We start from the raw sequence: 57,671 nt of genomic DNA, 5'->3' as shown, positions 1-57,671 counted from the left end.
TATTCAGTCCGCGGGTCATAGACAACGTCCATGGAGACCGTGTCTGATTATCTAAAGCCTAAGGCCCATAGTCCAAAGCGGCTGCTAAGGACTATGGACCATCAACTTATGGACTAATATTAATCAAATTTCAAATCCAGACCCAGACCGCGGAGCTCATGTATCAATACATTGAATGACTCCGGTACGCCTGCTTTTGGAATGTTATCGCCTTTAACGATAGACTCATATGCTTTGGCACGGCCTACAATGTCATCCGACTTAATGGTTAACAGCTCCTGCAGGATGTTGGATGCACCGTATGCTTCCAGGGCCCACACCTCCATCTCACCAAAACGCTGACCACCGAACTGCGCCTTACCACCCAACGGTTGCTGTGTGATGAGACTGTACGGTCCGATAGAACGGGCGTGCATCTTGTCGTCAACCATGTGGCTCAGTTTGAGCATGTAGATAACACCCACGGTAGCTTTCTGGTGGAAACGCTCACCGGTTTCGCCATCATACAGATAAGTATGGCCGAAGCTTGGTAAACCGGCTTCGTTGATATAGTTGGCTATTTCTTCTGTAGTAGCACCGTCGAAGATCGGTGTTGCAAACCTTACTCCCAGTTTCAGACCAGCCCAACCCAGTACTGTTTCGTAGATCTGTCCAAGGTTCATACGGGAAGGTACGCCCAATGGGTTCAGTACGATATCTACCGGTGTACCGTCTTCCAGGAACGGCATGTCTTCATCACGCACGATCTTCGCAACAATACCCTTGTTACCGTGACGGCCCGCCATCTTATCACCTACTTTCAGCTTACGTTTGCTGGCCAGGTATACCTTCGCCAGTTTCAGTACGCCGGCTGGCAACTCATCACCAATTGAGATGTTGAACTTCTCACGTTTGTAACGTCCCAGTTCTTCATTGTACTTGATGTTATAGTTGTGCAGCAGGGTGTTGATCTGATCGTTGGTCACCTCGTCGGTGGTCCAGCCGAGCGGATTCACGTTCTGGAAGTCGATGTTAGCCAGGTTCTTCGCAGAGAACTTAGAGCCTTTGGAGATCAATACTTCACCATAAGTGTTAGTGATACCCTGAGAGGTTTTATCCTTCAGCAGTGTCAGCAACTTACCCATCAGCACTTCCAGCAGATCTTCTTCGTTCTTCTGATGTACTTTTTCCAGTTTCTCCAGGGCCGCTTTTTCACGGGTCTTGGAGTTCTTATCTTTCTTAGCGCGGCTGAACAGTTTCTTGTCGATCACCACACCTTCTGTGCTTGGAGGCGCCTTCAGGGAAGCGTCTTTCGCATCAGAAGCCTTGTCACCGAAGATCGCACGCAGCAGTTTTTCTTCCGGAGAAGGATCAGATTCACCACGTGGGGTGATCTTACCGATCAGAATATCTCCTTCTTTAATGTGCGCACCAACACGGATGATACCGTTCTGGTCCAGATCTTTGGTAGCTTCTTCACTTACGTTCGGAATATCCGGGGTCAGTTCTTCTTCACCCAGTTTCGTATCACGTACTTCCAGTTCGTATTCATCGATGTGGATAGAAGTGAAGAGGTCTTCACGTCCTACACGCTCAGAGATTACGATCGCATCCTCAAAGTTGTAACCCTTCCATGGCATGAACGCCACTTTCATGTTACGGCCCAGCGCCAGTTCACCACCACGAGTAGCATAGCCTTCTGTCAGGAAGTCTCCTTCTACCAGCTGCTGTCCTTTCTTAACGGCAGGACGCAGGTTGATACAAGTGCTCTGGTTGGTTTTAACGAACTTGGTCAGCTGATATATTTTCAGGTCATCTTCAAATGACACGAGTTTCTGCATTTCATCACGCTCGTAACGAACATGAATTTCATTTGCATCCACGAATTCAACCACACCTTTACCTTCAGCGGTGATCTGCAAGCGGGAGTCACGAGCTGCTTTACCTTCCAGACCGGTACCTACGATAGGCACCTGTGGGTTGATCAGCGGTACTGCCTGACGTTGCATGTTTGATCCCATCAAAGCACGGTTGGCGTCATCATGTTCAAGGAACGGAATCAGGGAAGCACTCAGCCCCACGATCTGGTTCGGAGCAACGTCCATGTATTCAACTTCGCCTCTGTCAAGGATCGGGAAGTCACCGGTTTCACGGGATTTCACCTTATCGTTGATGAAGTTACCACCTTCGTCCAACGGTGCGTTCGCCTGTGCGATCTTCACGGAATCTTCTTCTTCAGCACTCAGGAACTGCACTTTATCCATGTCAACTTTACCATCATGCACCTTACGGTAAGGTGTTTCGATAAAGCCCATGTCATTTACTTTCGCGTGTACGCAAAGAGTAGAGATCAGACCGATGTTCGGACCTTCCGGTGTTTCGATAGTACACAGACGGCCGTAGTGGCTATAGTGTACGTCACGCACCTCGAAACCTGCTCTTTCACGGCTAAGACCACCGGGTCCGAGTGCGGAGATACGACGTTTGTGCGTGATCTCTGACAGCGGGTTAGTCTGATCCAGGAACTGGCTCAGCTGGCTGGTACCGAAGAAGGAATTGATTACGGAAGACAGTGTCCTTGCATTGATCAGGTCCACCGGAGTGAACACCTCATTATCACGAACGTTCATTCTTTCACGGATGGTACGGGCCATACGGGCCAGACCAACACCAAACTGCGCATATAACTGTTCGCCCACGGTACGTACCCTACGGTTGGACAGGTGATCGATGTCATCGATCTCCGCCTTACTGTTGGTCAGCTGTACCAGGTATTTGATGATCGCGATGATATCTTCTTTGGTCAGCACTTTCATGTTCAGTGGTGTAGGCAGACCCAGTTTCCTGTTGATCTTATAACGGCCTACATCTCCGAGGTCATAACGCTTGTCAGAGAAGAATAATTTATCGATGATACCCCTTGCTGTTTCATCATCCGGCGCATCGGCACCACGCAACTGGCGGTAGATGTGCTGAACGGCTTCCAGCTCGGAGTTAGATGTATCTTTATTTAAAGTATTGTATATGATGGAGAAGTCGCCGCTCACCTCTTCTTTCTGCACAAATACGCTTTTTACGCCCATATCCACGATCGTCTCGATATTCGCTTCGTCCAGGATACTGTCACGTTCCAGCATGATCTCATTACGCTCGATGCTCACTACCTCACCGGTATCTTCATCTACGAAATCTTCAACCCAGCTTCTGAGTACGCGTGCACCCAGTTTCTTACCGGCATATTTTTCCAGGCTCTTCTTGTCTGCTTTTACTTCGTCAGCCATGCCAAAGAGCTGCAGAATGTCCTTATCTGTTTCGTAGCCGATCGCACGCAGAAGGGTAGTTACAGGGAACTTCTTCTTACGGTCGATGTAAGCGTACATCACATTGTTAATGTCAGTTGCAAACTCCATCCACGCCCCTTTAAACGGAATCACCCTTGCAGAGTAGATCTTGGTACCGTTTGGATGTATGGACTGTCCGAAGAATACACCAGGAGAACGGTGGAGCTGAGATACTACCACGCGCTCTGCGCCGTTTATCACGAATGTACCTCTAGGGGTCATGTAGGGTATATTCCCGAGGAATACGTCCTGCACAATCGTCTGGAAGTCAACGTGCTCCTCATCATTACAGCTTAAGCGTAATTTTGCTTTCAGCGGTACTGAATAGGTAAGCCCACGTTCAATACATTCCTCTATAGTATATCGCGGAGGGTCTACAAAGTAGTCCAGAAACTCCAGATTAAAGATGTTACGGGTATCTGTAATCGGGAAGTTCTCCTTAAATACTTTAAAAAGGCCTTCATTGTTACGTTTGTCTGGTGTGGTTTCTAACTGGAAGAAATCCTTGAAAGATTGGATTTGGATAGCCAACAGATCCGGTGTCTCAGTAACTTGTTTGATCTTTCCAAAATTTACTCTTTCGTTTGTTTGGGCTTTTTTTAGAGACATATTCGAAGTTAGCAGTTATATTAACTTATATAATATTGTGAAGCAAATCACAACATGAATCGGGGAAATTAAGACATCTTTGCCAAATACCCTCAAAAATTCTTGTCTTCTCTGTGTGTCAAATCCACCGAACCTGGTGATTCCCCCTTTTTGACGCTCCGAAAAGACACTTTCCCAAAGGGAAGAAGGCCAAAAGTGCCAGAAGCACTTTTGACCTTTATAAAGAGGTATCCTTTAAGCAAAGAATTACTGAATTTCAACTTCAGCACCAGCTTCTGTCAGCTTAGCTTTCAGATCTTCTGCTTCAGCTTTGGAAACGCCTTCTTTCAGTGGTTTAGGCGCACCGTCTACCAGTTCCTTAGCTTCTTTCAGGCCAAGACCGGTCAGATCTTTAACGATCTTAACTACGTTCAGTTTGCTAGCACCTGCACTTTTCAGGATAACGTTGAAGGCAGTTTTTTCTTCAGCAGCAGCTGCGCCACCACCATCACCAGCAGAAACTACTACTGCAGCAGCAGCTGGTTCGATACCGTATTCAGATTTCAGGAAATCTGCCAGTTCTTGTACTTCCTTAACAGTTAAACCTACTAATTGTTCGGCTAATGCTTTAACGTCTGCCATTGTATAATGTTTTTAAGAATTTTAAGTATTGTAATAATTTATATTGTGACTTGGAAGCCAGTGTTGTATTGCGCGCCTATCAAGGCTTTCAGCCGATTACTCAGCTGCAGGTGCTTCTGCGCCAGCACCTTCTTTCTTAGCTTTCTCAAGCAAACCAGCGAGAACGCGTTTTGCAGGAGATTGCAACAGACCGATAACGTCTCCAATGAGTTCGTTCTTGGTCTTGATCTTCACCAGGTTAGCCAGTTGAGCGTCGCCAGTGTAAACTTCATCACCTACGAAAGCAGCCTTCAGTTCAGGTTTCTCTGTTTTCTTGTTTTCCTTACGGAAAGAAGAGATGATCAGAGCTGGTTCTTTAGGGCTGTCAGAGAACATCAGGGCAGTAACGCCGTTCAGCGCGTCGTATACACCTGCATATTTCTCAGCGTCCAGTGATTCCAGCGCCTTGCGGATCAGGGTGTTCTTAGCAACCTTCATTTCCACATTCTTGTCAAAACAAACCTTTCTCAGGTTGTTTACCTGTGCAACGGTCAGAGACTCGGTGTTGGTGATGTAGAAGTTGTTATATTGAGAGAACTTGCTTTTCAGCAGTTCAATCGCTTCGTTTTTTTGATCTTTGTTCATAGCTTTTGTCAATTTGTTGATTTGCCTGTTACTACCGGCCAATCATTAGTTTTGAACAGATTTTGTGTCAACTGTAATGCTCGGGCTCATAGTGCTCGCCATAGACAGTCCTTTCAGGTAAGTACCTTTCGCTGTAGCTGGTTTCAGCTTGATGATAGCGTTGATCAACTCCTGAGAATTCTGTTCGATCTTGTCAGAAGCAAATGATACACGGCCAATTGAAGCGTGGATGATACCTGCTTTGTCCACCTTGAAGGTGATCTTACCGCCTTTAACCTCGTTAACAGCAGCTGCTACATCATTAGTAACAGTACCTGTCTTAGGGTTCGGCATCAGGTTACGCGGACCCAGGATCTTACCCAGTTTACCGATCTTCGGCATCACAGCTGGTGTAGCTACGATTACGTCGATATCAGTCCAACCAGCTTCGATCTTCTGGATATACTCGTCCAGACCAACATGATCAGCACCTGCTTCTTTCGCTGCAGCTTCTTTATCAGGAGTGCAAAGAACCAGTACACGCTTTGTTTTACCAGTGCCGTGGGGAAGCGTTACGGAACCACGGATAGCCTGGTCTGCTTTCTTGGGATCTACGCCCAGACGGATATGTAAATCGACAGAACTGTCGAACTTAGTGCAGTTAATATCTTTTACAAGTGTGGAAGCTTCTTTCAGGCTATAAACCTTGTTTTTGTCCACCTTTGTATCGGCTGCTTTTCTTTTCTTCGTTGCCATTGCAAAATGTTTTAAAAAGTTAACCTGCTTTCAACAGGGTGACACAATTAATTCCAGGGAGCGTTACCATCTACTGTTATACCCATTGAACGGGCAGTACCAGCCACCATTTTCATAGCGCTTTCCTTTGTAAAACAGTTCAGGTCAGCCATTTTGTCCTGAGCAATTGCCTCAATCTGTGCCCAGGTAACCTTACCAACTTTGTTACGGTTAGGCTCTTTGGAACCACTCTGCAATTTGGCAGCTTCCAGCAGCTGTACAGCAGCAGGAGGCGTCTTAATTACGAAATCAAAAGACTTGTCAGTGTAAACAGTCAGTAATACAGGCAATACCTTACCCATTTTATCCTGGGTACGGGCATTGAACTGCTTACAGAACTCCATGATGTTCACACCTTTGGAACCCAGCGCGGGACCAATTGGAGGAGCAGGGTTGGCCTGGCCGCCCTTCACCTGCAATTTCACGTACGTAGCGATCTCTTTTGCCATGTTATGTTGTTTAATTTGGTGAAAACGTCTCGTCCTTGACGGGACTCCCAAAACTAAAAGGAGAAAATTTTACCTTTTAAAGGGGATGCAAAGGTATATAATAATGTATTAAATCTCAAAAAGAATTTGCTTTCGGGCATTCTTTTTGCTATTATAATCAGTTCGGGGCGAAAATTTTACAATTCTATTGCAAAACTATTTTATCTTAAACCCAATAGTAAAAACTTTTCGGGCTAACTCATGTCTTTCTGGTTGGCAACAAATCTAATTTAATTTACTGGAATTCCCATCCATGTCGTCTTATAAAATAAAGATTTTCTGAACATCTTCCCCGTCCGGATGTACTTATCCACAAACGCCTGTTCCTCAGTTACTTTCCTTTCCAATGAACCCAGCGACTCTTCCAGTTCACTAATATTTCCCCTGATCGCCACCTCACCCCTGTCCAATCCCGCCAATCCTTTTCTACTGTCCGCCAGTTTCCGTCCTATCGCATTCACCATCTCCTTGATCTCACTATCCGGTCTTGATGGCTTGAACTGGTTATTCTTGAACTGCACATACTCATTAAAGAGGTTTACCGCCCGGTTGTACTGGTTACTGCTCCTGTTAAAATCATCTATTGCCCTGTTTGCCGCGGCCACCTTTCTGTTCTCCGCGATATATCTCACCAGGTTCTTATAATACATCAGCTCATGGCTGATCATCTGGTTAGTGATGCCGTATCCCTCGATCCTGTTTATGACCAGCTGGTATTTCAGCAGGTCGTCCTTCATACTATCATAGGTTGACAGTGAATCTCTGTAGTTGAACACTGCACGCCCTGTCACCGGTTTCAGGAATTTCTCCTGGAACTCGTCATGCCTGTAAGGATGTTCCAGCAGCTGCCACAGCGGATCGAACGGCATATGCGTCTGTACAAAAGCTGACGGCGCCACCAGGAAATAGCTGTCCACCGGCTTCCGGACAAACTTGTTGTTATTCAGTACGCCAGCGCCCCAGGTGGGATCTGTCAGGTACCAGGTACTGTCCACCTGTACCGCTATCCAGGCATGACTGGCATTGTCGATCTTGTTATATGTCTTAGTATACCCGCCTATCAGGTGTACCGGGATGCCAGCTTCCTTACAGGTCAGGTAATACAGATTCGCGTATCCCTGGCAAACGCCCACCCTGTTCTTTAAGGTTTTCAGTGCAGCGTCTAATGTATCTTTGTAATAATCCGGATTATACATATTCGTCACATCATACCCGATATTCCACACTAACCAGCTATATAACTGACGTACAAACTCTTTCCGGGAAGTTGTATGTGCAGATAAGTAATGGCTCAGCGTAGCCGGGCTGGCCAGTTCTGAATCAGGTATCACCAGCGCAGCGGGTACCGGACGCTCTGTACTTATCCTTTCCTTTGGCTGGGCATACAGTGATGTGGAGAATAATGTGATAATAGTTAACAATAGAAAAACGACTCTCATATGTATAGCGAAAAATGTCCTCAAAATTAGTGAATATCAACAAACTTATGGCCTGCCTTCACCCAACCTTCTCTGTTCTCAAACGTTATATCCAGATAAAACTCCACCAATTATGAGACGTCTATTGTTACTTTCAGCCTCTCTCCTCTTCAATTTTCTATTGTTCAATGGTACAGCACAGGCGCAATCTGCCGAAGAAAAAGCCTGGATGGACTATATGACCCCGGGTGATATTCACCAGATGATCGCCAAGTCAGACGGGGAATGGAGCTTCAATATGCAGATGTGGATGAAACCGGATGCGCCTCCAACTACATCAACCGGCACTACGGTCAACAAGATGATCCTCGGCGGCCGTTATCAGGAATCCGTTCACAAAAGTACGATGATGGGTATGCCTTTCGAAGGTCATGGTCTTCTCGCCTATGACAATGCCAAGAAAATATTCCAGAGTTCCTGGGTAGACAACATGGGCACAGGTATCATGAATACAGAAGGCACCTGGGACGATGCGACTAAGTCCATCACCTTTACCGGAAAAACGGTAGATCCGATGACAGGAAAAGATATGGGTATTAAAGAGATCTTTAAGATTGTCGATGACAATAACCATGTTATGGAAATGTACATGGTAAACGACGGAAAGGAATTCAAGACAATGGAGATCAAATTTACCAGGAAGATGTAGACATAAAAAAACCGTCCTGCTTAAAGCGGGACGGTTTAATATGATTACTGAAATAGTTAGCTGATTTTTTCAACCTGCATAAAGTTCAGTTCTACAGGTGTGGCACGACCGAAGATCTTCACAGTTACTTTCAGTTTCTTCTTATCTTCTATCACCTCTTCGATGATACCGTTGAAGTCATTGAAAGGTCCATCGATGATCTTGATGGTTTCGCCAACAATGAAAGGTTCGCTCATGGTCAGTCCATTATCAGACATTTCATCGACCTTACCTAACATTTTGTTTACTTCAGCCTTACGCAGAGCGATGGGCTTATCTTTACCCAGGAAGTGAATAACACCTGATACGTTGCGGATAGACTGAATTACCTCATCGGTCATTTTTCCGTCTATGGCTTCGATCATTACGTAGCCTGGATAAAAGTTCTTTTCGCGCATCACCTTTTTACCTGCCTGCACTTTGTAGACTTTCTCTACAGGCAAAAATATCTGGGTGATCACGTTACCCCAATCGGAGCGACGTACTTCGATATCCAGGTATTCTTTAACCTTCTTCTCTTTACCACTCACTACGCGCAGAACGTACCATTTGGTGTCCTGGGTGGGAATGTTTGTTTCTTCTGCAGGGTTATTATTGGATGCATCCATCATTATCCTATAATTTTATAGTACTGAGTTAACATGAGATGTGAAAGGGCGTCCATACCCCAAACGATCGCAGTGATAACTACAGTAGCGATTAATACAATCATTGTGGAAGACTGCAGTTCCTGCCATGTAGGCCAGGATACTTTATGTACCAGCTCATGATATGACTCCCGGAAGTATGCTCTAACCTTATTCATTGGTGTAAAAGATTAACCGTTTGAAAACATGAAAGGTGAAAAGCCTTCACTTTTCACCATTTCTTAGCACGGGCACAAGGATTCGAACCCTGATCAAAGGTTTTGGAGACCTCTATTCTACCATTGAACTATGCCCGTGTATGTAAAAGACCATTAGCTGCCAGCTTCAGGCTAACCAGCGGAACAAATTTACATAAATTAAATTTATCTGCTGAATGCAATTTGCTAATTGCTAATGGCCTTCTAATTATATTCTGAAAGTGATTACTTGATGATCTCAGTAACCTGACCAGCACCTACGGTACGTCCACCTTCGCGGATAGCGAATTTCAGACCTTTTTCCATAGCGATTGGAGCGATCAGTTTAACAACCAGACCTACGTTATCACCAGGCATAACCATTTCAACACCTGCTGGTAATTCAACTTCACCAGTTACGTCAGTTGTACGGAAGTAGAACTGAGGACGGTATTTGTTGAAGAACGGAGTGTGACGGCCACCTTCTTCTTTGCTCAGTACGTATACTTCACATTTGAATTCAGTGTGCGGAGTGATGGTACCTGGTTTAGTGATAACCATACCACGACGGATCTGAGATTTTTCAATACCGCGGAGGAGCAGACCAGCGTTGTCACCAGCTTCACCTTCATCCAGTAATTTTTTGAACATCTCAACACCAGTACATGTAGAAGTCAGTGGTTTTTCGATCAGACCAACGATTTCAACTGGCTCACCAACTTTAATCTTACCACGTTCGATACGTCCTGTAGCAACAGTACCACGACCAGTGATAGAGAATACGTCTTCTACAGACATCAGGAATGGCAGATCAACCGGACGAGGAGGCAGTGGGATGTATTCATCAACTGCAGCCATCAGTTCTTCAACTGCGCCAACCCATTTTTCTTCACCAGCCAGAGCGCCGGTTGCAGAACCCTTGATGATTGGTGTGTTATCACCATCATAGTTATATTTGCTCAGCAGTTCGCGGATTTCCAGTTCAACCAGTTCCAGCAACTCAGGATCATCAACCAGGTCAACCTTGTTCATGAACACAACGATACGAGGAACGCCTACCTGGCGAGCCAGCAGGATGTGTTCTTTAGTTTGTGGCATCGGACCATCTGTAGCGGCAACCACCAGGATCGCACCGTCCATCTGCGCAGCACCAGTGATCATGTTCTTCACATAGTCAGCGTGACCAGGACAGTCAACGTGCGCGTAGTGGCGGTTAGCTGTCTGATACTCAACGTGTGCTGTATTGATGGTAATACCTCTTTCTTTTTCTTCAGGAGCTGCATCGATCTCATCATATCCTTTCTTCTCTGCCAGACCCTTGCTCGCCAAAATGTTGGTAATGGCAGCAGTTAAGGTAGTTTTACCGTGGTCAACGTGGCCGATGGTACCAATGTTTACGTGGGGTTTATCCCGCTTAAAGGTTTCTTTTGCCATTGTATTTTTTTTAGATGGTTTGTAAAGATTGTATTGATAGTTGTTTTTAAAAAACGGTTTTACAAACTTGTGCCGCTGATGAGAATTGAACTCACGACCTTTCCTGGTTTATCCCGGAACGCTCTTCCACTGAGCTACAACGAAATCCGGATCCCGGATGTTTGGAAATCCGTTGAGCTGTTGATGAGAATTGAACTCACGACCTCTTCCTTACCAAGGAAGTGCTCTACCCCTGAGCTACAACAGCATTGAAAATCTTTTAAAGAACTTTCATCCCATATAATACCAGACATTCGAACAGGTATTACAATGAGCGGGAGACGAGGTTCGAACCCGCGACCTACAGCTTGGAAGGCTGTCGCTCTACCAACTGAGCTACTCCCGCATTTAATTAATGGTACACATTTAAAGAACTGATTGCCTCTACTCTATCGCTCTCTTTTATGAAGAACCTGCACTTAACAGACAAGTTCCGCCTTTGCTAAGGGGCAAAGGCGGAACATTTGCGCTGTGTGGGCAGGACAGGATTCGAACCTGTGAAGACGTAGTCAGCGGATTTACAGTCCGCCCCATTTGGCCGCTCTGGAACCTGCCCTAAAACCTTAAACTCCTTTCCAAAATCACGTCCGTCCGGACCATTTTTTTGCTTCGGAATTTTTCCGGAGCCAGCAGAGGGATTCGAACCCCCGACCCACTGATTACAAATCAGTAGCTCTGGCCAACTGAGCTATGCTGGCTTATCTTATTCAAGAATCTTATAAAAGGTATCCGTTATAAGAGGGTGCAAAAATAGTTGAATTTTTATAATCTCAAAATCTTTTTTTCAGCACCCGGATACAATTTTTAAAACTTGTATTATTTGGCTAAAACACCCTACAGTAAAGAACTTTCCTACCTTCACCGATCCCTTTTTTCGATCGGGATGGCAAAGGTAGGAAACAGATATTTAATTCCAAAATATTTTTAAGATTTTACTGAAATTTCTTCTCTTTCGTTTTCTTGATCTGGTTAACAACTGAGTCAAAGGCGAGATCAAATGACTCCTCGAAAGATTTGGATTCGTGCTTTACAAATAAGTCTTGGCGTGGGATGTGGACTTTTATCTCGGCAATTTTATCTTTAATCTGATGGGCTATTCCATCTAACTTTAAAAAGACTTCTACGCTAATAATCCGGTCATAATAAGTATTGAGTTTTTGAAGTTTTTTACTAACATGATCAATCAACTTTGAGTCAGCATCAAAATGCACTGTTTGAATTTGAACGTTCATAGCACTAATTTTTAGTTTTAAACAATCTTGTACATGCTCGTAACATTACGTCCATAGGCTTTCATTTTTTTAATGGTCATGGATCTCGACTAATGAAAAAAGTATACAAAGAACTCATTACTAATTTAGTGACTTTTCAACTCTTTTGCATAACCATTTAGTAATATTTTGTTAAAGTACAAAACATGCCCTACTCGCCCTTTGGATGCGCCTTCCGGTATGCTTCCCTTAACTTCTCAATACTGTTATGCGTATAAACCTGCGTAGACGCCAGGCTCGAGTGACCCAGCAATTCCTTCACCGCATTCAGGTCCGCCCCGTTGTTGGTCAGATGCGTTGCAAACGTATGCCGCAGTATATGCGGACTTCTCCGGCTAAGTGTCGTGATCTGATGATCCGTCAGGTATCCCCGGACCACATTATACACATATCTCGGGTATAATTTCTTTCCGCTTCGCGGATTTACCAATAACACCTCGTTATCGTACGTTTCCAGCTCTTTCCGGCGCATGGCGCGGTACTCCCTTATTTCGTCCTTCAACACGGCACTGATAGGAATAATCCGCTCCTTATTGCCCTTTCCCAGCACTTTTATAGTGAGATTACCCGTATCCACATGCCGCTCCTGCAGATTGATCAGCTCAGATAACCGGATCCCTGTATGGTACAACAGCTCAAATATCATCCGGTGCGTCCTGCCCTCCAGATCTTCACCGAAAATCGGTTCATTTTCCTGCCCCCTGCGCAGACTACGGTTGTCTTCCACTGCCTGCATCCCCTTCTCGTCAATAAACCCGGGTAAACGCTTCCCTATCTTCGGGGCAGTCACTTTCGTCATCGGTGAAACAGTAATTTCCCCATGGCGCAATGCATATTTGAAAAACGATTTAAGTGTGGAGATCTTCCGGTTAACACTCTTGGCAATCATGCCCTCTTCCATCAGCCAGGCCAGCCAGGTACGGACATGCGAATGCGATATGCCTGTAAGGGACACATCGCCATATTGGGATCTTAAAAAAATAAAAAATTGGGTAAGGTCCTGCTGATATGCAGTAGCAGTATGTGCAGAATAGCGCTTCTCAAGCCGGATGTAAGCCAAAAAACGATTAGCTACCGGGTGTAAGACTTCACTCAAAATAAAAAGTTTGATGATTGTAAAGTTATAATAAACCTTACAATCATCAATATTTTGCGTTGGGAATTACTCCCGATAGAATCAATCGTCTAATTTACCACTGGCTAACTGCTGTTTGTAAACAGCTTTCAGCACTTCAGTACGACGCTTTACGGAAGGTTTTGTGAAAGATTGACGTGACCTGAGTTGCAGCAGGATACGAGCTTTCTCAAATTTCTTTTTGTATTTTTTGAGCGCCTTGTCAATGTTTTCGCAATCTTTGGAATCGATGATCAACATAATTAATACTCCTTTTTTTCAGGAAGGCAAAAGTAAAACATTCTTTTTAATTATCAAAATAAAGGCAGGATCTTCTGCCCACGGCCATCTCCTCATTATTACTTAATTTAGCCCTATGTTTACAGGAATCATAGAATCACTAGGAGAAGTAATAGCTACCAGGCAGGAAGGTACCAATATGGTCATCACTATCCGCTCATCCCTGGCGCCCGAATTGAAAATTGACCAAAGCGTAGCCCACAACGGCGTTTGTTTGACTGTTACCCGCGTTGACGGCGAGACCTACGATATCGTAGCCGTTGCCGAGACGCTGCTGAAAAGTAATATCGGCCAACTCACCCCCGGACAAAAAGTAAACCTGGAAAGGGCCATGATCTTTAATGGCAGAATAGACGGCCACCTGGTACAGGGGCATGTCGATAGCACCGGCGAGTGTCTTTCCTGTACGCCGCAGGACGGCAGCTGGGAATTCCGTTTCCGTTACCCGGAACAATTTGCCGGCCTCATCGTAGAAAAAGGCTCTATCTGCCTCAACGGTATCAGCCTAACCATATATAATGTGACCAATACGGAATTCAGCATTGCTGTCATTCCATATACATATGAGCACACTAATATCTCAGCCGTTCAACCCGGACACACAATTAACCTGGAATTTGACATCCTCGGAAAATTCGTGGCCAGGCAGCTTGCTGTCAAATCATAGCTAAACATTCCACTTATGCAATTAACCTCAGCCCTTGCCATCCGCTACCCGGTCATTATGGCCCCCATGTTCCTCGTCAGTAACGAAAAGATGGTTAAAGCCGCCATGGACAACGGGATAGCTGGCACATTCCCTTCCCTCAACTTCAGGAAAGAGGGAGAACTAAAGCAGGTGCTGGACCAATTGAACCAACACCGGGCACAATTACTGCCCGGACAGGGTACCTATGGCGTCAACCTTATTGTCCAGAAAACCAATCCGCTCTACTCCAAACACCTGAAAGACTGTGTAGCTGCAGAAGTTCCTTTTTATATCACCTCCCTGGGCAGTCCGAAGGAAGTGATCGCAGCCGCCCACAGCTATGGCGCTAAAGTGCTGTGCGACGTTACCAATATCCAGCACGCAGAAAAAGCCGCGCAGGCAGGCTGTGATGGCTTCATTGCCGTATGTGCAGGTGCAGGTGGCCATGCCGGCCCCTACCCCATGCATATCCTCGTTCCCGCTCTGCAAAAGGAATTTCCTGATAAACTGCTGGTAGCTGCCGGAGGTATCGCTACCGGTCAGCAATTAGCTAGTGCGCTTGTACTGGGCGCTCATGGCGCTTCTATTGGCACCCGTTTCATCGCCAGTGAAGAGGCCAGCGTCAGCGATGCTTACAAAAACGCCATCCTTGACTACGGTATGGAAGACATTGTATTGACAGAGCGACTGTCAGGTACTCCCTGCAATGTGATCAATACGCCTGCCGCCAAAAAGATCGGCTATAAACAGAACTGGCTGGAAAAACAGCTGAATAAAAATGTCCGTACCCGCAAATATTTCAAAATGCTTGTCCAGCTGAGAGGTATGAAGAAACTGGAAGCTGCCGTGAAACCAGGGAATTACGATCAACTCTGGTCCGCCGGACAAAGTGTCGAAATGGTGGAAGAGATCAGCCCCATCCATGATATTGTGAATAAACTGGTACAGGAGCTGGAAGAAACACTGGAGAAAACAAATTCGTTACTTATTAAATAAGCGGGGATCACATCTACGTAGGTCGGCTGTGCCTGATATTCCGGAAATAATTTTTTAATATTGAAAAAGCGGTTGTCGCCTGACAACCGCTTTTCATTTCTTACCCCTGCCTTATATTTTAAGCTGCTACATCATCATGATCTGTTCCGGTGATCACTTCATGCCACTCTGCAATCTCTTTCTCGAAAGCAGCGGTCTTTTCCCTGAATCTCGCCAATGTATCATTACCTAATGGCAGGTGTACAGGAGGATTTTCCGCATGTCCCAGCTTAACAAAAGCTTGCGCCAGTTTTACCGGATCACCGGGTTGTTTTTTATTCGCATTCACCGCGAAAGTGCGCATCTCTCCCACTGTGGCTGCATAATCGCTGATCTCGTTGCTTGTTTTTACAAGGGATGCATGGTCGAGGAATTCAGTCCGGAAGAATCCAGGAGCTACGACAGTTGCATAAATACCCAGTGGAGCCAGTTCCTGTGCCATTGCTTCAGTAATTCCTTCCACCGCAAATTTGGTTGATCCATAAATGCCCCAACCCACAAAGCCTGCCAGACCTCCTATTGAAGAAATATTGATCACATGACCGGAACCTTGCGCCCTCATATAAGGCAATACCGCACGGGTCACATTCAGCATGCCGAATACATTTACTTCATAGTTGTTCTTTATCTCCTGGGCCGTAGCCTCTTCCACACCGCTCAGCAAGCCATAACCGGCGTTATTTACCAGGATGTCTATTCTGCCAAAGGTATCCACAGCCTGTTTAGCCGCAGCTTTAGCCTGTTCTTCATTCGTGATATCGAGTAATACTACGGAAAGATATTTGTGGTTTTCCAGCTGGGCAGCCAGTTCTTCAGGTTTGCTACGCACGGTAGCTACCAGTTTGTCGCCTGCGGCGAGAATTGCTTTTGATATTTCTAATCCGAAACCCCGGGATGCTCCGGTGATGAACCATACTTTCTGTGTTTTTGCGTTTTTCATTTTGTTTGTGTTTTGTGATACAAAGATGAAAAGAAGCCAGCAGCCGGGCTTTAGCAAAAGCACTGAATCTTTTATGAAAATCAAAGAAGGGGTTATGCAGGGCGCTTAAAAACAATAATGCCCTCCCGGATATTCCGTGAAGGCATTGTATGCTGATGTTTATAGTTAAAAGGATCGGCTCTTTCTTATGAATGATATGTTCTCCTGAACTCTGCCGGTGTAACACCCGTATTTTTCTTGAAAAATGTATTGAAGTTGGGCTGCTCTGCATAACCTATGCTATACCCGATCTCCTGTAGTGACCAGTCGGTTTGCAGTAATAATACTTTGGTCTCATCCAGCAGCCGGTTTTTGATGTGTGTGCTTACATTCTGCCCTGTATGTTTCTTCAGCAAAGCATTCAGGTGATTGGGATGTACAGCCAGATCTGCGGCAAATTCTTTTGCTGTCCTGATCCGGATCGGTGTTTCTTTATTAATGCCCGCCGCTTCGTCTTCCAGCAACTTAAAGAACTCATGTACATGCCGGAATTCATCCGACACGCTGTCTGGTGGTGGGAAATTCGCCATCTTGGTGCTTTCCACCATGATCAGTTGCAGATATGCCTGCATGGAATCGTCACTCCATTTGCTGCCGGACAATTCCTCTTCTTTCATCTTGGCAAATAACTGCTCCAGCACCTGCGCGTTCTCGTCCGTCAGGCGGATCACGCTTTTTGATTTGTCTGTAAACAGGGCAAACTTGTCCAGACTTGCCTTCAAAGCCGGATGCTCATTAATAAAGTCCTTTTTGAAGAGGCAGTAAAATCCCCCGGACTCCTCGGACAGGTTCTTCCACGAGATTATATCATTAGGATGAATAAACAAAATAGTCGGCTCTTCCAGGTAATAGGTATTCAATCCCATTGTAAATACCCCTGCCCCTTTCGTGGTCAGTAGTACTTTATAAAAATCCCTGCGGTTAGGGGATAGATAATTCCTGCATTCATGCATTTCCCTGTTAAATACTCTGATGGTCCAGTCCTCAAAATATTCTCGGAAAACGGGTATCAGGTCAGGAATATCTCTAAGTGTATCTATAGTTCGGCTGTCAAGCGTCTGAGATGGCATAACTGAGTGTATATGACTACTAATTTACTGCATTTGTCTTAAATGCCCCCTATGATTGGCTGCTCCGGCAGCTGGCCTACAGGAGCTTATTGGCTATCTTAGTAATCACCAATACTATTAAAAATGGAAGTACAACCAGTTAGCAGCAAAACTTTTGGCTTCATGGTATTGTATGACATGCATACCAAGTTTTTCTCAAACGTTATTGTAGATATTTCTGAAAAAGATGCCAATCAACGCCTGGGTACAAAAGCTAATCACATGGCATGGCTGGCAGGCAGCCTGGTAAACGAAAGATTTGAACTGGCCAGGTCTTTCGGTATCGAAAAACAACAAGAAGCACACGAACTTTTTAAAGACCACAAGGGCATACAGGATGGCGTCACCTATCCTTCACTGGCATCTTTTGAAAAAGACTGGAAGATCATTTCACCTCTTTTGAGAGAAGCGCTCCTTCATGCGGATGATGAAAAGTTTGATGAACCTTTTGAAATGCCGGGTATGAAAATGAGCCTGTTTGATCTGGTTTCTTTTCAGACTTACCGGGAAGCCAGTTGTATCGGACAATTAGCCTTGTGGCGGAGATTACTGGGCTACGAGGCCATGAAATACATGTAAACCGCCTGCTTTTACACGACAGGATATAAGTCCCGGGAATAGCTTATTGCCGGGACTTGCTTTTTATACACCATATGGCACGTCTGGCTCGGATACCATGAAACCATCTTCAGAAACATCGTCGAGATCATAGTGAAAACCATCTGAGATTCTTTCCCTACGGGGCAGGAAGAAGCCCTTTATACAGTTCGGATTACGGATGGCGATTTGGATATGTGTTTTTTCATGAATGCCGGAACCTTCGAAGACAGGTTTTCCTTCGATAAACGCGCCGCGCACTGAGTCAGGGAGACGCTCTTCTGTAAATCCCCGTTGCTCTATATCCACTTTCATCTGCGCGGCAATCTCTTTATGCAGGCGCTCAATTATAAGGCAATCCAGCTCTCCGATCATTTTCGTCCTAAAACTGCCATGCGCTAAATTTACATTTTGGTGCGAATTTCCTTCATCGTTTTTAACATCAGATATAAATTTCTCATAAAAATGTTTAAACGTATGGATGTGCGCTGCATCAAGGAAATCGTAACAGTATCCCAGGTCAATAACCGCACCGATTACAGCAGGCTTGGCAATCTTCTTCCGTCGAAATTTTTCGTTTGCCCAATCCAATGCCCGCTGATAATTGTTCTCCCAGAAATACATTCCATTACCTAGCCAGTCATATCGCTTTGTACTTATTCTAATCCTATTGGGATTGTTTAATAATGTATTGCAAACAGATTCGTCACAACCATGAAATCCAACCACTAAATTAGGCCTAACGTGATACATAAAATACACTTATTATTTGGCGTTAACAATGTCTCTAAAACTCCATCAAACTATATTACTTCAATCTTGCAATAACGTTTGTTTTTCCTTAAGCTTCCTTCTATATTCATCGATCCACCGTCCCAAATTCCGATATGGTGGTGTGTAATTTCCATTGTTATCTAAAAGGCCCACCTCTTTCCATTCTTCTATTATCTCTTCCCTGGTTCTATTCTTTGCATACTTTCTATCCACAAACTCAATTACTTTCTTCATGTGTTCTAAAGTCATGATTATAGTTTTTATTTGTTATTAAATCGATGTGATGCATAAACAACACCCGCTATTATCTGGCGCCCTACATTGCCTATTATACTAATTCTGCGTCTTCTTCCCTGCCCTTCCGGTACATTCCTCTATCCACCGACCTAAATTCCTGTAAGGAGCTGCATAATTCCCATTATTATCCAAAAATCCCCTCTCTCCACTTCTGGATTATCTCTTCCTTCATTTTTTTCCTTGCGATCTCTCTATCCATACATTCAATTACTTTATTAATATATTCTGATGTCATAACTATAATTTTATTCAGTGAACAAATAATTCCTTTCAATACCAATCCCGCCCCGTTACGCGCAAACGCACAGCCAGCACAATGCCACACGGGCATACCACATTAAATCATTCAGGAAGTTTTCAATTATTTCTCTCAGGTGGAGTTAAGTCAACAAACAGTATTCAAATGTAAATCAAACAAACAATACTTCAATAAATCTCCAAAATTTTTCTTGAAATGACAATCACAATATTAAACAACAAAAGCTCCTTACGGAGCTCTGTTCCTGTCTACGTATAGACCAAGCTTATACAGCTACACGATCGATCGCTTTCTGCAAAGCAGTCTCTTTGTATCCAGGCATGTCACATCCTTCCGCCCAGAATGTGGTGACATCGGTCATTCCTACAAAACCAAGTGAGGCCTTCAGATATGGTTCTGCAAAATTGTATGCCTGCATCGGACCTTCAGAATAAACAGCTCCTGAAGATACAGCCAGGTATATTTTCTTATTCTTCACCAATCCTTCTACCTGACCGGTTGCATAAGAAAATGTTTTTCCCGCACGCAACACATGGTCAATCCATGCCTTCAGTGAAGATGGCACATTAAAGTTATAGATAGGTACGCCTATCACAATAACATCCGCATCCATTACTTCATTGATGGTATCGTCAGAAACCTTTTCCACTTTCGCTACCACTTCCTGCGCTACTTCTCCCATGCCACGATATACTTTCAGATGTCCTTCGTGAAAGTGTTCATAGTGTTGTTTCGCCAGATCTTTTACGTTAACTGTACTGCCCGGGTTAGCTGCAAGCAGTTTTTCAATCACTGCGTCCGCCAACTGTGTGCTCTTTGATTGTGCTCCGTTTACGCTGGAAACAATCTTCAGTATTTTTTTCATGCTATTGATGTTTTATTAATTTTATGATAAGTGAAGTAAGACGCTGCCAGTATAGCAAGGAAAACAAACGGTATCACCGGAACAGGCATCGGATCTCCTGAAAGACCATGTGCAATAGCTGCAGATACGAACGTAAATGTGAAACCTGCATATGTCCATTCCTTTAACCTGCTGCCAACCGGCGCCAACAGCAATACAACACCTATCAGTTTCGCAATGGCCAGCTCGACCCTGAAATATGCCGGATAACCAAAGTGCTGAAATGCCTGGTCCATTTTCACATCAGTGAAATATGCATACGCTGAATACGTCATCATTAGTGCTATAATTGCTGTAGCAATCCAATAAACAATCCTGTAAGTTTTCATTTGATAAATTTGATGAGGCAAAACTATCTACAATTGCTAGTAAATGGTTAGTAGTATACCAAAGGTTAGTAGTAACCTACAGGATAGCTATCGCCGGCAGCCAATAAAAAAGCGGGCATTTTCAGATTGAAAATGCCCGCTTTTTTAATCACTTATCTGTTATGAAAAATGATGTCCGTTTATCTCACCACTCTTAACTTTCTGCGTTCTTTTTTATACCAACGTCTCATTCCTTCATGCTTACAATAAAACACCAGGAACAATGCTATCGATAATCCCGCATTCCTTAAATTCGGATCTATCTTTTCGACAAAATTATTATATCCGGCAGCAATTAATATGCATAGTCCGTACAAGAGAATATCTATCCCCAGATGTTTCATCCATAATTTAAAACTCTCCTTCCTGATGATCTCAAATGTTTTCCTGTTCGCATAATAACATGCGAGGCAAAACACAAAATAGATGATAGCTGCGAGTACAGGCCGTGTTGCAAGATGATCTTTATAGGAAATGGTCCCGGCCGCTCCAACTACAAACTTGATGCAGGCGTCGGCAAAGAACCGGACCATTGCATAAAACGTGAAAACATACAAGACTCCAGGGACATAGTCTCTTAATAAGTTACCTTTGTGGTGATGTATCTGATGCTCCATAGGGGGTGATTTAACAATGTGTATCTCCTAAAATACCGATTTCCTCCCAATTTCCCCCCTTAAAAACTTTCCTTTTTTCCTGATCAAGTCCAACTCAAGCCCAACTCATTCCCGGCTAAAACCTAGTCTCTTAAGGGCACATCAGGCTCATTATAAGCTCATTATGATAGCCTTATAGGATATAGAAGTGTACTTTTTGTCTACCTGAAATGACGTCGAAGATTAAAAACGTGATATAAGAAAGAACCCGTTTCAGACGTATAATCAACACATTTTCAGTAAATTCGATAAAATCTATTGTAGCATTATGGCCCAAAATTTCAATATGATCACCCAGGGGCTTTCCGGCCATGTCGGAGACCTCATCTTCTACGAAAGGAATGGTAAACCCTTCTGTCGTAAAATGCCCCAATATGGCCCGGACAGTATGTCCGCCGCCAGTAAGCAAAGCAGCAGAGAATTTGCAAAGGCCAGTAAGGCCGCAAAATCGATCCGTTCGGCCTTGAATGGAATCTGGCAGCCTATAAAGGAAGAAACAACGATTTTCAGGCTAAATAAGGCCGTTTATGCGGCATTGAGAGAAGATACCCTGCATCCAAGAGGTGAACGGGTATTTAGTGCGGATGCTCTTCACAGGCATCTGAAAGATTTCCGGTATAACAACCAGGCTGTGATGGCGATCGGAGGAATCGATACGCTCCGACAGGAAGATGGCAGCATCATGGTTGTACTGCCTAAAAAATGGCAGCACTGGCTGAACCCTCCTAAAGGCACCCGGTACATTCAACTCCATGTAGCCGCGCTGGATATGGATTTCAGCAATAATACCTGCCAGGGCGTCACTACGGCCGCCCACTGTGTGCCTATAGGCGGTAGTATGCATACTGTGCATCTGCCGGCAATTCCAGTTAAGGCAACCGCTACGATCGTTGTTCTGCAACTGCGCTTTCTTCATACCGAGACCGATATCCAGGTTAACAATGGCGCCAGATGCGAACAGGCATTTGTTACAGCCGTACTGGAACCTGTTCTGCCAGTAGTAAAGAAAGAAGAACGATCTGCCAAAACTCCGGGATTTGTCCGTAAAAACCGTTCAGCAGCTGCAATGTTGAAAAATACAAACCAGCCTGCTGATCCCTGTCTTGTATTACCTGTTGATAACCATGATACGGCGGCTGTTCCCAGGACAACACTATCTGTTAAGAAATATAAAAAACCGCCTGCACTTGTAAATGTGGAATGATTTTTTCAGCTTTCAGGTAAAAAACTACCTTGAGAGCTTTCTTAATCATCGCGCAGCTATTTCTTTTCCTTACCGCACAGGCACAGCAAAACAATATAACCAGCGTTACTGCCAGTTATGATCCGGCCGCTATAGCCGAACTGTATGATCATGTCCAGATCGGGCTCGAATTCAAATATGCGAATGGAGATATCAAAAAAACAGAAGGCTATTTACAGGGAGCTTACCGGTGGAGGAATATCAAGGTGATCAGCTCCTGCGGCGCCGTACAGAACGGCTATTTGCAGATTGACAGACAACGCCTGGCCAGACAAAACTACCAGGTTGAATTAACGGTAACAGTACCGGAAACAGCTCAACCGCTCACTACCAAACTTACCATTCCACACCTGGAAAATATACGCTTTAACCATTATGCAGATAGCCTGAAAAGAGGCATCCGGTTTTACCTGAACGTGGAAGGATCTTTCAGCAGCGGAAAGGTTTATCCGCTGGACACAGCTGCTATAAAATTCAGTACCAGCGCAGGGAAATTATTGGGACAGGACCTGCTGTTAAACACCAATGATGCGACCACCCGCACCATCACTGTTACAGCTACTAATAAAAGAGATTCTTCGATGTCAGTAACAAGTACGATCCCTGTGAAAATACTCCTGGACAAATAACAACAGGAGATGGTCCTGCAATTAAATAAGCGCCCTCGCTTTTAATTCCAGGTATTTATTGATCACATTCAAGGTCAATTGTTCCGGTGGCGTAAGTAAAGACAGAATACCATATTTGGTGAGTTCCCTGACCATCAGTTTCTTCTCATAGGCAAACTTCTGTGCAATTACCTGACGATAGATCCCTTCTACGGTATGCACATGGTCTTTGGTTACTTTTTTCAATTCAGTATTCTCAAAGAATACTACCAGCAACAGATGATACTTCGCAAGTCTTCGCAGATAAGGCAGCTGTCGCTGTAATGCTGTCATAGACTCGAAGTTCGTGAACAGGATCAATAAGGAACGTTGGGAAAACACACTGCGTAATGTAACACTCAACTTTTCATAATCACTTTCCTGCCATTGCGTTTCCTGTGCATATAGTTTCTCCAGGATGAGGTTCATCTGCGTCTTCTTACCGGAAGATGGCAACACGTCCACCTGTTGTGCAGCAAGCGTTACAAGCCCTGTTTTATCTCCCTTCTGTAACGCGATGTTGCTGAAGATGAGCGAGGCGTTGATCGCATAATCCAGCAGGGACAATCCTTCGAAAGGCATCTTCATTGCCCTGCCTTTGTCTATCACACAATATACCTGTTGCGACTTTTCTTCAACGTAGTTATTTACCATCAGCGTACCCCTGCGTGCTGTAGCTTTCCAGTTCAGCATACGCACATCATCGCCGCGTACATATTCCTTAATATGATCAAACTCAAGGCTATGCCCCGTTACACGCTGTTTATGCACGCCCATTTCCTGTAAACGGCCGTTGAAAGAAAAGAACTCGTAATTACGCAACTGTAAAAAAGAAGGATATACTTTGACCATTGTCTCATTCTCTGCAGCAATATACCGCTGCGACAGTCCGAGTAAACTACGTGTGAAAGTGTTCGTTTTACCGAAATGATACTCTCCCCTCTCCACAGGACGCAATGTATAGCGGATCTCACTTTCCTCGCCTGCCTTCAACTGTACCTTCTTTCTGAAATCACGTATCTGGAACTGCACCGGTAACTCTTCCAGTACTATAACTGTAACGGGGAAACGATAATTATTCACCAGCTTTACACTGATGTCGTTATTATCACCATTACTGAAACGGCCAGCCAAGGTACGTGTTATCACTAACGGATTTTTCCCTGCTACAAACAGGAAAAATATATCCAGCACCAGCAGGAAAAAAAGTAGCGTAACGATCAGCTCCGACACTATATACAACGATGGAAAGAAGTAGGCCAATACGAACAACATAGCCGTACTTCCCATCAAGGCATAGAAGCGCGTTGTAAAAAATAAAGACTGGTAGAATGCTTTCAACATACAATTGTATTTACCTCGGTACTTCCACTGATTTCACGATCTGTGAGATCACTTCATCTGCAGTAATGCCTTCCATTTCACGTTCAGGCGTGAGCATAATACGATGGCGTAATACATGCGGCAGCATGCTTACAATATCATCAGGCGTAACGAAATCGCGGCCATTCATAGCGGCAGTCGCCTTTGCACAATTCATTACAGCCAGTGATGCACGTGGTGATGCCCCCAGATACAATGAAGCATTATTACGTGTTTCATGGATCAGCGAAGCGATGTAGTGTAGTAATTTATCTTCAATATGTACTTTACGCACCAGTAGCTGATAGTTTATGATCTCTGTGGCTGTCACCACACGCTCTACAAGCTGTGTAAGATCCGATAAACCATTGTACCGGTGCATGGCCTGTAACATAGAGATCTCTTCCGCTAATGCAGGATACTTCACTTCTATCTTGAAAAGGAAACGGTCTAACTGTGCTTCAGGCAAGCGGTAAGTACCCTCCTGCTCTATCGGGTTCTGCGTAGCCACTACCATAAAAGGTGCGGGCAAATGATGTGTGATACCATCGTTAGTTACCTGCCTTTCTTCCATCACTTCAAACAGGGCTGCCTGTGTTTTTGCAGGAGCACGGTTGATCTCATCTATCAATACAAGATTGCTGAATACCGGACCATGTTTGTATTCAAACTCTCTTTTCTCCGGGTTAAATATTGAAGTACCTACCACATCCGCAGGCATGATGTCGGGTGTGAACTGGAGCCTGGAGAAGTCAGCATCAATACAGCGCGCCAGTAATTTAGCGGTCAGGGTTTTGGCTACTCCCGGCACACCTTCTATCAGTACATGGCCATGTGTAAGCAGCCCTGCTATTAACAGGTCGATCATCTCATGCTGACCAATAATAACCTTTCCGATCTGTTCCCGGATAGCAGCTACCGATTGATGAAGAGCGGTAAAATCTGTACGGGGCTGAAATGTAGTTTCCTCCATTATTTCGTATTTAAATAAAACGCTTGTATATTTTTATAAAATCGCTGCAGGTATTCATCCGTTATTGTGTATTCGGATTGCACTTCCCTGATGCTTTGCAGAATATCGTTGACCTGTTCGAGCGGCATTACTGCCTTGCGCGATAACGCATCTGCAAATGCGGCATCCAGGTTATTTGTATTCAGATAATATCTCGTACGTATAAACTCCTGCCACTGCAATATGATCTTCTGCGCCAGATTGCGGTTATCGTGCTGCTGGTAGTATAACTGGCCCAGTGCATCTACAAACTCCAGCGAATTATTTACCAGTATTGGTTTCTCGGGGATGATCCGCTGGCGGCGCTTGCTTTCAAACAGTATGTAGAGCAGCAGTAATGCAACTGCCAGCCATAGTGCCCAGCGCATAGCAGGATAACGCATCAATACCTGCCATTCACTGAAATCGCCTGACTGGCGGTAGTTCTGATATTTATAAAACTCATCCCAGTATACATGGTCCATATACAGATTAGTATATGCAAGTTGTCTTTCCAGCGACACCATATTACGCTTGTTCATCAGGAAGTAGTTCGTTAACGTGGATGGCTGCAACAATAAGAACACAGCACCTTCGCCAACAAATATCTTTACAAAGTTAGGCCGGTTGAAAGCATCTGTTCCCAATATGGTCGTATGGCTTGTGTCCATCTTCGTTACATAACTTCCTGCCTTAATACCTTTTTGAGAAAAGGCCGTATCGGGCGCCAGATGCCGGTTTACATAACGCTGGTCTGCATTGGTGAGCGATTGAAAAATTCCCTCATCATCCACAGAAATATTCAGATATTCCAACAACAGGCTATCAGGCCGGTTTGTAGCTATGAACAGCTGATTGCCCGCTGAAGCAAATTTGACCATATTCCTTGCGTCCTCTGCTGAAGTATATAATCTGTCTGCCACTAAAACGTAGAGATTATAGTCTGTCGAAGACAGAGTCTCATCCTTGCTGTAAGTGCGTGTAAAAGGTTTGGTAACTACCTGTGGTTTGATATCGTAATAAAACAGGGAGGACAAAACCTTGAACATGGCATAACATCCACCGGGGCTTTTATCTTTATAGGAAAAGCTTTGGCGCATGAGTTCCTTGTCGTCAATATTTTTATTATCCGGCTTACCTGTACGTGATGATATGGCGAGCAGGATTAAAAATACCAGGATAATGGCGCTAATGATTGCTATTTGTTTTGATTTCACCGGGTATAGCCTAATTCGTTCATAAATTGACGGAACTGTTTGTGAATAACGCTGAACTGCTCGTCATTCACAGGTAATTCTCCGTACCAGATATATTCATAATCCAGTGTCAGCGTTGCAAATGTTTTATACCACGGCGTAGACACTAAGCTGCGTAAATAAGCCGCATTCGTTTTTTCTCTGCTGTAGGTAACGATCCCTTTGTCAACCAATACCCGCAATGTTTGCAGATATAATAACCTTACTGCCGCTCTGAAGCCACCGGTAGAGATGGCCTGTTCTATCAGCTGATGATAGGTATCTGCTTCCAGTTCTTCATCTGTCAGTTTTACTGTTTTATCACTATCAACTTTCGTTTTCTTCAGGAGATATCCATTTTGCTTGAGGTATTGATACAACAGCAGTCCCACACAACCTACCACAATACAGACGATCACTACGGGGAATAGTCCGATTAAATTTACAAGTCCTGCGAAGAGCCGTGCTAACCAGGGTGAATTTCTCCTCTCCTCTGGTTTCTTTTTTTCGTATTTAAGGTCCTTGTCGGCCAGTAATACGTTCATGAGCGTATCGGGCACTGCACGTATCACTAACGGATAGTCTGCATAAGATTCTATTGTATCTGCCATAGCCGGCGATGCCTGATCCCACAGATAATGCTCCTCCACCGGGCTATCTGTTACAGTTGCCCTGGTGGTTTCTTCTTCTTCTTCCGCTGCTTCTCTTTTTCCGGCAGTAGCAACCATATCAGCAGCTACCATTGAGTCCCATTTCTCAGCAGGCACAGATTCCTGCGCTTTAGTAAATAACGGCAGGCACAATAATATCAGGATATAATGAACGTGCGTTTTCCTCATTTAACAGGCTTTATAATATTTGCTTTTGGTCCGAGCTTATATCCTTTGCGATGCAGATAGATCGGGTATATAATAAAGTAGCTAACGATAAATATCAGTGATACCGATAATATACTGACACTCACCCATATAGGCATCGCCGTATGCCGCGTTACGAAGCCTTCCAGGAAAGCCGCTACTATAAAGATGGGTATGAGCGTCACTAATATCTTTACACCATCGCGGGCAGTATTTTTCAGGGCGTCTAACCTTTTGCGGGTACCGGGAAATATGAGGCCGCTGACCATTACCAAACCGGCGCAACCGGCTATTACGATAGCTGAGATCTCCAGGGTGCCATGGATCCAGATCACCAGGACTGATTTTAAACCTAATCCTTTTGAAAAGAAGTAATACTGGAAAGCGCCCAGCATAACGGCGTTTTTCATTAACAGCCAGAGCGTACCGATGCCGAGCGTAAGACCGGCGATGAAGGTCATCATGGCCACAGTTATATTATTCTGGGCAATCCTGAGGAACATCACTAATTCGTTTTCCTGCTTGTATACACCAAAGGGATCGCCATTACTGATATTCTGTTCGGTCATGCTTACATATTCATCTCCAAGCACACCACGCACAAATGTTTCGTCGTGGGCGGCAGAAAACGCGCTCATCACACAGAACAGGAGGAAGAATAAAAAGGTGAACAGGAATAAACGATGGTGCTTACGGAACAACAACGGCAATTCATAAACGAAGAAGTTGCGGACACGGCCATCCTGCTCCTTACGATTGCCATAGATGTGATGATAAATTCCAGCTGCCAGACTATTGATATAACTGGTAACCTTGCTGAAGCTATAGAAAGTTTTGGCATAAGCCAGATCATCCAGCAGACTGGTAAAGCGCTCTGCCATCTCGTCCGGATCATTAGCCGGTTGCTCCTGGTATGTTTTCCAGCGCTCGATATTCTTTTTTATGAAGGTTGATTCACGCATGGGTTGTCTGTTAGTCCGTCATCCTCAACTGATAACAGGAATGGATCAGCTACCAGTTTGTTCATTTAAAAAAATGCCGCTCAGAATATACAAAAAAAGACCCGGGCAGCTGATATTTATTAAAATATTGTCGCTAGTTTTAATCCAGTTCTACGGACTGCTTACAAACATATACATTAATCAGTAATTTTATATATGGCCTATATAAAAATACCCACTTCTTTTAATATAGAACTTGAATTTGAGACAGCCAAACTCATCCAGCGCTTTCTTGCCTGGCTGTTTGACTGTCTTATCAGACTGGTGTATGGCATCGCATTGGTGTATACGGTGAGAAACCTTCAATTGGGAGAGACCTATTCCTATGTGGTATATTTCTTTTTCGGCATTCTGCCCATAATGCTCTATTTCCTTGTTTTTGAGATCCTTATGAACGGGCAGACGCCGGGTAAGCTGGTGATGAACATTAAAGTGAGGAATATGCAGGGGGGTAAACCGAGTATCAGCCAGCACCTGATCAGATGGCTGTTCCGCATGCTGGAAACGCCTTATATTTTCTGGAACGGTATTATTCCTATTATAGCCATAGTAAGGTCTCCGTATGATCAACGCATCGGGGATATTGTAGCGGGAACGATCGTAGTGAGCACCAAAACAAAGGCCAGCCTGGCTGAGACAATTTTCAGGGACATGTCTGCAGTGGACTATCAGCCGCGTTTCCCTCAGATCCTTAAGTTGTCTGACAGGGATATGAACAAGATCAAAACGCTGATGGACCAGGCCATTAAGTCGAATAATGCGGAGCTGGCGGCCCGGGTGGCATACCGCGTAAAGGATGTGCTGGACATTAAAACGGATATGCAGCCGGAGGAGTTCCTGGAAACGGTATTAAATGACTATAACTATTATACTACCCGATAGAAAAATGCCGGTCGCCAAAGAAATGGCAACCGGCAAGGTAACTATTATGGCAAAAAGTAATTAAACAGCGGTAGTACCTATACTGCCGATCTGGCTATCCAGTGCGGGACCTGCGGGACGGCCGGCAGGACCGATATAATGGATGTCCCTGCTAAAGGCGAGGATAGGATAAAATATCATAGGCAGGAAAATGAGCCCGATTGTAAACCCGACGTCTTTTCCGAAGCTCTTGCTGAAATCATGTGTTATCATGATGGGAAGAACAATCCATCCGTAAATAGGGATCAGGAACATGAAAATATACCACCAGGGTTTTCCTACAATCTCCAGCATCACAATTGCGCTGTAAATAGGGACAATCGAAGCCCAGCCGGGTTTACCAGCCTTTTCAAATATCTTCCAGCCGCAAACGACCATTAATACGATAACAGCCAGATAAATTACCATAAAGAAAATGAATGCTCCGCCCATAGCTGCGGCAGCGCCTGAAGACTCGTATGAAACGTCTTGCATAATTAAAGGTTTAGGTTTAAGGTTGATGATGTATAAATAATGAACATTATACCTGGTAAATGGTAGTTTATTGAATGTTTTTTATGGAACATGGAGCTACAGTAAGCTTCAACCGGTCACTTTGTACAGGAATTATAACATCAAATGGCACAGAATTGATCACTGCAGACAGCTTTTTTTGTTCACTTTTTTAAATTTTTCTGATAATTCTTCTCTCAGGATTTGTTATTTATTCCAATTAGTGTACATTTGCACCCGGCAAGTCTTATACGACCAGCTCCTGCTGAACTCCCCCAGGACAGGAATGTAGCAAGGGTAGGCGGTTGTAGCGGTGCGATGTAAGTAACTTGCCGTTTTTTTTTTTCTTTTTTTTCCAGGCCATCAGTCAATAGGTTCAGGTGATACCATTACTCTCATTCAATAAAGAATGGCCTGCGATACTACCCAATGCATTTCAGCTGTTTATTTCGTGATTGTCCGTTTTCTGTCTTGATTCCAAATGAATCAGTGAGTACTGTTGATTATATATTATTTGTTCCGTACTATTGTGGCGGCATTTATTAAAAAGGACTAAATCATTTCACAATGAAATTCTTCATAGATACTGCAAACCTTGCGCAGATAAAAGAAGCAAACGACCTGGGCGTTCTTGACGGTGTTACCACCAATCCTTCCCTGATGGCTAAAGAAGGCATCAAAGGCGAAGCGAACATCCTCAAACATTATGAAACAATTTGCGAGCTGGTAGACGGTCCTATCAGTGCAGAAGTATTGTCCACCGAGTTCAACGCGATCGTTGAAGAAGGTAAGAAACTGGCTGCTATCCACCCGAACATCGTGGTGAAAGTGCCAATGATCAAGGACGGTGTGAAAGCGCTGAAATGGTTCACCGACAACGGTATCAAAACAAACTGTACGCTGGTATTCTCTGCGGGTCAGGCTTTACTCGCCGCTAAAGCAGGTGCTACGTACTTATCTCCTTTCATCGGTCGTATTGATGATACAAACTGGGATGGCGTTGAACTGATCGCTCAGATAGCACAGATCTACAGCATTCAGGGCTTCAAAACTGAAATCCTGGCAGCTTCTATCCGTAACCCACTGCACATCATCAAATGTGCTGAAGCCGGTGCTGATGTTTGTACATGTCCGCTGGATTCAATCCTGGGTCTCCTGAAACACCCGCTGACTGATATCGGTCTGGCTAAGTTCCTGGATGACGCTAAGAAAATGTAATCTTATTTTTAGATGGTATACTCCCCGGTGCACGCCATGCATCGGGGATTTTTTTTGTTGGTACGGGGGGATAAACATTCGTTTCCATACTGGACGGTAAACATTCAACCGATTAGAACAGGACCTCAAACATTCAACCCTGGGTTATCATTTGGGGCTACAAACAAAGCAATTCCTGACGGAGTTGACCGAAGCGAATAATAGTTTTGTTTATAGAATTCTTTAACATTCTCATAATATACTTTCATTATTTTCTGAAAGTATTGTAATTTTGAGATGCATTTATAATTTCCGGCGTTTGAATACATAGTGTCGCAAGACATTAGCACGTTCATTTTGAATTTAATTCTTTGATCGCTAAATGATTGTATTATGATTCAGCCGAATATCCCGGAAACAGGAATGCCCCGAGTAGTAATTGTAGGTGGCGGTTTTGGTGGTATTAACCTTGCCAAAAAACTCAAAAACGCCCCAGTACAGATCGTAATGCTGGACCGGAACAACTACCATCTCTTTCAACCCCTCCTCTACCAGGTATCTACAGCCGGTCTTGAAACTGATAGTATTGCTTTTCCACTTCGCGGGATCTTTAAACACCAATCCAACTTTTTCTTCCGTATGGCCGAAGTGACCGGCGTACGTCCTGAAGAGAATATACTGGAGACAGGCATCGGAGAGCTACGTTACGACTACCTTGTACTTGCTACTGGCAGCACTACCAACTTCTTTGGCAACAAGATCATTGAGGAACATGCTATCGGCATGAAGTCGCTCATTGAAGCAGTACAGATCCGTAACTATGTGATCAAGCAGTTCGAAGAAAGCCTGTTGCTGAAAGACGAAGAACAGGTCAAAGCTAAACTGAACTTCGTAATGGTAGGCGGCGGCCCTACAGGTGTAGAGCTGGCCGGTGCTTTCGCTGAACTGCGTAAATACATAATGCCAAAAGATTACCCGGAACTACCGGTATCGCTCATGAACATCTACCTCATTGAAGGCAGCAACCGTATACTGAACAGCATGAGTGAACACTCTTCTGCGAAATCGCTGGAAAGCCTGGAGAAGCTGGGTGTGAAAGTATTATGTAATGCGGTAGTAAAAGAATATGACGGCAAGACACTGACGTTGAGCAATGGCGAAACACTGAAAACCCAGTCGCTGTTATGGGCGGCAGGTGTGAAAGGTATACCGGTAGCTGGCATTCCACAGGAATCAATATTACCTAACGGCCGTATACAGGTAAACGAATTTAACCAGGTAAACGGCACACTGAATATCTATGCGATTGGTGATATTGCCCAGATGACGACCGATCCTAAGTTCCCGAGAGGCTTTCCGATGGTGGCACAGGTGGCCATTCAGCAGGGTGGTAATTTAGCGGAGAACATTGTGAAGATGGTAAAATCTGCAGGTAAAGGACTGAAAGCCTTTAAGTATAATGACCTCGGCAGTATGGCCACTATCGGCCGTAACCATGCGGTAGCTGAGTTTGCAGGTATGAAGCTGAGCGGCTTTATGGCCTGGATGGTATGGATGGTGGTACACCTCCTGAGCCTTCTTGGTTTCAGGAACAAACTGGTGGTGCTCAGTAACTGGTTTTACCGGTACTTTACCTTTGACCGTGGTACACGTATTATCATTAAACGTGGCGCTGCAAATATTGTAAAGCTGCGTCAAACCGTTGTCAGCTAAACATTTGGCGGAACGTACGCTACGCAGCATAACATCCGCAGTAATAAAAAAACGCGTCCATAGTACATCATGCTATGGACGCGTTGCTTTTTATGTAGTTACTTATTTCCTGCTTAATATTGAATTCAGCGTTGTTGTAGTTACCAGTTCATCAGCACGTCCACCTAACGCCCGGTAATAAACGAGGATAGTATAATTGTCCTCTGCTTCCCACCAGTTGCCTTCTGTCAATTCAGTGCTGGGTTTACTTCCCATCCTTGTATCATCTACTAATGCATACTGGTAGTTATAAAAACCCTGTTTGAGGAACAGTGAGCCTTCATATGCCCTGCTGGCTGGATTGTACACCATTCTGCTATTATCGTCACACTCATAGTTTGTAAGCTCACCAATAATATACATGCTGTAACCTGCGTAAGGTTCCGGCACCGGAAAATTGAAATGTACCGTGGCATAATCTCCTTCAAAGAACGGGTTATAATCATCCAGTGTGGCCAGGTAGTACAGGCCATTGATATCTTTGATGAACTGGTACATTTTATTACCTCTTTCGATATCAGGCATGGCGTAGACATCGGTATGATCTTTTGCATACTCTGTAGTCCTCACCCGCTCTGTCTGTAAACGGAAGCTGCGAAGATCTATCCAGCGCCATTCCTTACCGGCCGGCATAACAGCATCTACTTCCCAGTTGTATTCAAGCACAGTGCCTTTAATAAACAAGGGACGAGGGAATTTAATTGCGTTATCCCAACGGTAGTTCTGCAGGATAACCACTTTCGTCTGATCGAAGGGGTTCACGATATTCAGTCCGGCGGTATTCACGGAAAAGTTGATCCTATGGTGTGTCCTGAAGATCTTTGGAGTAACGGGTTGCTGCACGAAGCCGCTCACGCTGGCCTTATTACCTACCACCAGCATACGGCGTGTTAATACCAGCTGACTGGTATCGCTGTCCAGGTAAACCTTCAGCAGGTAATTACCTGATCTTGTAGGATAACAGTTCGCGTTTGGTAGCTGTACGGTATAGTGGGTATATTTCTGTAAAGCAATACTGGAGAACCGGTAATCCTGGATCCTGTTTTCGGAAAAGCCGCGCAGGTATTCCACCTGATTGATCTGTGCGGGCGCCCAGTCAGCATTACATAACACGTATGTATAGAAGTAGTTCTTTACATCGTTATCCATGTCGTCAAAACTCAATTCCAGTCTTTCACTGCCATTGAGGGTAATAATGGGATAACTCAGCTGATCGCCAGCCTGGTTCAGCTTAACAGACCGGATATTACTATAATAAACATGGTCCGGACCAATAGTGTTTTCCTGCGCTACAGTTGGCAGAACGTATGCCAGTAAACACATTACCAGTATACAGAAGAGGGATTTTAACTTCATAATCGCGTTTCAAGTAAACATTAAGGTACTATTTTTTCAACTTGCAGCAGGCACCTTCCTTTATGAGCGGCCGGCTGTTTATGATTATATTCAATACATTTGTCTTATGATTTTGCCTGCCTTCATTGCCAAGAGAATAGCCTTTAACCGGTATTCCTCGTTTTCAAAGTTCATTATCAACATAGCTATTGCAGCTACGGGGATAAGCGTGGCGGTAATGATACTGGCGGTGGCATTGGTGAACGGCTTCCAGGAAGTGATCCAACAGAAAATATTCAGTTTCTGGGGGCATATGCACATTACACAGTATCAGCCCAATGCCGGTCCGCTGACAGAACAAATTCCCTTCCCGGCAGACACCTTCATGGTAAAGCATCTCAAAGAGATACCAGGTATTAATACAGTAAACGCTTATGCGACCAAATCTGCTATAATAAAAGCAGAAAAAGATCTGGAAGGCGTTATTTTAAAAGGTGTGGACCGTCATTATGACTGGGACCACCTGAAGCAATTCCTGCAGGAGGGTTCTCCCATTCACTATAACGACAGTAGTTATGCCCAGGAGATACTTATTTCGGCAAGACTTGCGAAAGAGTTACAGCTGAAACTCCATGATCCGGTGATCATCTATTTTATTCAGGGTGCAGGACAACCGCCCAGGGCGCGTAAGCTGACCATCAGCGGCATATATAAAACAGGCATTGAAGAATATGACAAGACATATGTATTGGGAGATCTTGAACTGATCCGTAAGCTCAATAACTGGGAACCGGGCAGCGTTGGCGGATATGAGATCTTTACAGACGATTATCGTCAGCTTAAAGAAGTGGGAACAGCGGCCTATGAAGTGATACCCGATAAACTCTTCCTCCGTTCCATCGAAGAGATCTATCCCAACATCTTTGCCTGGCTGCGCTTACAGAGTAAAAATGAGGATATTATCCTTTGGATCATGTCTATCGTAGCGTCAATCAATATGATCACTGCATTGCTCATACTTATTCTTGAGCGGACAAACATGATCGGTATTCTGAAAGCGCTGGGCATGCGTAATTTCAACATCCAGGCGATATTCATTACCCAGGCGGCGTACATTGTCATAGCCGGAATTATTCTGGGAAATATTCTGGGCCTCGGTCTGGCGTTCCTGCAGCAAACAACCGGGTTCTTTAAACTGCCGGAAGAATCTTACTACATGTCTGTAGCGGCTATTTCGCTGAAATGGTGGCAGGTGGTATTGATCGACGTTTGTACGTTAGCTGTTTCCGTGGTAGTATTGATCGTACCTTCTCTCATTATCGAAAAAATCACACCGGTGAAAGCCATTCAATTTAAGTGATCATTGATGATGATAAAAGAAGAAGTCCATAGCGCTCAGTGCTATGGACTTCTTCTTTTATAACTTAGTTCAAACATTATCATACTAACAATCTTCCACAGATAATACCAGCAGCAACACCGGCATTCAAGGATTCAGCTCCTCCCAGTCTTGGAATGGTGATTTTGTGTGTACTGGCAGCAATTACCGCGTCACTTAGTCCGCGGGACTCATTCCCTATCAGGATAATCCCTTCATTTAGTTTCGTGAATTGCGTGATATCTGTACCATGCAGGGTGGCGGCGTATGACGGTACTCCTGCCTGCTGTAATAAAGTAACGATATCACTTTCCAGGACATGTACACGGGCGATGCTTCCCATGGTAGCCTGGATCGTCTTTGGATTATAGGCGTCCACACAGTCGGGCGAGCAAATGATCTGACGGATACCGAACCAGTCGGCTATACGAATGATCGTGCCCATATTACCAGGGTCCTGGATAGTTTCCAGGGCCAGCGAAACCTTTCCTTTTAAAGCTGCCAGGTCTACGCTTGCAGATCCCGGGATATCCAGGAGGGCCAATGCCTGATTAGGTGTCGTGAGGGCAGACAATTGTTTCAGGACACTTTCTTCTACTTCGGCAACAGCTACTGCCGGCGTGCGGTCAAGCAAAGACCTATGAGTACTGATCCATGCGGCAGTTGCATATACCTCCTTCACCGGAATGCCTTCCTGTAGCAGCTCCGGAACGATCTTATCTCCTTCAGCAATGAACTGGCCGGATTTTTGACGGTATTTTTTATGCTGTAATGATTGAATATACTTAATTTGCGCCTTCGACAACATAGAGCCAAACCTACATGAATTCTTTTAATCGGCAAAGCCACGCGGACTGGCCTCTATGGAAATAAACAGAAAACAAAGCTTCTAACTATTAATAATTGTATTGACTCTGATGCAGCAGCGGCCACATAGTTCCCTTTTCAATTATCTGAACTATATAATCATCCTGATGACCACTCTGGCGCTGGCTGCTTGTTCCAATACCAAATACCTGCAAAAGAATCAGCTGCTTTATGTCGATGCAGATGTCGATGTGAAAGGAGAAGCGTCCTCAATAGAAAAACAGGACATCCGCTCTTCTCTGACTTCCAAACAACTGATGATGCAACAGTCCAATACCCTGCTTATGGGCACCCGTTTCAAGGTTTGGCTGTACAACCAGAAGTATAATGAGAAAAAGTCCAACTGGTTCTGGAACCTGATGCTCGCTCCGAGGAACCTGGAAGAGCCGATGATCTACGATTCCATGAAGACCAAAGAATCTGTCAAGCGCATGGTCAGCTACCTGAATAATCAGGGGTATTTCTATGCTACGGTAGATTACGAGGAATCTATCAAACGACAGAAAGTCAATGTTACCTACAAGGTCAATACCGGTAAGAACTTCGTGATCAATAAGATCCGTTATGAAATACCGGATACCAATCTGCTGAAACTGGTCAAAGAAAGTGAATCGCTTGCCCTGGTTAAGTCAGGCATGGCCTACAAACAGGAAGTGCTTGGCAGTGAACGTGAAAGGCTGATGCGTGTGATACGCAATGCCGGCTATTACAAGTTTGACCGTGACGCTATTGAATTTGAGATCGATACCCTGCATAAAACACTGTTCCGCAACCTGATGAACCCTTTCGAAGGGATCGTGAACGTGTATAATGAGCGTAAGGGAATGGACAGGCCTAAAATGGATATTACGGTGAAGATCTGGAATCCGGAAGATTCATCTATCCGCTATCAGCAGTACACACTGGACAGCATCATTGCTTACCCGGATTATCCTTCTTACGGCAGTACCGCCGATTCAATGTTTAAGACCACCACACGACGGGGCCTGGTGATCCGCTACCGCCAGGACATTCTGAAGCCGGCCGTACTTTACAGGTCTGTATTGTTGAAAAAGAATGAACGCTTTTCCCAGCAGCGCACCAATGACGCTATTAACCGCCTTTACGATCTGGGCGCCTGGCAGTTCGTAAACCTGCAATACCGGGAAAGGAAAGACACGCCGAATACGCTGAACACTTATATTTTTATGACTCCTAAAAGGCGCCAGGAAATCGGGGCCAACTTTGAGGTCAGCACCAGTTCCGACTATCCATTGGGTAGTGGCGTCAGCCTGAGCTACCGGCATCTGAACGTCGGCCGTTCAGCTACCCAGCTGAATGTAAGTCTGAATACGGGTATTGAGCTGATCCGGACGCAAAATAAATGGATGCTGCAATCGCAGGAAATAGGCGGACAGGTCAGCCTGATCTTCCCACGGTTCATTACACCTTTCCGTATTGCACAGCGCAGTAAGTCGACCGTACGTACCAGGCTTACTACGGGTATCGATTATCTGACCCGTTCGGAGAAGTTCTATATTTCCAACGTGAATGCCTCTTTCGGGTATGAGTGGAATCAGAGCCTGTATAAACGCTGGATCGTTAAGCCGATCTCCCTGAACTATGTGGGGGTGAACCTGAACTCTTTGTTCAGGGACAGCACTGTGAATAAAAACCCTTATCTGAAAAGAAGTTTCGAACCGGTGTTTATCGGCGGTGAGAACGTAACATATATCTACAGCAACAACGATTTGCTGCACAGGAACCATTATTCCTACTTCCGGGCCAATATCGAAGAGTCCGGCGGTTGGCTGAACGGCATTAACAGTCTCTGGGGAAGTATATCCGGTAAGGGAACAAACCTGGAGAGCCTGACCAATATGCCGATCGCGAATTTCCTCAAACTGGAGGCAGACTACAGGCACTACTGGACATTGACGAATCATACCACCCTGGCCACCCGCATTTATGGTGGTGTAGGTATTCCCTACGGAAAATCGGATGTAATGCCATACATCCGCCAGTTTACTGCCGGCGGACCTAATAGTATCCGTGCCTGGCGGCTCCGTACGCTTGGACCGGGCATCTTCAAGGATAGTTCCATCACTGCCAGTAACTTCCCCGACCAGACCGGCGATATGAAACTGGAGGGAAATATAGAATACCGCTTTGACCTTTTGCGTCTGTTTAACGGCAGTATCAATCTTAAAGGCGCGACCTTCCTCGACATGGGAAATATCTGGATGTTGCGGAAGGATACTATTCGTGCGGGAGGTGAGTTCAGGCTGAAAAACCTCTATCGTGACCTTGCTATCGGTACCGGTGCCGGGTTAAGGCTTGACTTTTCGTTCTTCCTGATCAGGCTTGACTGGGGGGTACCGGTGAAGGTTCCTTACTTCACAGGGAACAAAAACGGATGGTATCTTAGCGAGTGGCACCTCGGAAACTCGCAGTGGAGAAGGGATAATATTATCTGGAACGTGGCGATAGGGTATCCGTTCTAATGCCGGTCCCGGCAGGTGGTGACAATTGACCCGGCAGGGCTGATCTGGTTTTATCCGGGGGATATTACCAGATCTTATCTGAAAGGAAAAAATATGTATCAGGATTAAAAGTACGCTTTATACATGCCTTATACACGACGCATACATGAGACATACACGACGCATCCCTGGACTTGAACAGGTAAAAGCGTACTTTTTATGTTAGCCTTCCTTTACCTTTTCGATGAATTTCTCAATTTCCCAGGCATCCTCTAATTTGAACTCCCCTATCCTTGTACGGCAAAGGCCGCTCATATAACCACCTACACCGAGCGCAGCGCCAAAGTCGTTGGCCAGGGAGCGGATGTAAGTACCTGTGCTACAAACCACCCGGAAGTAGATAACCGGCATTTCTATTTTAGTGATCTCAAATTCTTTGATGAATACGGTACGGGGTTCCACTTTCACTTCGACACCTTTACGCGCCAGTTCATAAATAGGCTTTCCGTTTTGTTTAATAGCGGAATGTATCGGGGGAAGCTGTTGCTGTTCACCCAGGAACTGGCGGGTAGCAGCGTGAATGCTCTCCTCGGTGATACCGTCCAGGGGTTTGAAGTCTGTCGGTTCAGATTCAAGATCGTAGGTAGGCGTAACCGCGCCTATTGTGAAAGTGCCGGTATATTCTTTCTCCTGCGCCTGGTATTCGTTGATCTTTTTAGTCATTTTACCGGTACAGCAGATCAGTAATCCGGTCGCCAATGGATCGAGGGTTCCGGCATGACCGGTTTTGGCCTTTGTGGTATTCCTGATCTTTCTTACGACGTCGAAAGAGGTCCATTTCAACGGCTTATTGATAAGCACTACCTGTCCTTCTTCGTAAATATTCTTTTCTGCTGTCTGATTCATCGTGCAAAGATAATAGAAACCCGGAATGCCGCATTCATCCTATAATACACCATACTGGTATGAAATATGCACTTTTTCACTATTTTCACGCAATTTTCATAATATGTCTTTAGTACAACACAGCAACGCGAATGTCAGGTATCAGCAACAGGTGGATAATTCCATTAATTATGTGCTGCCTTTTATAGATGCAGCCATGCCGGTAACACCGGATCTCCGGATAATGGAAATAGGCTGTGGTGAAGGGGGCGTATTGATCCCTTTCCTGGAAAGAGGCTGCCATTGCGTGGGTGTGGACCTCTCCGACGATAAGATCGCACTGGCGCATGATTACCTGAAGCAATATGTTGATGCGGGTAATTTACAACTCATCAACAAAAATATTTATGACGTTGATTTTCTGGGTGAATTCAAACACTCTTTTGATCTCATCATACTGAAGGATGCAATTGAACATATTCCGGACCAGGCGAAGATCATAGGATATCTGAAAAACCTGCTCACTCCCCGCGGACAGGTATACTTCGGCTTTCCGCCCTGGTATATGCCACATGGCGGTCACCAGCAGACCTGCGAAAGCAAAGTGCTCAATATGATGCCTTATATTCATTTGCTACCTAATCCGCTTTATAGAGGCGTTTTAAAGGCATTTGGAGAGCCGCCTAACATTATTACGGAATTGATGGAGATCAAGGAAACAGGGATATCTATTGAGCGTTTTGAGCGTATTGTGGAGAAAGAAGGATACAGCATCACAAAAAAACAATTCTACCTGATCAATCCTATTTACAAATATAAGTTTGGTTTGAAACCACGCCTGCAATGGGGGCCTGTAGCGGGTATTCCTTTCGTAAGGAATTTTCTGACCACCTGTGTCTATTATATGATCAAGGCGGTGTAGTGAAGAGCATTGATGTGAATCGTCATAAGATCATCTACCGAAAGAATAATTTATAACGATAAAAAGAAAAAGCTCCTAATGGGAGCTTTTCTTTTATAATGATGTTAGTTATTAACATTTTAACCTTACTTCTATCGTTCATTCCAGATCTCCCAGCTTGCTTCGGCCTGTAGGATGAGCATTTCATGACCATTCTTGATAGTAGCTCCTTTGTCGACGCCTTTCTGAAGGAAAGCTGTTACTGCGGGATTATAGATAAGATCGTACAACAAATGTTTATCTGTCAGTTGCTCATATGGTAACGCAGGTGCAGCATCGACATTAGGGTACATACCTAAGGGGGTCGTGTTGATGATGAGCGTATGGGAAGCCATCATACCGGCATCGAGTTGTTCATAAGCGATCGTATCAGCACCAGCCTGGCGGCTCACCAGTTTATAAGGGATGTTCAGGTTTTCCAGCACGTATTGTACGGCTTTGGCCGCTCCACCTGTACCAAGTACCAGGGCCTTATTATGATGAGATTTCAGTAGAGGTTCCAACGATCTTCTGAAGCCGATAGCATCTGTGTTATAACCTACCCTGCGACCATCTTTGAACCGGATGCAGTTAACAGCACCTATCTGCGCAGCGGCAGGACTTAGTTCATCGAGGTAAGGCATTACCACCTGCTTGTAGGGAATGGTAACGTTCAGCCCTTGCAGGTCTGTCTGTTGTGCTATTAAAGCCGGCAGTTCCTCTATAGCTGGTATAGGGAAGCTTTCGTACATACATTCTTTGATACCTTCACGGGCAAACTTCTCGGCGAAAAAGCCTTTGGAGAATGAGTGACTGAGCGGATATCCGATAAGACCGTAAACCCTCATAAAGATTGATTATGCTTTATCCAGGAACAGGTGGAAAGTATCTCCTCTAAGACCGATACGCATTGCTTCCAGGGAGATCACTTCATGAGGTGCGAGGTTACCCAGGTTCACGTTACAACCGATCAGCTCCAGGAAATATAACTGCTGCGCTTTTTGTGGCGCTTCCCAGATGATCTTTTCTGAAGGGACTTTGGTCAGGATTTCCTGTACCAGGCCTTCCCTTACTTCACCGGAACCACGATAGATACCTACGTTACCGCTCTCACGGGCTTCAGCGATCACATAGGTAGCACCAGCGCCCAGTTCAGCGTTCATCAGTTCGATCCATTTGTAGGGAGGGATGATATGTTCTGCATCTTTAGAACCTACTTCACTCAGCACGACAGCAATCTTGGCCAGTTTCTCGATATAACCGCATTTTTCAGCATGCGGGATGGTAATGGAACCATCAGATACTTCAATATGTTTGATACCGTAATCTTTGATCACACTAACAAATTCATCGAACTGATTACGGATTAAAAATGCTTCAAATAAAGTTCCGCCGAAATATACAGGGATGTTGGCAGACTGGTATAATTCAATTTTCTGGCGCAGGTTAGGTGTTACAAACGAAGTTCCGAAACCCAGCTTAAGGATATCGACATGAGGAGACGCTACCGATAAAAAGTTCTTAGCTTCTTCCAAACTTAATCCTTTATCCATCACCATGGTCAACCCATGGTTACGAGGTTTCTTTGTCCGATCGGGAATTTGTGTCAGATTAAAATTCATTTGAACGTTTTTTTTCGTCTTGAGTGTCTGTAAACCAAACAGCTATACTTCACTGGTTTTCCGGAATAGGGAACTACCCATCTTTATTAAAACCGGCGCAAAATTAACATATTCCGGTTAAAGAGTTTCAAATAAAGGATTTTATCGTAAAGAAATTTTCCTATCTCATAAGATACTAAATACCAACAAATTAAAACAAAAAACGCGTAATATATAGTGCTAAATTACAGCACGTTATATTACGCATTTAAGGAACAGTAGTTCCTGATAATAGGTTTATTACTTCCCTTTTTTAGTGCGTTTATACCTGGTGATCAGTTCTACGATACCTGGATGTTGCAATAAAGTCGGGTCGAGCTCGATGAGTTTCTTCACATGTTTTGCATTGACCTGCAGGGCTGTTTCCAGCTGTAACATACCTTCTTTGGACTTGCCGGTAGCGAACATGATAGCTGCCCGGTAGTATTGCAGAACAGGCTTATGTCCTACTTTTTGTGTAGCGGCTTCAAGCTGTATCAGCGCTTCGTCGAAGAAACCGGAAATATACAGTCCGCGGATAAATTCCTGCCATGTGGTAATGCTTGACGGGCGTATACGAACAGCGGCCAGGAGGTGGATCAGGCCTTCTTTGTCTTTGTCCAGTTCAAGGTAGCACTGGCCCAGTGCGATCAGGTATTCGGCGCTGTTCTTATTTATTTTGATAGCGCTCATAATGGACTTGATGGCGTTTTCCCAGTTGGCTTCGGTCATATAAGCAATACCGATCTTATAGTACAGCTTATCATCGCTGGGGCTAAGATGGGATGCTTTACGGTAGTAATAGCGGGCCTGGGTGTATTTACGCTGACGTTCGTAACAATGGCCGATGGCCTCGTAGATAACGTCTTCCGGTTTGGCAATTTCAAGGTGCTTTTTCAGCACGTCAATTGCTTCTGCATATTTACGCAACCTGATATAGGCATCGCCCATATTGCGGTAGGCATAGTCAAATTTCTCATCAATAACGATAGCGTACTGATAAGCATCGATTGCTTTTTCGTACAACTTAAGTCCCTGGTAAGCGGTACCGAGATTAAACCAGGCCAGCTGGTTGTAGGGATGTTCGTTGATGATGTTAGTATGGAGGCGGATACTTTCTTCGTTCCGGCCGGTAAACTCGGTCCAGAAGCAGATCTTGTGCAGGGCCTCTTCATTATTGGGAGCGTGTTCGAGCGTTAAGCGCAAACAGTCAAAAACCTTTTCAAACTCTTCACAGTCGTCATAAACATCTGCCAGTTCCAGTAATAATTCGGTCTTATCTTCTCCTTCAAAAACTGCTATCTGCTCTTCCAGCAAGGCTGCAGCCTTTTCGTGCTGGTTCATTGCGAGGTATACGTCAGTTTGCAGAATGTACAGGTTGATATCGGTACTATCCAGTATGGCTGCTTTTTCGAGCAGGTCCATTGCTTCCTGGTATTTCTTTGATTCTATGAGTAGATTGGCCTTTTTGAGTAAGAGAGTGGAAGAATAAGGGAACTGTTCAATGGCGATTTCGGCAGCCTGCATGGCATTAGGAAGTTCGTCATGCTCATCATAGTAGTCTATGATCAGTTCGAAAGAATCCTCGTCGAGAAAGGAATGAGACTGGCCAGCTTTCAGGTTTTCAAACTGCTGCAACAAGTCTCTTAACTCCTCAAAATCGTCGTTTAAAAATGGAAAGTCTTGATTCATTAATGTAAATATAAGTATTTTTCGAATCGGGCGTTTATCACTCCGGATATCCCAGATCGGTCTAAATTATTTAACATTACTTTAGGAATTTTTCGTATCTTCGTTAAGAATTTGTTATATAATATATAGAAAAGTTTGTACATTTGTGATACAATGAAACAGATAACTAACATATTGCAGACCTTTTCATTGTCTTTTTTATTGGCTGGCATTCTGGTCATCTCAGGGCTGACAGCTACCGCGAACGATAATTTAACCTCCGATAATAAAGACAAGATAAAGAAGAACGAAACTAAGATCTCCCTGGCAAATTTGTCTGGTAAGACAAACCTGAGCCTTGATGCAGGGTTTCGTTTCCACGGTGCTATGAGCTCCAGCTTTAAACTGTCTGAAAATAATTCCTGGAACTTTAAGTCAGTAATGACTATCAAGAAAGGGAACGTAACATATGTATTGCCATATGCTACACAGATACAGCAGCCTTCCAACATGAACTTTCATCAGCTGCACATAGTGCTTCCATTAAGGAAGAACTGATCACATTGACAATTTGCACTCTGCATAAAAAGAAAAAGGTCCCGTCTGAGACAGGACCTTTTTCTTTTTGCTGTTTATGGTTGCCGCTAAGAATGCGGTTCAAGTTGAGATGTTTGCACGGGTCTGATGCAGATAGTTTTGAAGGTCATTAATGCAAGATGAGACAGCGTTTACAAAAAAGGGTTCCTTTAAAAAACAGAACCCTTTCAAATTATTTGTTAATTGACGTCTGTCAACTTCCCATTTTCATCAATTCATCGCGGCTAATTTCTTTGTACCCCGTTTTAGGCACGTCAAAGAAAGATCCCGGCACAGCATACAGGTCAACCTTAGTCGCCACTACGTGCATTCTGGAGCCGTTTTTATTGATGATCTCAAACTGAAGGGGAATACCTTTCAGATTTACGAACCGGCGGTTATATTGCTTGTTTTCAGGTAATAGATCGGAGGTATAATACACCTCAAAGGTCTGACCATCCGCCATTTTACCAATTGCCTTTTTACAGTTATAACCGGCGATCTGTTTGGTTTCGGAAGCATCTTTGAATTGGACCTGGGTATATTCCTTCAGGTCTTTGGTATATTCTTCCTTACCGGCCCTGATCAGGTATTTATCCCCATGGTTATTAATGAGGGTCACTACTGTTTCTTCGCGGCTATTAATAAGATAGCTGTAGTGTACTGTTTTAAAGTCGATATCCACCCTGCTCAGGTGTCCTTTCATATATTGCGTTAGTGTACCGCCTTCAAATGAGGGATCTGTCTGTGGTGGCGTTTCGATCTTGTAGACGATCTTTGCGTCTGATACCAGTCGCTGGGCAAACAGGCTACCGGTCATCAAACAACAACATAAAAGTGTTAAAAGAGCTTTTTGCATGACAGTTGAGTATTTCATCCGTAATATTTTAAAGTGAAGGCCGGATGTTACCTTACATAATTTCCCCCCGTTTGTATAGGGATGATTATGCCTGACTTCATAGGTTATATTGAAAAAATCATACCGGTTTACCACACTAGTTTTTCCTTTGCCAGGAACGCTTTTATACCACGTTGGCAGTCAGCATGTTCCCTTGTTTCAGCGTTCAACCTCGCTGCCAGATCCAATGCGTTTTCCAGGGGCTGATCAAAGACATCGGTGATCAGCTTTTTGGTCACTTTCAGAGAGTTGGCGGAGGCGCCGGTACAGAGATCGTCTGCAACTTTGGCAACATATTCGGCGATGCTTTTAGCGGGGACCACCTCATTCACAAGGCCATATTGCTCCGCCTTTTCAGCGGTTATCAGTCTTCCGGTCAGTAGCAGATCGCGGGCACGCCCCTCTCCTATCTTTCTGACCAGGAATACGGATACGATGGCAGGAATGAAGCCGATCTTTACTTCTGTATATCCCAGTTTCGCCTCGGGCACGACGTAGCTTAAGTCACACAAAGTGACGAGGCCACAGCCACCGGCTATAGCGTGTCCTTCTACCTGAGCAATGACCACTTTATTATGATAGTAGATCTGCTGCATGAGTTGCATCAGTTCTTTGGAATCGGCAAGATTTTCTTCTCTGGTATTTACCTGTAATTGCTGAAGATATTCAAGGTCTGCCCCAGCGCAGAAAGCCTCTCCGGCTCCTTTTAGTATAATCACCTTCACTTCCGGGTCTTTCTCCGCCTGCTGGAAAGCAGTGCGTAATTCAGCTACCATAGCGCCATTCAGCGCATTGCGTTTTTCAGGCCTGTGTAGCGTTATCGAGGCTACACGTTTGGCAACATCATATAGGATATGTTCGAAAACCATCATTTACAGATTGGCGATTTCAGATCGCAGAATGAATATAACAAGAACTTGTTAAATTCCGTGATCTGAAATCGCCGGCTCTCTGAAAAGATATTTTTATCTGGTTACTTCTTGTATTACATGTCCGGCATTACCGCTCGGCATCTGGATATGTAAAAGGGCTGCTATTGTCGGAGAAATATCCGTCATTCCTATTGTACGGTTGCTTTTACCTGGATTGATACCCCATCCCATCCATACCAGCGGTATATGAGCATCGTACGCGTACCACAGGCCATGTGTGGTACCTGTCTTACCACCGTCCATATATCCGGGCTGTAAAACTATCTGAATATCGCCGCTGCGTTTTCTGTTAAAACCATTGGTCATCATTGTGCGCATTGGTTCGGCCAGTGTAGTTGAGGACAGCTCCTGCAGGGGGAAAGCATTGCTGATAGCCGGATCTTTTAATAATGCATTGATAATAAGATCACGCACATCTTTTGAAGATTTTCCTGCTTTTGCAATAGCATCCTGATTCAGGTATAACTGATAGTTACTGGCGCCGGCAATTACTTTATCCACACCGGTTTGTTCTTTCATCAGTTTATTCAGGTCGTTCACGATGCGGGTTTCGCTCCAGCTGCCACCAGGCAGTTTATTTTCCTGCATAAAGCCGGGGACATGAGCAACGCCATGATCGGCGGTGATGAAGAAAAGATATTGTCCTTTACCAACGCTGGCATCGAGGTATTTAAAGAAAGTAGCCAGGTCTTTATCGAGACGCAGGTAAGTATCTTCGATCTCGATAGAGTTAGGGCCAAACTGGTGACCTACATAGTCGGTAGAAGACAGGCTGATAGCCAGCATATCTGTCACATCTCCTTTACCCAGTTGATACGCTTCCAGGGCTTTCTTTGCAAATTCGAGCGTCATTGTGTTACCGAAAGGCGTAGAAGAGATAGACTTGAACGGTGTACCGGTCTCTCCACCCAATTCATGCGGGAAAACAGGCGCCCTACCGGCCTTAAACGGTCCTTCGTAGGCCTTATTATCAGCTGTGCTCAGCTCATAAGATTCGATAGGGTATAAAGTCGTCCACGGGTGACTGAGATAACGTGCCGGCCACTTCATGCTGTTAAAATCAGCAGCCCAGTCAGGCAGCTGTTGCATGTAATACGTACTGGTCACCCAGTTACCGGTACTACCGTCATACCAGTAAGCGGCAGTAGCGCTATGACCAGCCGGAAGGATAGCTCCGCGGTCCTTTATAGCGATGCCTACCACTTTACTCTGGAAATTGGTAGCCAGGCGTAATTCGTCACCGATTGTTGTTACAGCCATATTGCGGGGACTCATTTTACCGGCATTGGAGGAGCTGCCTACAGTGCTTACGGTAGAATCTTCCGCGCAGTACATATCCCTGCCTAATTCCCTGCTATACCAGTCATTACCTACTATACCGTGTATGGCAGGTACAGATCCGGTGTAGACGCAGGTATGTCCACAGGCTGTAATGGTGGGAGTATAATTAATTAGCGTATTTTCGCAGGAGAAGCCATCTTTCAATAACCGTTTAAAACCACCATCTGTATAACGGTTAGCATAACGGTAGAGATAGTCCCAGCGCATCTGATCCACCACGATGCCGACCACCAGCTTGGGACGGGTCACTTTTTTAGACACATTGGGTTTGCTCCATGCAGTAACGTAACCGGGTTTTGGCGAAGTAGCTTTCTGAGCGTCAGCAAGTTGTGTAACGAAGAGAGAGGCTGCCATGAACACACACGACAAGAATTTACAATTCATGATCTTTAAATACATTATTTATTATTCACATTTTCAAAGGTAACCCAAGTTTACAAAAACTAATATTTTAATACCTTTGTGCGGGTTTTCGTTGATCACTCTTAATTATTATTTAACATATGGATATTTTTGAGAAACTGCTTAAACACATGGGCCCTATAGGCGAACACTCTGAGAGAGCCCATGGTTATTTCGCTTTCCCCAAGCTGGAAGGAGAAATTGGTCCCCGTATGAAGTTCAGGGGTAATGAGAAAATTGTTTGGAGCCTGAATAACTATCTGGGACTTGCCAACCATCCTGAGGTACGTGCTACTGACGCGAAAGCAGCAGCGGAGTACGGTCTTGCCACTCCAATGGGAGCCCGTATGATGAGTGGAAATACTAATTTCCATGAGAAGCTGGAAAAAGAATTATCCGAATTCATGGGTAAAGAGGACACTACACTGCTTAACTATGGTTATCAGGGTATTATGAGTGCGATCGATGCCGTTTGTAACCGTCGTGACGTGATTGTTTACGATGCTGAGTGCCATGCAAGTATCATTGATGGTCTGCGTTTACACCAGGGACACCGTTATGTATTCAAACACAACGATATTGAAGACTGTGAGAAACAGCTGAAACGTGCGGAAGAGCTGATCAAAGCGAATGGTGACAATGGCGGTATCCTGGTGATCACTGAAGGTGTGTTTGGTATGGCTGGCGATCAGGGTAAACTGAAAGAAATTGCAGCACTGAAAGATAAATATGAGTTCCGCTTCATGGTAGATGATGCACACGGATTTGGTACTATGGGTAAAACCGGTGCCGGTACGGGTGAAGAGCAGGGCGTTCAGGATAAGATCGATCTGCTGTTCAACACCTTTGCTAAATCAGGAGCTTCTATCGGAGCATTCATGAGCGGCGATAAGGCGATCATCAACTACCTGCGTTATAATATGCGTTCACAGATCTTCGCGAAATCAATTCCTTTACCATTGGTAATAGGACATCTGAAACGTGTTGAGTTGATGCGCAAGAACACAGATCTTAAGAACAAGCTGTGGGAAAATGTGAACAAACTGCAGAAGGGACTGCGTGACCGTGGTTTCAATATCGGCAGAACTAATTCACCTGTAACGCCGATCTACCTGCAGGGAGATATTCCGGAAGCAACAGCTATGTGCCTGGACCTGCGTGAGAACTACAATATCTTCTGTTCTATCGTGGTATATCCTGTTATTCCAAAAGGACAGATCATCTACCGTTTGATTCCAACGGCGGCTCATACTGACGAAGACATCGAACTGACACTGAAAGCGTTCACTGAAACGAAGGAGAAGCTTGACAAGAAAGTGTATGAAGTAGCTGAAATACCAATGGTATAGGTATAATAAGTTACCAATAGTATATAAGGAGTCCGGATCGTATGGTCCGGGCTTTTTTATTTACCGGCAAAGCATATACGGAACGGTGGTTTAAGCAGATGATCATCACATTAATAAAGCTAATGGAAATTTTTCACGGGAAGGCCTATACTAATGGCATAACTTTTGCGTTTATTGAAACAGAGACATATAGAAAAAAGTAAACCCCCTCGTTTATACGAGGGGCTTCACAACAAATCGTTCTTTCTCACTAGGTGTAAGTTTCACTTAGCTTTCATTAGGACATGGCAGAACAATTGGTCTTCATAGAATTAGGAATCATGAGATTCCTGGGATAAATAAACTAGGTTTCATAGGTCTGGAGCCATTCGGTTCCAGGGATGTTAATTGTTCTGATTGTTAGCTTTCATAGGTCCGGAACTGTTAGGTTCCAGGGATAATAGAACTAGGTTTCATAGGGCCGGAATCCTTTTAATTCCGGGGATAAAATTGGCATTGGCTTTCATAGAATCAGGAATCATTGATTCCCGGGATAAATATTATTGGACTTGGTCTTTGTTATCAGACCTGGTGTATTCGCATTTCTCTACATCAAAAGTAGTTTAAGCCATCTGATATAAATTCACACAAAGATGTGATTTTGTTAATGAGTTGTTAAAAGGATTTAACAATACAATAAACGGCTCGTTTATTCAAACCCGTTACTGGTGGGCATTTCCTAATTGGCCTATTCTTATAAGTGTATGATGAACAGCTATAAAATGAGAAGAGGTACAACATAACACCCATGTGGGATATGTGTTGTACCTCTTACTTTTTTGAGTGACACTTATTACAGTAAATGAGACTCTATAGCAACGTCATAAGGTTGTTTCCAGCTGGCAACTGTACCCCAATCTTCGTTATCAATTACGATATGTTCTCCTTTTACCACACCGATCTTCTCAACTTTCACAGAATGTTCTGTTGCATCGATCACACTATGTAAGATAGCATCAAATTTCTCTTTGTCTTCCGGTCTGATAGTGACAACAGCGCGGCTCTGGCTTTCACCGAACAGGTAAGCGTCTTTACGGAAGTTATGGTTAGTATGGATCTCAAAACCTAATCCTGAAGTCATTGCGCTTTCCAGCAGGGTGATGAATAATCCACCTTCACTTACGTCATGTGCTGACTGTATGATACCGGCTTTATTCAGTTTAGCGATAGTATGATGGAGACGCTGTTCTTCTTCCAGGTGGAAATGAGGAGCAGGGCTATGCTCGATACCGATCAGTTTATGCAGGTATTCAGAGCTGCTGATATCGTTACGGCTACGGCCTAACAGATACACCAGGTGACCGCTTTCTTTAAAGTTGAGGGTAATACGTTCAGACATATTATCCAATATACCCAGCATACCAATAGTAGGTGTAGGATATACCGGACCATCAGGAGACTGATTGTAGAAGCTTACGTTACCACCGGTAACGGGCGTATTGAATTTACGGCAGGCCTCACCCATTCCCTTGATAGCATGTACGAACTGGTAGTATACTTCAGGATCGTAAGGATTACCGAAGTTGAGGCAGTTGGTAATAGCAACCGGCTCACCACCGCTGCACACGATATTACGCGCTGCTTCAGCAACAGCGATCTGGCCACCGATATGCGGGTCAGCGTATACGTAACGGCTGTTACAATCTGTTGTTACGGCCAGTGCTTTTTTGGTGCCTTTTACAGCAACGATAGACGCATCACTTGGGGCGTTAGTGCTGGCGTTAGCGGTACCTACCATGCTGTCGTACTGGGTATAGATCCAGCGTTTGGAAGCGATGTTAGGTAGTTTTACCAGTCTTTCTGCAGCGAAACGAGGATGCAGGGTATCAGGTATTTTATGAATATCGAAAGCTTTAACCTTCTCGAAGTATGTAGGTTCGGTATAAGCACGGTGGTATTGAGGAGCACCGCCACCCAGTACCAGGCTTTCAGCAGGAACATCTGCTTCGAGGTGGCCATTCAGGTAGAACTTCAGTTGTTTTTCAGTAGTTACTTCACCGATCTGTACACAATGCAGGTCCCATTTCTCGAATATTTTCAGGACTTCAGCTTCCTTACCTTTATGGAGTACGATCAGCATACGTTCCTGGCTTTCGCTGAGCAGCATTTCCCAGGCTTTCATATTTTCCTGGCGGGTAGGTACTTTATCCAGGTTGATGATCATACCGTGTTCACCTTTTGCACTCATTTCCGCAGTGGAGCAGGTGATACCGGCAGCACCCATATCCTGCATACCTACCAGTGCACCTGTTGGTATAATTTCAAGACATGCTTCCAGCAGTTTCTTTTCCTGGAAAGGATCTCCTACCTGAACGGATGGAAGATCTTCCGCACTGTCTTCAGTGATGTTGGCACTTGCGAAAGAAGCGCCACCGATACCGTCTTTACCGGTAGCGGAACCTACAATGAAAACAGGGTTACCGGCGCCGTAGGAAGTGGCAGATACGGTCTGGCCTACTTTAACTACGCCAACGCTCATTGCGTTCACCAGCGGGTTAGTACCGTAACAGTCTTCGAAGTATGCTTCACCACCAACAGTAGGCACACCGAAACAGTTACCGTAATGACCGATACCGTGAACGATACCTTTAATAAGATGTTGTGTTTTTTTATCGTTGATATTCCCAAAACGCAGAGAGTTCAGTGCTGCGATAGGACGAGCTCCCATGGTAAAGATATCGCGATGGATACCACCCACGCCTGTAGCTGCACCCTGGAAAGGTTCGATAGCGGAAGGGTGGTTATGAGATTCGATCTTGAATACACAGGCGTAACCGTCACCGATGTCCACCAGACCGGCATTTTCTTCACCAGCTTTTACGAGTAGGCGTTCCCCGTCACGAGGCAGTGATTTCAGCCACACGATTGAATTCTTGTAACTGCAATGTTCACTCCACATTACAGAGTACATACTTAATTCAGTGAAATTAGGCGTGCGGCCCAGAATACCTTTTATACGCTCAAATTCGTCTGCTGTAAGACCAAGTTGCTCGGCAGTTTCAACAGTAGTTTGGGAAAACTTATCTGTAGTTTCTACGTTAGTTTGCATGTAACTAGATGTATGAGTACGATAGATAAAAAAAGAAGATGCAAACCTACAAGTTTTTCCTGCAATTGACAAAGGATATTGACAATTGCGGAGGGTTGACGGGTAAATGGGTGTCCTGTTATCCCCTTATTATAATCAATTATTATTATCTGTTAACCCGGTTCGGATCATATCAGCATCACAATAACGAATTATATTTTTTTAAATATATCAGTTTAAAAGGGACAGACCATTCATTTTTTATTCAAAAATTAAAAATATTAACCTTTTTGACTGCTAAATGTAATTTTTTAGTTAAAATCAACTTAATTCTTGCTTATGTTAGCGCAACACTGTTCTTTTGTGTAAAATTATTTACAGCATGCAATCGTTACGCTTCACCGCACTGGAAAACCTTTCTGGTGTTGATTTAAAAATCAAGCCTGAACAACTTAACGGTACCAAGATCACCGAAGTGTTCGGCAGCAATGTATTCGCAGGAAAAGTAGTGCGCGAGAATCTGAGTGATGAAGCTTATAAAAGCTTAATGAACTCCATTAAATCCGGCACCAAGATCGATCGTAAAATGTCCGAGCAGATCGCTTCCGGTCTGAAACAATGGGCAATGAAGAAAGGCGTTACTCACTATACACACTGGTTCCAGCCTTTAACCGGTACTACTGCTGAAAAACATGATTCTTTCTTTACACTGAAAGGCGATGGTTCTGCCCTCGAAACCTTTGACGGTGATGCGCTGGTTCAACAGGAGCCAGATGCTTCCAGCTTCCCTAACGGCGGTCTGCGTGCAACTTTCGAAGCACGTGGTTATACTGCATGGGATCCATCCTCTCCTCCTTTCATCCTGGAGCAGGGTCACGGTAAAACACTTTGCATTCCTACTATATTCGTTGCTTACACCGGTGAATCACTGGACTACAAAGCGCCTTTGCTGAAAGCCCTTTCTGCTATCGACAAAGCTGCTGTAGACGTATGTAACTACTTCGATAAAAATGTAACCAAAGTTACAGCTACCCTGGGTTGGGAACAGGAATATTTCCTGGTTGACGAAAGCCTGGCTAACGCTCGTCCTGACCTGGTAATGTGTGGTCGTACCGTAGTTGGTCACGCTCCATCTAAAGGTCAGCAGCTGGAAGACCACTACTTCGGTTCAATCCCTGAGCGTGCTTACTCTTTCATGCGTGATTTCGAAGAAGAGTCTTACAAACTGGGTATTCCTTTAAGGACCCGTCACAATGAGGTTGCTCCTTCTCAGTTCGAGTGTGCTCCTATCTTTGAAGAAGTAAACATCGCAGTTGACCACAACTCCCTGCTGATGGACGTAATGACCAAAGTGGCAAAACGTCATAAGCTGAGAGTGTTACTGCACGAGAAACCATTTGCAGGTATCAACGGTTCAGGTAAACACAATAACTGGAGCATGGCTACAGATACAGGTGTGAACCTGCTGGCTCCGGGTAAAACTCCGAAGACCAACCTGATGTTCCTGACTTTCTTCGTTAACACGATCAAGGCCGTTCATGATTACGCAGACCTGCTGAGAGCATCAATTGCATCTCCTAGCAATGACTTCCGTCTGGGTGCTAACGAAGCGCCTCCTGCTATCATCTCTGTGTTCTCCGGTAAATACCTGTACGATGTACTGCAGGAAGTTAAAACCCGTGTGAGCAACAAGTTCGATGAGCAGGACGAAGCGATCCTGAAACTGGACCTGCACCGTCATATTCCAGAGCTGTTGCTGGACAACACCGACCGTAACCGTACTTCTCCTTTTGCCTTCACTGGTAACAAGTTTGAGTTCCGTGCCGTTGGTTCTTCTGCAAACTGTGCTTCCGCTATGACTGTATTGAACACAATCGTGGCTAAAACACTGGCTAACTTCAAAATTGAGGTTGATGCCCTGATCGAAAAAGGCGAGAAAAAAGAGATTGCTATTATGCAAACTCTTCGGAAATATATTGTAGATTCGGAAAAAGTTTTGTTCGAAGGAGACGGTTACAGTGAAGAATGGGAAAAAGAAGCTGAAAAGAGAGGTCTTGCTAACGTAAAAACCACTCCAAAAGCGCTGGATGCTTACGTTACCGAAAAATCAACAAAACTGTTCACTGAGGTAGGTATTTATAACGAGAAAGAATTACATGCACGTCATGAGATCCTGCTCGAGGACTACGTGAAGAAAGTACAGATCGAAGCCCGTGTAATCGGAGATCTGGCTACTAACACAATCCTGCCTTCAGCCATCACCTATCTGAACAGCCTGATTACCAATATTAATGGTCTGAAAGGCATAGGTCTTGGTGACAGCGCTGTTAAAGCGCAAACCCAGATCGCTGCAAAAATAGCTGAACATATTAACGTCATCAGTGAGAATGTACAGGCTATGATTGAAGCGCGCAAGGTAGCTAACAAAGTTGCCGACAGCCGCCAGAAAGCTATAGATTATTGTGATAAAATTAAGCCGTACTTTGATGTTATCCGTTACCACTCGGATAAGCTGGAGTTCCTTGTAGATGACAAACAATGGGCACTGCCTAAGTACAGAGAGCTGCTTTTCTTGCGATAAAACCGTAAGATTGTTTTGGTGTATGATTAGCCCCGGGTATTTACCCGGGGCTTTGTGTTTTTATAACTATTGTTTATCTTCAGGAACTCTTAACCCGATACCCCTGCTACTCTGTACTTAGGCAGTCCGGCCACTTCCTTTTTTAAAGACACGATTTATTTACCCCTAAAATGCCATTTCATGCGCACAAATTTCACTATTTCCATTCATGCAATAGCGGGCATCACTCTTCTACTTTCTGCCTGCGGTAAACACGATGTTACTCCTGATTGCGGGGCTCCACTATGCCAGATACAACAACTGGAAGGCTATGATGAGATTGTTCACGAGGCGAGTATTAATACGATTAAATATAACGCAGCTGGAAATCCAATACTGCGCTTACGTTCAAATGTAGGAACAGGCAATGAAAACGAGAGCTACCGTTATGACGCTAAAAACCGGCTCACGGATCAGATCACCCATTACAACACGAAAGAGGAATACGGCGAACTGTTTTGGGAATGGCATAGATTCAAATATGACAACCGGAACCGGATCTACCTGGATAGTTTCTACAGCATTGGCCTTATCGGAGACAACCCCGTGGTTTTTCCTCCCCATGGACCCGCCTTAGATTATCTCATCATACGGTTCGAATATGATCACAAGGACCGTATCATTAGGGAAACTTCAAACTTCAGTGACGGACAGCCCTGGTATGTCAGAACTTATATTTACGATAACCGGCAGAATCTTATAAAAACAGTAAACGCTCATCCGTCTTCAGGATATGTTGATACGACCTACTTCGACACCTATGACAACAAGGTAAACTACCTTAGAACCAATAAAGTATGGCAATTCCTAAGTAGGGATTACAGTGAAAACAATCCTATAGCCGCCGTCAATTACAATAAGTATGGCCTCCCATTGAAGTTCAGACCCGACATTAAAACTGGTGGGCGTACTCACTTCCTGGATATCGTATATTCTGACTTGGACATCACTTATAAATGCAAATAGAGATTTGACGGACTGCTCAAATAAGAAAAGCCGGCCTGTCTAAGACAGGCCGGCTTTCTTTGCATATCATTGACCGGATTAAACCAGTTTGAATGTTTCTGTGAATTTCGTCGTAAAGTTACCTTTACGGAAGTTCTCATCGCGCATCAGCTGCTGATGGAAAGGAATGGTTGTTTTCACTCCTTCAATCACAAACTCGCTTAACGCACGTTCCATTGTATTGATCGCTTCCTCACGTGTCTGCGCTATGGTGATCAGTTTAGCCACCATGGAATCATAGTACGGAGGAATAACGTAACCTGCATAGATGTGGGAATCCACACGAACACCGTGACCACCTGGAATATGCAGGGTAGTGATCTTACCTGGAGACGGGCGGAAATCATTGTAAGGGTCTTCCGCATTGATACGGCATTCGATTACGTGCATTTCCGGCGTATAGTTCTTACCTGAGATAGGGATACCGGCAGCGATCTTGATCTGTTCTTTGATCAGGTCAAAATTGATCACCTCTTCGGTAACACCATGTTCTACCTGGATACGGGTGTTCATTTCCATGAAGTAGAAATTACGGTGTTTGTCTACCAGGAACTCAATCGTACCAACACTTTCGTAATTGATAGCAGAAGCAGCCTTGATAGCAGCTTCACCCATTTTTTCACGCAGCTCAGGTGTCATGAAAGGAGAAGGAGATTCTTCCACCAGTTTCTGGTGACGGCGCTGGATAGAGCAATCACGCTCACTGAGGTGACATACTTTACCGTATTGGTCGCCGGCAACCTGGATTTCAATGTGACGCGGCTCTTCCACGAATTTCTCCATGTAGATACCATCGTTATTAAAAGCGGCGCGGGCTTCGTTTTTAGCCATGTTATAGGCATTCTCCAGCTCCTCATCTTTCCATACTACACGCATCCCTTTACCACCACCACCGGCAGTTGCTTTCAGGATAACCGGGAGACCCATTTCTTTAGACAGTTTCTTTGCCTCTTCGAGATTCTGCAGGAGACCTTCGGAACCTGGAATAACAGGTACACCGGCAGCGATCATAGTTTCTTTGGCGGTCATTTTATCTCCCATTTTACGGATCATCTCCGGAGTGGGGCCGATAAATTTAATGCCATGTTCTCCACAGATCTCTGCGAAACGCGCATTTTCAGCGAGGAAACCGTACCCAGGATGGATGGCATCAGCATTTGTAATTTCTGCTGCGGCCATCAGGTGAGGTATATTTAAATAAGATTCGCTGCTCTGTGGTTTACCTATGCAGACTGCTTCATCTGCGAACTTCACATGCAGGCTGTCTTTGTCTGCAGTAGAATAAACAGCCACCGTTTTGATGCCCATTTCTTTACAAGTGCGAATAATACGCAAGGCTATCTCTCCACGGTTGGC

At 44.5% G+C, this 57,671-nt stretch carries 52 protein-coding genes, 6 tRNA genes and 1 other RNA gene (1 of these 59 only partly in view); 17 read left to right on the top strand and 42 right to left on the bottom strand.

What is annotated here, in order from left to right; translation table 11 throughout:
• Positions 1-119: 119 nt before the first annotated feature.
• From rpoB to C7475_RS18065, 6 genes are all read right to left on the bottom strand, one after another.
• Positions 120-3,929: a DNA-directed RNA polymerase subunit beta gene (gene rpoB, locus C7475_RS18090; RefSeq protein ID WP_110054795.1), complete on the bottom strand. Its 3,810-nt coding sequence runs from the start codon at positions 3,927-3,929 to the stop codon at positions 120-122.
• A 246-nt stretch (positions 3,930-4,175) separates the two neighbouring features.
• The gene (gene rplL / locus C7475_RS18085; RefSeq protein WP_110054794.1) at positions 4,176-4,550 is read right to left on the bottom strand and encodes a 50S ribosomal protein L7/L12; all 375 of its coding nucleotides are present in this window, start codon (positions 4,548-4,550) and stop codon (positions 4,176-4,178) included.
• 96 nt (positions 4,551-4,646) lie between these two features.
• The gene (gene rplJ, locus C7475_RS18080; RefSeq protein ID WP_110055051.1) at positions 4,647-5,174 is read right to left on the bottom strand and encodes a 50S ribosomal protein L10; all 528 of its coding nucleotides are present in this window, start codon (positions 5,172-5,174) and stop codon (positions 4,647-4,649) included.
• A 45-nt stretch (positions 5,175-5,219) separates the two neighbouring features.
• Positions 5,220-5,909: a 50S ribosomal protein L1 gene (rplA, locus tag C7475_RS18075; protein ID WP_106602923.1), complete on the bottom strand. Its 690-nt coding sequence runs from the start codon at positions 5,907-5,909 to the stop codon at positions 5,220-5,222.
• Positions 5,910-5,956: 47 nt separating this feature from the next.
• Positions 5,957-6,397 carry a 50S ribosomal protein L11 gene (gene rplK, locus C7475_RS18070; RefSeq protein WP_089835181.1) on the bottom strand — a complete coding sequence of 147 codons (441 nt, stop codon included), beginning with the start codon at positions 6,395-6,397 and terminating at the stop codon, positions 5,957-5,959.
• Between the two features lie 269 nt (positions 6,398-6,666).
• On the bottom strand, positions 6,667-7,875 hold the full coding sequence (locus C7475_RS18065) for a transglutaminase domain-containing protein (protein ID WP_110054793.1): 1,209 nt from the start codon (positions 7,873-7,875) through the stop codon (positions 6,667-6,669).
• 112 nt (positions 7,876-7,987) lie between these two features.
• Here C7475_RS18065 and C7475_RS18060 point away from each other — a divergent pair, with 112 nt between their 5' ends.
• Complete coding sequence (locus tag C7475_RS18060) at positions 7,988-8,563, top strand: DUF1579 domain-containing protein (protein ID WP_110054792.1); 576 nt, start codon at positions 7,988-7,990, stop codon at positions 8,561-8,563.
• A 56-nt stretch (positions 8,564-8,619) separates the two neighbouring features.
• On the opposite strand, the gene nusG is transcribed toward C7475_RS18060, so the two are convergent.
• The 12 genes from nusG to rpsU form a co-directional block, all read right to left on the bottom strand.
• On the bottom strand, positions 8,620-9,213 hold the full coding sequence (nusG, locus tag C7475_RS18055; protein ID WP_110054791.1) for a transcription termination/antitermination protein NusG: 594 nt from the start codon (positions 9,211-9,213) through the stop codon (positions 8,620-8,622).
• Positions 9,213-9,407 (bottom strand): preprotein translocase subunit SecE, encoded by a 195-nt coding sequence (gene secE / locus C7475_RS18050; protein WP_110054790.1) that lies wholly within the window; start codon positions 9,405-9,407, stop codon positions 9,213-9,215. Before secE ends, nusG begins: the two co-directional genes overlap by 1 nt.
• A gap of 67 nt (positions 9,408-9,474) precedes the next feature.
• Positions 9,475-9,545 (bottom strand) — tRNA-Trp (locus C7475_RS18045).
• Positions 9,546-9,671: 126 nt separating this feature from the next.
• On the bottom strand, positions 9,672-10,859 hold the full coding sequence (tuf, locus tag C7475_RS18040; RefSeq protein ID WP_110054789.1) for an elongation factor Tu: 1,188 nt from the start codon (positions 10,857-10,859) through the stop codon (positions 9,672-9,674).
• A 70-nt stretch (positions 10,860-10,929) separates the two neighbouring features.
• A tRNA-Tyr gene (locus tag C7475_RS18035) sits at positions 10,930-11,001 on the bottom strand.
• A gap of 33 nt (positions 11,002-11,034) precedes the next feature.
• Positions 11,035-11,106: transfer RNA gene (locus C7475_RS18030), tRNA-Thr, on the bottom strand.
• A 65-nt stretch (positions 11,107-11,171) separates the two neighbouring features.
• Positions 11,172-11,244 (bottom strand) — tRNA-Gly (locus C7475_RS18025).
• A gap of 128 nt (positions 11,245-11,372) precedes the next feature.
• Positions 11,373-11,454 (bottom strand) — tRNA-Tyr (locus tag C7475_RS18020).
• Positions 11,455-11,522: 68 nt separating this feature from the next.
• Positions 11,523-11,596 (bottom strand) — tRNA-Thr (locus tag C7475_RS18015).
• A 234-nt stretch (positions 11,597-11,830) separates the two neighbouring features.
• Positions 11,831-12,130 carry a ribosome hibernation-promoting factor, HPF/YfiA family gene (gene hpf / locus C7475_RS18010; protein WP_110054788.1) on the bottom strand — a complete coding sequence of 100 codons (300 nt, stop codon included), beginning with the start codon at positions 12,128-12,130 and terminating at the stop codon, positions 11,831-11,833.
• A 190-nt stretch (positions 12,131-12,320) separates the two neighbouring features.
• Complete coding sequence (locus C7475_RS18005; protein ID WP_110054787.1) at positions 12,321-13,265, bottom strand: tyrosine-type recombinase/integrase; 945 nt, start codon at positions 13,263-13,265, stop codon at positions 12,321-12,323.
• 81 nt (positions 13,266-13,346) lie between these two features.
• Positions 13,347-13,544, bottom strand: coding sequence for a 30S ribosomal protein S21 (gene rpsU, locus C7475_RS18000; protein WP_089835189.1), 198 nt, complete (start codon positions 13,542-13,544; stop codon positions 13,347-13,349).
• A gap of 115 nt (positions 13,545-13,659) precedes the next feature.
• Here rpsU and C7475_RS17995 point away from each other — a divergent pair, with 115 nt between their 5' ends.
• Positions 13,660-14,250 carry a riboflavin synthase gene (locus C7475_RS17995; protein ID WP_110054786.1) on the top strand — a complete coding sequence of 197 codons (591 nt, stop codon included), beginning with the start codon at positions 13,660-13,662 and terminating at the stop codon, positions 14,248-14,250.
• A 15-nt stretch (positions 14,251-14,265) separates the two neighbouring features.
• Positions 14,266-15,267 (top strand): nitronate monooxygenase family protein, encoded by a 1,002-nt coding sequence (locus C7475_RS17990; RefSeq protein ID WP_110054785.1) that lies wholly within the window; start codon positions 14,266-14,268, stop codon positions 15,265-15,267.
• Between the two features lie 118 nt (positions 15,268-15,385).
• Here the strand turns inward: C7475_RS17990 and C7475_RS17985 are convergent, their stop codons facing one another.
• Both C7475_RS17985 and C7475_RS17980 read right to left on the bottom strand, forming a co-directional pair.
• Entirely contained in the window at positions 15,386-16,246 is an 861-nt protein-coding gene (locus C7475_RS17985; RefSeq protein WP_110054784.1) for an oxidoreductase, read from the bottom strand.
• A gap of 185 nt (positions 16,247-16,431) precedes the next feature.
• Positions 16,432-17,355: an AraC family transcriptional regulator gene (locus C7475_RS17980; RefSeq protein WP_110054783.1), complete on the bottom strand. Its 924-nt coding sequence runs from the start codon at positions 17,353-17,355 to the stop codon at positions 16,432-16,434.
• Between the two features lie 123 nt (positions 17,356-17,478).
• On the opposite strand from C7475_RS17980, the gene C7475_RS17975 reads away from it, so the two are divergent.
• Positions 17,479-17,973: a hypothetical protein gene (locus C7475_RS17975; protein ID WP_110054782.1), complete on the top strand. Its 495-nt coding sequence runs from the start codon at positions 17,479-17,481 to the stop codon at positions 17,971-17,973.
• A 63-nt stretch (positions 17,974-18,036) separates the two neighbouring features.
• Here the strand turns inward: C7475_RS17975 and C7475_RS17970 are convergent, their stop codons facing one another.
• From C7475_RS17970 to C7475_RS17945, 5 genes are all read right to left on the bottom strand, one after another.
• Positions 18,037-18,744 (bottom strand): hypothetical protein, encoded by a 708-nt coding sequence (locus tag C7475_RS17970; RefSeq protein WP_146217582.1) that lies wholly within the window; start codon positions 18,742-18,744, stop codon positions 18,037-18,039.
• Positions 18,745-18,804: 60 nt separating this feature from the next.
• On the bottom strand, positions 18,805-19,014 hold the full coding sequence (locus tag C7475_RS17965) for a hypothetical protein (RefSeq protein ID WP_110054780.1): 210 nt from the start codon (positions 19,012-19,014) through the stop codon (positions 18,805-18,807).
• Between the two features lie 572 nt (positions 19,015-19,586).
• The gene (locus C7475_RS17955) at positions 19,587-20,186 is read right to left on the bottom strand and encodes an FMN-dependent NADH-azoreductase (protein WP_110054778.1); all 600 of its coding nucleotides are present in this window, start codon (positions 20,184-20,186) and stop codon (positions 19,587-19,589) included.
• Positions 20,183-20,554 (bottom strand): DoxX family protein, encoded by a 372-nt coding sequence (locus tag C7475_RS17950; protein ID WP_110054777.1) that lies wholly within the window; start codon positions 20,552-20,554, stop codon positions 20,183-20,185. Before C7475_RS17950 ends, C7475_RS17955 begins: the two co-directional genes overlap by 4 nt.
• Positions 20,555-20,733: 179 nt before the next feature.
• Positions 20,734-21,210 carry a hypothetical protein gene (locus C7475_RS17945; protein ID WP_110054776.1) on the bottom strand — a complete coding sequence of 159 codons (477 nt, stop codon included), beginning with the start codon at positions 21,208-21,210 and terminating at the stop codon, positions 20,734-20,736.
• A 307-nt stretch (positions 21,211-21,517) separates the two neighbouring features.
• Here C7475_RS17945 and C7475_RS17940 point away from each other — a divergent pair, with 307 nt between their 5' ends.
• Positions 21,518-22,453: a hypothetical protein gene (locus tag C7475_RS17940; RefSeq protein ID WP_110054775.1), complete on the top strand. Its 936-nt coding sequence runs from the start codon at positions 21,518-21,520 to the stop codon at positions 22,451-22,453.
• A gap of 29 nt (positions 22,454-22,482) precedes the next feature.
• A complete protein-coding gene (locus C7475_RS17935; protein WP_110054774.1) occupies positions 22,483-23,121 on the top strand; it encodes a hypothetical protein in 639 nt (212 codons plus the stop codon).
• Positions 23,122-23,142: 21 nt separating this feature from the next.
• Here C7475_RS17935 and C7475_RS17930 read toward each other — a convergent pair whose 3' ends face one another.
• The 5 genes from C7475_RS17930 to C7475_RS17910 are packed head-to-tail and all read right to left on the bottom strand — an operon-like array spanning position 23,143 to position 28,546.
• Positions 23,143-24,483, bottom strand: coding sequence for a DUF58 domain-containing protein (locus C7475_RS17930; protein ID WP_110054773.1), 1,341 nt, complete (start codon positions 24,481-24,483; stop codon positions 23,143-23,145).
• Between the two features lie 10 nt (positions 24,484-24,493).
• On the bottom strand, positions 24,494-25,474 hold the full coding sequence (locus C7475_RS17925; protein WP_110054772.1) for a MoxR family ATPase: 981 nt from the start codon (positions 25,472-25,474) through the stop codon (positions 24,494-24,496).
• Positions 25,474-26,709, bottom strand: a complete 1,236-nt coding sequence (locus C7475_RS17920; protein WP_110054771.1) for a DUF4350 domain-containing protein — start codon at positions 26,707-26,709, stop codon at positions 25,474-25,476. The genes C7475_RS17925 and C7475_RS17920 overlap by 1 nt, the downstream gene beginning before the upstream one ends.
• On the bottom strand, positions 26,706-27,566 hold the full coding sequence (locus C7475_RS17915) for a DUF4129 domain-containing protein (protein ID WP_110054770.1): 861 nt from the start codon (positions 27,564-27,566) through the stop codon (positions 26,706-26,708). The genes C7475_RS17920 and C7475_RS17915 overlap by 4 nt, the downstream gene beginning before the upstream one ends.
• The gene (locus C7475_RS17910) at positions 27,563-28,546 is read right to left on the bottom strand and encodes a stage II sporulation protein M (RefSeq protein ID WP_110054769.1); all 984 of its coding nucleotides are present in this window, start codon (positions 28,544-28,546) and stop codon (positions 27,563-27,565) included. Before C7475_RS17910 ends, C7475_RS17915 begins: the two co-directional genes overlap by 4 nt.
• A gap of 195 nt (positions 28,547-28,741) precedes the next feature.
• Here C7475_RS17910 and C7475_RS17900 point away from each other — a divergent pair, with 195 nt between their 5' ends.
• Positions 28,742-29,467 (top strand): RDD family protein, encoded by a 726-nt coding sequence (locus tag C7475_RS17900; RefSeq protein ID WP_110054767.1) that lies wholly within the window; start codon positions 28,742-28,744, stop codon positions 29,465-29,467.
• Positions 29,468-29,527: 60 nt separating this feature from the next.
• Here the strand turns inward: C7475_RS17900 and C7475_RS17895 are convergent, their stop codons facing one another.
• Positions 29,528-29,980, bottom strand: a complete 453-nt coding sequence (locus C7475_RS17895; RefSeq protein WP_110054766.1) for a DUF5684 domain-containing protein — start codon at positions 29,978-29,980, stop codon at positions 29,528-29,530.
• A 256-nt stretch (positions 29,981-30,236) separates the two neighbouring features.
• On the opposite strand from C7475_RS17895, the gene ffs reads away from it, so the two are divergent.
• The 3 genes from ffs (at position 30,237) to C7475_RS17880 (ending at position 32,908) form a co-directional block, all read left to right on the top strand.
• An RNA gene (gene ffs, locus C7475_RS17890) (signal recognition particle sRNA small type) lies at positions 30,237-30,336 on the top strand.
• Between the two features lie 229 nt (positions 30,337-30,565).
• Entirely contained in the window at positions 30,566-31,216 is a 651-nt protein-coding gene (gene fsa, locus C7475_RS17885; RefSeq protein WP_110054765.1) for a fructose-6-phosphate aldolase, read from the top strand.
• A gap of 372 nt (positions 31,217-31,588) precedes the next feature.
• Positions 31,589-32,908: an NAD(P)/FAD-dependent oxidoreductase gene (locus C7475_RS17880; protein WP_110054764.1), complete on the top strand. Its 1,320-nt coding sequence runs from the start codon at positions 31,589-31,591 to the stop codon at positions 32,906-32,908.
• A gap of 102 nt (positions 32,909-33,010) precedes the next feature.
• Here C7475_RS17880 and C7475_RS17875 read toward each other — a convergent pair whose 3' ends face one another.
• On the bottom strand, positions 33,011-34,303 hold the full coding sequence (locus C7475_RS17875) for a DUF5103 domain-containing protein (RefSeq protein ID WP_110054763.1): 1,293 nt from the start codon (positions 34,301-34,303) through the stop codon (positions 33,011-33,013).
• Between the two features lie 106 nt (positions 34,304-34,409).
• Between C7475_RS17875 and C7475_RS17870 the strand changes: the two genes are divergently transcribed.
• Positions 34,410-35,642, top strand: a complete 1,233-nt coding sequence (locus C7475_RS17870) for an ABC transporter permease (RefSeq protein WP_110054762.1) — start codon at positions 34,410-34,412, stop codon at positions 35,640-35,642.
• Between the two features lie 79 nt (positions 35,643-35,721).
• Here C7475_RS17870 and C7475_RS17865 read toward each other — a convergent pair whose 3' ends face one another.
• Entirely contained in the window at positions 35,722-36,468 is a 747-nt protein-coding gene (locus tag C7475_RS17865) for an RNA methyltransferase (RefSeq protein ID WP_110054761.1), read from the bottom strand.
• Between the two features lie 109 nt (positions 36,469-36,577).
• Here C7475_RS17865 and C7475_RS17860 point away from each other — a divergent pair, with 109 nt between their 5' ends.
• The gene (locus C7475_RS17860) at positions 36,578-39,010 is read left to right on the top strand and encodes a BamA/TamA family outer membrane protein (RefSeq protein WP_110054760.1); all 2,433 of its coding nucleotides are present in this window, start codon (positions 36,578-36,580) and stop codon (positions 39,008-39,010) included.
• 201 nt (positions 39,011-39,211) lie between these two features.
• Here the strand turns inward: C7475_RS17860 and truB are convergent, their stop codons facing one another.
• The gene (gene truB, locus C7475_RS17855; RefSeq protein WP_110054759.1) at positions 39,212-39,895 is read right to left on the bottom strand and encodes a tRNA pseudouridine(55) synthase TruB; all 684 of its coding nucleotides are present in this window, start codon (positions 39,893-39,895) and stop codon (positions 39,212-39,214) included.
• Between the two features lie 103 nt (positions 39,896-39,998).
• Here truB and C7475_RS17850 point away from each other — a divergent pair, with 103 nt between their 5' ends.
• Entirely contained in the window at positions 39,999-40,796 is a 798-nt protein-coding gene (locus C7475_RS17850) for a bifunctional 2-polyprenyl-6-hydroxyphenol methylase/3-demethylubiquinol 3-O-methyltransferase UbiG (RefSeq protein WP_110054758.1), read from the top strand.
• Between the two features lie 131 nt (positions 40,797-40,927).
• On the opposite strand, the gene C7475_RS17845 is transcribed toward C7475_RS17850, so the two are convergent.
• The 3 genes from C7475_RS17845 to C7475_RS17835 form a co-directional block, all read right to left on the bottom strand.
• Entirely contained in the window at positions 40,928-41,662 is a 735-nt protein-coding gene (locus C7475_RS17845) for a shikimate dehydrogenase (RefSeq protein WP_110054757.1), read from the bottom strand.
• Positions 41,663-41,671: 9 nt separating this feature from the next.
• Positions 41,672-42,436, bottom strand: a complete 765-nt coding sequence (locus C7475_RS17840) for a phosphosulfolactate synthase (protein ID WP_110054756.1) — start codon at positions 42,434-42,436, stop codon at positions 41,672-41,674.
• A gap of 279 nt (positions 42,437-42,715) precedes the next feature.
• The gene (locus tag C7475_RS17835; protein ID WP_110054755.1) at positions 42,716-44,146 is read right to left on the bottom strand and encodes a tetratricopeptide repeat protein; all 1,431 of its coding nucleotides are present in this window, start codon (positions 44,144-44,146) and stop codon (positions 42,716-42,718) included.
• A 153-nt stretch (positions 44,147-44,299) separates the two neighbouring features.
• On the opposite strand from C7475_RS17835, the gene C7475_RS17830 reads away from it, so the two are divergent.
• Entirely contained in the window at positions 44,300-44,683 is a 384-nt protein-coding gene (locus C7475_RS17830; protein ID WP_110054754.1) for a hypothetical protein, read from the top strand.
• Positions 44,684-44,915: 232 nt separating this feature from the next.
• On the opposite strand, the gene C7475_RS17825 is transcribed toward C7475_RS17830, so the two are convergent.
• From C7475_RS17825 to pafA, 3 genes are all read right to left on the bottom strand, one after another.
• Entirely contained in the window at positions 44,916-45,560 is a 645-nt protein-coding gene (locus tag C7475_RS17825) for a hypothetical protein (RefSeq protein ID WP_233259888.1), read from the bottom strand.
• 128 nt (positions 45,561-45,688) lie between these two features.
• Positions 45,689-46,471, bottom strand: coding sequence for an enoyl-CoA hydratase/isomerase family protein (locus C7475_RS17820; RefSeq protein ID WP_233259887.1), 783 nt, complete (start codon positions 46,469-46,471; stop codon positions 45,689-45,691).
• A 93-nt stretch (positions 46,472-46,564) separates the two neighbouring features.
• Complete coding sequence (pafA, locus tag C7475_RS17815) at positions 46,565-48,256, bottom strand: alkaline phosphatase PafA (RefSeq protein ID WP_233259886.1); 1,692 nt, start codon at positions 48,254-48,256, stop codon at positions 46,565-46,567.
• Positions 48,257-48,405: 149 nt separating this feature from the next.
• Between pafA and C7475_RS17810 the strand changes: the two genes are divergently transcribed.
• On the top strand, positions 48,406-49,623 hold the full coding sequence (locus C7475_RS17810) for a pyridoxal phosphate-dependent aminotransferase family protein (RefSeq protein ID WP_233259885.1): 1,218 nt from the start codon (positions 48,406-48,408) through the stop codon (positions 49,621-49,623).
• Between the two features lie 832 nt (positions 49,624-50,455).
• Here the strand turns inward: C7475_RS17810 and purL are convergent.
• Positions 50,456-52,711, bottom strand: a complete 2,256-nt coding sequence (gene purL, locus C7475_RS17805; RefSeq protein ID WP_110054750.1) for a phosphoribosylformylglycinamidine synthase subunit PurL — start codon at positions 52,709-52,711, stop codon at positions 50,456-50,458.
• A 361-nt stretch (positions 52,712-53,072) separates the two neighbouring features.
• On the opposite strand from purL, the gene C7475_RS17800 reads away from it, so the two are divergent.
• Both C7475_RS17800 and C7475_RS17795 read left to right on the top strand, forming a co-directional pair.
• A complete protein-coding gene (locus tag C7475_RS17800; protein ID WP_110054749.1) occupies positions 53,073-55,271 on the top strand; it encodes a glutamine synthetase III in 2,199 nt (732 codons plus the stop codon).
• A gap of 180 nt (positions 55,272-55,451) precedes the next feature.
• Positions 55,452-56,276: a hypothetical protein gene (locus C7475_RS17795; protein ID WP_110054748.1), complete on the top strand. Its 825-nt coding sequence runs from the start codon at positions 55,452-55,454 to the stop codon at positions 56,274-56,276.
• A 78-nt stretch (positions 56,277-56,354) separates the two neighbouring features.
• Here C7475_RS17795 and accC read toward each other — a convergent pair whose 3' ends face one another.
• Positions 56,355-57,671, bottom strand: partial view of an acetyl-CoA carboxylase biotin carboxylase subunit gene (gene accC / locus C7475_RS17790; protein WP_110054747.1) — the 3' portion only. The gene runs 21 nt beyond the window's last position; the window shows 1,317 of its 1,338 coding nt (coding positions 22-1,338); its start codon lies beyond the right edge, outside the window; its stop codon occupies positions 56,355-56,357.

It is taken from the genome of Chitinophaga sp. S165, from assembly GCF_003182155.1.
Lineage (GTDB): Bacteria > Bacteroidota > Bacteroidia > Chitinophagales > Chitinophagaceae > Chitinophaga.
Note: the sequence above shows the minus strand (reverse complement) of the source record. Positions and strands in the feature narration are given on the sequence as shown.

Excerpts from the sequence above, each read along its gene's own strand:
- rpoB (WP_110054795.1), bottom strand. The coding sequence starts at position 3,929 with ATGTCTCTAAAAAAAGCCCAAACAAACGAAAGAGTAAATTTTGGAAAG.
- rplL (WP_110054794.1), bottom strand. The coding sequence starts at position 4,550 with ATGGCAGACGTTAAAGCATTAGCCGAACAATTAGTAGGTTTAACTGTT.
- rplJ (WP_110055051.1), bottom strand. The coding sequence starts at position 5,174 with ATGAACAAAGATCAAAAAAACGAAGCGATTGAACTGCTGAAAAGCAAG.
- rplA (WP_106602923.1), bottom strand. The coding sequence starts at position 5,909 with ATGGCAACGAAGAAAAGAAAAGCAGCCGATACAAAGGTGGACAAAAAC.
- rplK (WP_089835181.1), bottom strand. The coding sequence starts at position 6,397 with ATGGCAAAAGAGATCGCTACGTACGTGAAATTGCAGGTGAAGGGCGGC.
- C7475_RS18065 (WP_110054793.1), bottom strand. The coding sequence starts at position 7,875 with ATGAGAGTCGTTTTTCTATTGTTAACTATTATCACATTATTCTCCACA.
- C7475_RS18060 (WP_110054792.1), top strand. The coding sequence starts at position 7,988 with ATGAGACGTCTATTGTTACTTTCAGCCTCTCTCCTCTTCAATTTTCTA.
- nusG (WP_110054791.1), bottom strand. The coding sequence starts at position 9,213 with ATGATGGATGCATCCAATAATAACCCTGCAGAAGAAACAAACATTCCC.
- secE (WP_110054790.1), bottom strand. The coding sequence starts at position 9,407 with ATGAATAAGGTTAGAGCATACTTCCGGGAGTCATATCATGAGCTGGTA.
- tuf (WP_110054789.1), bottom strand. The coding sequence starts at position 10,859 with ATGGCAAAAGAAACCTTTAAGCGGGATAAACCCCACGTAAACATTGGT.
- hpf (WP_110054788.1), bottom strand. The coding sequence starts at position 12,130 with ATGAACGTTCAAATTCAAACAGTGCATTTTGATGCTGACTCAAAGTTG.
- rpsU (WP_089835189.1), bottom strand. The coding sequence starts at position 13,544 with ATGTTGATCATCGATTCCAAAGATTGCGAAAACATTGACAAGGCGCTC.
- C7475_RS17995 (WP_110054786.1), top strand. The coding sequence starts at position 13,660 with ATGTTTACAGGAATCATAGAATCACTAGGAGAAGTAATAGCTACCAGG.
- C7475_RS17990 (WP_110054785.1), top strand. The coding sequence starts at position 14,266 with ATGCAATTAACCTCAGCCCTTGCCATCCGCTACCCGGTCATTATGGCC.
- C7475_RS17985 (WP_110054784.1), bottom strand. The coding sequence starts at position 16,246 with ATGAAAAACGCAAAAACACAGAAAGTATGGTTCATCACCGGAGCATCC.
- C7475_RS17980 (WP_110054783.1), bottom strand. The coding sequence starts at position 17,355 with ATGCCATCTCAGACGCTTGACAGCCGAACTATAGATACACTTAGAGAT.
- C7475_RS17975 (WP_110054782.1), top strand. The coding sequence starts at position 17,479 with ATGGAAGTACAACCAGTTAGCAGCAAAACTTTTGGCTTCATGGTATTG.
- C7475_RS17970 (WP_146217582.1), bottom strand. The coding sequence starts at position 18,744 with ATGTATCACGTTAGGCCTAATTTAGTGGTTGGATTTCATGGTTGTGAC.
- C7475_RS17965 (WP_110054780.1), bottom strand. The coding sequence starts at position 19,014 with ATGACTTTAGAACACATGAAGAAAGTAATTGAGTTTGTGGATAGAAAG.
- C7475_RS17955 (WP_110054778.1), bottom strand. The coding sequence starts at position 20,186 with ATGAAAAAAATACTGAAGATTGTTTCCAGCGTAAACGGAGCACAATCA.
- C7475_RS17950 (WP_110054777.1), bottom strand. The coding sequence starts at position 20,554 with ATGAAAACTTACAGGATTGTTTATTGGATTGCTACAGCAATTATAGCA.
- C7475_RS17945 (WP_110054776.1), bottom strand. The coding sequence starts at position 21,210 with ATGGAGCATCAGATACATCACCACAAAGGTAACTTATTAAGAGACTAT.
- C7475_RS17940 (WP_110054775.1), top strand. The coding sequence starts at position 21,518 with ATGGCCCAAAATTTCAATATGATCACCCAGGGGCTTTCCGGCCATGTC.
- C7475_RS17930 (WP_110054773.1), bottom strand. The coding sequence starts at position 24,483 with ATGTTGAAAGCATTCTACCAGTCTTTATTTTTTACAACGCGCTTCTAT.
- C7475_RS17925 (WP_110054772.1), bottom strand. The coding sequence starts at position 25,474 with ATGGAGGAAACTACATTTCAGCCCCGTACAGATTTTACCGCTCTTCAT.
- C7475_RS17915 (WP_110054770.1), bottom strand. The coding sequence starts at position 27,566 with ATGAGGAAAACGCACGTTCATTATATCCTGATATTATTGTGCCTGCCG.
- C7475_RS17910 (WP_110054769.1), bottom strand. The coding sequence starts at position 28,546 with ATGCGTGAATCAACCTTCATAAAAAAGAATATCGAGCGCTGGAAAACA.
- C7475_RS17900 (WP_110054767.1), top strand. The coding sequence starts at position 28,742 with ATGGCCTATATAAAAATACCCACTTCTTTTAATATAGAACTTGAATTT.
- C7475_RS17895 (WP_110054766.1), bottom strand. The coding sequence starts at position 29,980 with ATGCAAGACGTTTCATACGAGTCTTCAGGCGCTGCCGCAGCTATGGGC.
- fsa (WP_110054765.1), top strand. The coding sequence starts at position 30,566 with ATGAAATTCTTCATAGATACTGCAAACCTTGCGCAGATAAAAGAAGCA.
- C7475_RS17880 (WP_110054764.1), top strand. The coding sequence starts at position 31,589 with ATGATTCAGCCGAATATCCCGGAAACAGGAATGCCCCGAGTAGTAATT.
- C7475_RS17875 (WP_110054763.1), bottom strand. The coding sequence starts at position 34,303 with ATGAAGTTAAAATCCCTCTTCTGTATACTGGTAATGTGTTTACTGGCA.
- C7475_RS17870 (WP_110054762.1), top strand. The coding sequence starts at position 34,410 with ATGATTTTGCCTGCCTTCATTGCCAAGAGAATAGCCTTTAACCGGTAT.
- C7475_RS17865 (WP_110054761.1), bottom strand. The coding sequence starts at position 36,468 with ATGTTGTCGAAGGCGCAAATTAAGTATATTCAATCATTACAGCATAAA.
- C7475_RS17860 (WP_110054760.1), top strand. The coding sequence starts at position 36,578 with ATGCAGCAGCGGCCACATAGTTCCCTTTTCAATTATCTGAACTATATA.
- truB (WP_110054759.1), bottom strand. The coding sequence starts at position 39,895 with ATGAATCAGACAGCAGAAAAGAATATTTACGAAGAAGGACAGGTAGTG.
- C7475_RS17850 (WP_110054758.1), top strand. The coding sequence starts at position 39,999 with ATGTCTTTAGTACAACACAGCAACGCGAATGTCAGGTATCAGCAACAG.
- C7475_RS17845 (WP_110054757.1), bottom strand. The coding sequence starts at position 41,662 with ATGAGGGTTTACGGTCTTATCGGATATCCGCTCAGTCACTCATTCTCC.
- C7475_RS17840 (WP_110054756.1), bottom strand. The coding sequence starts at position 42,436 with ATGAATTTTAATCTGACACAAATTCCCGATCGGACAAAGAAACCTCGT.
- C7475_RS17835 (WP_110054755.1), bottom strand. The coding sequence starts at position 44,146 with ATGAATCAAGACTTTCCATTTTTAAACGACGATTTTGAGGAGTTAAGA.
- C7475_RS17830 (WP_110054754.1), top strand. The coding sequence starts at position 44,300 with ATGAAACAGATAACTAACATATTGCAGACCTTTTCATTGTCTTTTTTA.
- C7475_RS17825 (WP_233259888.1), bottom strand. The coding sequence starts at position 45,560 with ATGCAAAAAGCTCTTTTAACACTTTTATGTTGTTGTTTGATGACCGGT.
- C7475_RS17820 (WP_233259887.1), bottom strand. The coding sequence starts at position 46,471 with ATGATGGTTTTCGAACATATCCTATATGATGTTGCCAAACGTGTAGCC.
- pafA (WP_233259886.1), bottom strand. The coding sequence starts at position 48,256 with ATGAATTGTAAATTCTTGTCGTGTGTGTTCATGGCAGCCTCTCTCTTC.
- C7475_RS17810 (WP_233259885.1), top strand. The coding sequence starts at position 48,406 with ATGGGCCCTATAGGCGAACACTCTGAGAGAGCCCATGGTTATTTCGCT.
- purL (WP_110054750.1), bottom strand. The coding sequence starts at position 52,711 with ATGCAAACTAACGTAGAAACTACAGATAAGTTTTCCCAAACTACTGTT.
- C7475_RS17800 (WP_110054749.1), top strand. The coding sequence starts at position 53,073 with ATGCAATCGTTACGCTTCACCGCACTGGAAAACCTTTCTGGTGTTGAT.
- C7475_RS17795 (WP_110054748.1), top strand. The coding sequence starts at position 55,452 with ATGCGCACAAATTTCACTATTTCCATTCATGCAATAGCGGGCATCACT.